Below are 55961 nucleotides of genomic sequence, written 5' to 3'. Positions count from 1 at the left end.
GCATCGCCCGACCTCCCCCCGGAGGGCGATTTTGCACCGTCAGCCAAGCCATGATCCGGTCTGCGGGCTGAAACGTTTCCCATCACATACAGGTCTGGAACGCCCTCCAGGTCGGGCGATACCCGGCTGACGCCTCATGTCACTCTGGGCTCCTTCCCGCCATTCGCCGCGATCTGTGCGAAGGTCCGCTTTCCCGTTTTGGATCAGTTTATGACGCAAAGGTCAAAGTCGTCTGACGTCGCACGGACCGGCTGCCTCCATCACGGCGATGGGGCTGCTGTTCGGGATAACCTATGACTCTGAGGTGCTTGACTGCCATAAAGCGCCCGTCACCGCGGGCGCATCGCCGCACCTCGGCCCGGCGATGCGCGGCCTGGGGACGGACCTTTCGATTTTGCGCAAAAACCCGGCCCTTGCCCCTCGCACCGGGCGGCCAATGTCCCTATAACCCCGTCAGGTTACGCAAAAGGAAGCTGCCCCATGGCCGGAGAATTGTCCCCCATCGACAAGGCAAAGTTCGTTGCCGCGAAACGTGCGGCCCAGTTTGTCGAGGACGGCATGCGCGTGGGGCTGGGCACCGGGTCCACCGCCGCCTGGCTGGTGCGCTGCCTGGGCGAGATGGTGCGCGAGGACGGGTTGCGCATCCGTGGGGTCCCGACATCGACCCGCACGGCGGAACTGGCGCGCAATGTCGGCATCGAGGTGATCAGCCTGGATGAGGCGAAATGGCTGGACCTGACCATTGACGGCGCGGATGAATTCGACGGCGAACTGAACCTGATCAAGGGCGGCGGCGGCGCGCTGTTGCAGGAAAAGATCGTGGCGACGGCCTCTGACCAGATGGTGGTCATTGCCGACATCGGCAAGGAAGTCGAACATCTGGGCGCCTTTCCCCTGCCGGTCGAGGTGATCCCCTTTGGCTGGCAGACCACACAGGCGCTGGTCGAGGAAACGCTGATCTCGATGGACGTGCTGGGCCGGTCCTCCACCCTGCGGATGAACGGCGATACGCCTTTCATCACCGATGAGGGCAACCATATCCTGGACCTGCACCTGAACCGGATCGGCAATGCGCGGCAATTGGCGCTGGTCCTGAACCAGATGCCCGGCGTGGTCGAAAACGGGTTGTTCATCGACATCTGTGACGCGGTTGTGATCGGCTATGGGGATGGCAGGGTCGAGGTGCGCGACATAAATGAGGGGACAGTCGCGACAGAGCGGCTGGATTTTGTGGAAACGGACAATCTGTTTTCCGACCTCACCGAGTGATCGAGAATAAGGACAAACCCATGGCTGACACCGATTTCGACTATGATCTTTTTGTGATCGGCGGCGGCTCTGGCGGGGTGCGCGCGGCGCGTGTCGCGGCAGGCGAATACGGGGCAAAGGTCGCACTGGCAGAGGATGACCGCTATGGCGGGACCTGCGTGATCCGGGGCTGCGTGCCGAAAAAGCTGATGGTCTTTGCCTCGGGGTATTCCGAGGTCGTGGACGAGGCCAAATGTTATGGCTGGGACCTCAAGCAGGGGCCGTTCGACTGGCATGATTTCCGGGGCCGGCTGACTGATGAACTGGACCGGCTGGAAGGGGTCTATCGCAAGCTGCTGGCCAGTTCCGGGGTAGAGACCTTTGACCAGCGCGCGCGTCTCAAGGATGCGCATACGGTCGAACTGGCCGATGGCAGCACAAAAACGGCCAGGCATATTCTGGTGGCGACCGGCGGCCATCCGGTGCGCCCCGATCTGCCGAATGCCGATCTGGGCATCGTCTCGGACGACATCTTTCATCTGGAACAATTGCCGAAATCCATGCTGATCATCGGCGGTGGCTATATTGCCTGCGAATTTGCCTGCATCCTGCACGGTCTGGGCGTGGAGGTGACGCAATATTACCGGGGCGCGCAGATCCTGCGCGGCTTTGACGACGAAGCCCGCGGTCTGGTTGCCGAAAGCATGCGCGAGCGCGGCATCGACCTGCACATCGGCACCAACATTGTCGAGATGGCGCTGGCGACGGATCGCAAGGATGGCCCGCAACCCACCGCATCGGATGCCTCCATGGGGGGCGAGGTGGCGCAGGCCGCAGGGCGCTCCGGGCCGATCTGGGTCAAATCGACCAATGGTGGCGAAAAGGTCTTCGACATGGTTCTGTTCGCCACCGGGCGCGACCCGTCGACCAGGGACATGGGGCTGGAAGAGATCGGTGTGACCCTGGGCCGTCGCGGCGAGATCAAGGTGAACGACTACAGCCAGACCGGCGTGCCGTCGGTCTATGCCATCGGCGATGTGACCGACCGGGTGAACCTGACGCCGGTGGCGATCCGCGAGGGGATGGCCTTTGTCGAGACGGTGTTTGGTGGCAATCCGACCCCGGTGGATCACGATCTGATCCCCTCTGCCATCTTCACCCAGCCCGAGATGGGCACAGTGGGGCTGAGCGAGGAAGACGCGCGTGACCGCGAGCCTGTGGAGATCTACTGCACCTCGTTCAAGCCGATGCAGACAGCCTTTGCGGGCAAGCCCGACAGGGTGTTGATGAAACTGGTCGTTTCCAGTGAAACCCGCGTTGTTCTGGGCTGCCATATCGTTGCACCGCACGCGGGGGAATTGATCCAGATGGCGGGCATTGCGGTCAAGGCGAAGCTGACCAAGGAACAGTTCGATGCAACCTGTGCGGTGCATCCGACCATGTCCGAAGAACTGGTCACCATGCGCAAGCCGATCCGCACTGCTTGAATCCGGGCTGTTTGCGCCCACATTCAAAAACGTACATAGAGTAACTTGAGAAGGCCGTGTTTCGCGGCACAGAGGGGAAAAGACTTATGGCTGGCAATTCGGGCGGCCCCTGGGGAGGGGGCGGCAACAACGGCGGAGGTCGTGACAACGAGCAAGGTGGACAGGGCGGTGATCGTGGTCCGGGCGGCGGTCGTGGCCAGGGCGGTCGCGGTCAGGGCAACGACAAGCCGCAGATCCCCGAGATCGACGAACTGGTCAAGAAGGGCCAGGAACAGCTTCGCGTCCTGATGGGCGGCGGCAACCGCAACCGGGGCAATGGCACCGGCGGCGGTGGCGGCAACGGTGGCCCCGCGCTGACACGCGGCACGGTCGGGCTTGGCATTCTGGCGGCGGCGGGGCTTTGGGCCTTTACCAGCTTTTACACGGTACGCCCCGAACAGCAGTCCATCGAACTTTTCCTGGGCGAATTTTACCAGGTCGGCACCGAAGGTCTGAACTTTGCCCCATGGCCGTTCATCACCGCAGAAGTCTTTGACGTCACCACCAACCGCACCGAAGAGATCGGCGTGGGCCGGGGGGCATCTGACAATGACGGGCTGATGCTGACCACGGATGAAAACATCGTGGACATCGACTTTCAGGTGGTCTGGAACATCAAGAACGCACGCGATTTCAAGTTCTCGCTGCGTGATCCCGAAGCCAGCGTGCGCGCGATTTCGGAATCCGCCATGCGTGAAGTCATCGCGCAGTCCGAACTGGCACCGATCCTGAACCGGGACCGGGGGGCCGTGGCGGACCGGGTCAAGGAGTTGATCCAGACAACGCTGGACAACCGTGAAACCGGGATCAACGTGCTGCGTGTCAACCTGAACAAGGTGGACCCGCCCAGCCAGACTGTTGTGATCACCAATGCCGATGGGGCCACAACCCAGGAATCGGCTGTGGATGCCTTCCGCGACGTGCAGGCTGCCGAACAGGAACGTGACCGGCTGGAGCGGCAGGCGGACGCCTATGCCAACCGGCGCACCGCCGAAGCGCGCGGTGAAAGCGCGCAGCTGCTGGAAGCCGCCGAAGGCTACCGGGCGCGGGTCGTCAATGACGCGGTTGGTGAGGCAAGCCGTTTCGAGGCGGTGCTGACGGAATACCAGCAGGCCCCGGAAGTGACCCGCAAGCGTCTGTATATCGAGACCATGCAAAAGGTGCTGGGCGATGTCGACAAGATCATCCTTGAGGGTGGTGTCGGTGGCAGCGGCGGGGGGCAGGGTGTTGTGCCCTATCTGCCGCTGAACGAGTTGCGTCGCAATGGAGGGTCGAACTGATGCGCAAGATCGGATTTTTGATACCCATCGTGGTGATTGCGCTGGTTGCGCTGCTGTCGTCGATCTTTGTCGTGGACGAACGCGAGAAGGCCCTGGTGCTGCGCTTTGGCCAGATCAAGCAGGTGAGGACAGAGCCGGGCATCGGCTTCAAGGTGCCGCTGCTGGACGAGGTCGTGCGTTTCGAGGACCGCATTCTTACGCTTGAAACCGAGCTGATCGAGATCACGCCGGCCGACGACCGGCGTTTGCTGGTCGATGCACTGGTGCTCTACCGCATTGATGATGTTGTGCAGTTCCGTCAGGCCATCGGCGTCGGCGGGACGCGTCAGGCTGAAAACGACCTGAGCGGCATCATGGAATCGCAGATTCGTGCCGTGCTGGGCTCGCAGGGGGTCACGTCGAATACCATCCTGTCGCCGGAACGGTCGGCGCTGATGGACCAGATTCGCGAGAATGCGGACCAGCGTGCAAGCGTGCTGGGGCTGAGCGTTGTGGATGTGCGGTTGCGGCAGACCAACCTGCCGGATCAGAACTTTGACGCGACGCTGCAACGGATGATCGCCGAACGGGATCGCGAGGCGACAGATGAACGCGCCCGCGGTCAGGAAGCGGCACAAAGGATCAGGGCGCTGGCCGACCGGACCTATGAGGAAATCCTGTCAGAGGCGCGCCGCGATGCGCGCATCATCGAGGGTGAAGCAGACGCCGAGCGCAACAAGATCTTTGCGCAGGCCTATGGCAAGGATCAGGAATTCTTTGAATTCTACCGATCCCTGACCGCCTATGAAGAGGCCCTGAAAGGGGCGAATTCGACCATGGTCATGTCCCCCGATTCGGAGTTCTTCAACTACCTGCGGTCCGATCAGGGCAGCCGCTCGGACGAGGGTGAAACCCGGTGACATTGCTGCTGCTGGCTTTCGGGCTGGTGATGGTGCTGGAGGGGCTGGTCTATGCGCTGGCCCCTTCGCTTTTGGAGCGTATGCTGGAGATGCTGCGCGAGATGCCGCAAACTGTCGTGCGCCAGATCGGCGCGCTGGTTGTGGTGTGTGGCCTGATCCTGATCTGGACCGCCTTCCAGATCGGGCTGTGATCCGGGCTGTGGGGGGGGGAATTTCCCGCAAATCTCATGCCGCGATGGCATGACGGCCTGTTTCAGGCACGAACCGGCCGCAGCGCTGCACTGATTGGCCTGGGCGCTGTTGAAAACCCCGTGATCAGGCACATCTTTGATATTGCGGTGCATCGGTTCACCATGCACTCTGTTGGCAAGATGTTTCGGGCAGGCTTGCCCCATCGGATAAAGCAGGAGACGACCCCATGCAGTCACGGGCACAAGCGCGCGCCGTTCCATTCCATGAAAGCCGGTTGTTCAGGGGGCTGATGTTGAGCCTGCTGGCCTTTGTGCTGATGGTGGCGCAGGCCATCGCGGTATTGGCCAAGCCCGAAAGCCTGGCCCCGCTGGCAGAGCAGATCAGCCCTTCGGTTGTGAACATCACCACCTCCACCGTGGTCGAAGGGCGCACCGGCCCGCAGGGCATCGTGCCCGAGGGTTCGCCGTTTGAGGATTTCTTTCGCGAGTTCCGCGACCGCAACAATGGCGGTGACGGCGAACGCCCGCGCCGGTCCTCTGCGCTGGGCTCCGGCTTTGTGATCTCGGAAGATGGCTATGTGGTCACCAACAACCATGTCATTGACGGGGCGGATGAAATCACCATCGAATTCTTTTCCGGCAAGGAACTGATCGCCAAGGTGATCGGCACCGACCCCAATACCGATATTGCCCTGCTCAAGGTCGAGGCGGACAGCCCGCTGCCCTATGTCACCTTCGGCGACAGCAACAAGGCGCGGGTGGGCGATTGGGTGATTGCCATGGGCAACCCGCTGGGGCAGGGGTTTTCCGTCAGCGCGGGCATCGTTTCGGCGCGCAACCGCGCCCTGTCGGGCACCTATGACGATTACATCCAGACCGACGCGGCGATCAACCGGGGCAACTCCGGCGGACCGCTGTTCAACATGGACGGACAGGTGATCGGGGTGAACACCGCGATCCTGTCGCCCAATGGCGGTTCCATCGGCATCGGCTTCTCGATGGCCTCCAACGTGGTCACCCGCGTGGTCGACCAGCTCAAGGAATTTGGCGAGACGCGGCGCGGCTGGCTGGGGGTGCGGATTCAGGATGTGACCTCTGACATCGCCGAAGGGTTGGGGCTTGCCTCTGCCACGGGTGCGCTGATCACCGATGTGCCGGATGGCCCTGCCAAGGAAGCCGGGCTGCTGACCGGCGATGTGATCATGTCCTTTGACGGTGTCGAAGTGGCCGATACACGGGCGCTGGTGCGTCAGGTCGGCAATTCGCCCGTGGGGGCCAGCGTGCGCGTCACCGTGATGCGCGAGGGCAAGAGCCAGACCGTCAAGGTGGTGCTGGGCCGCCGCGAGGATGCGGACAGCGAGGAACCGGCCATGTCGCCCGAGGACGCGCCGCAGGATGCACCGGCCCAGACCTCCATGCTGGGTCTGACCCTGACGCCGCTCACCGATGAGATCCGCGAAGAGCTGGGGGCCGAGGCAGGCACCGTCGGTCTGGCGGTCACAGAAGTCGATGAGACGTCAGAGGCCTTTGAGAAAGGGCTGCGTGTCGGGGATATCATCACCGAGGCCGGGCAGCAGAAGGTGACCAGCATCGCCGATCTGGAAGCCCGGATCGAGGCGGCTAAGGACGCGGGCCGCAAGTCGCTGCTGCTGCTGGTGCGCCGCGCCGGTGATCCGCGCTTTGTGGCGCTGACGCTGGAAAGCTGAGTTTTCTCGGCGCAGAGCGAAGGACAAGGGCATCCGGCGGGTGCCCTTTGCCGTTACAGCGTTTCGCGTTTACCTTGAGACACAACTTATCACCTACAGCGTCCCGCCTTTAACCTGAAGCATACCCCATCGCCAATGTCCCGAGAGCGCGCAGCGCGGCAGGGTATTGGCGATTCAAGTTTAAGGCGGGGCGCAGTAACGCGTTGAAATCTATGATTTCAGGCAGCGTCAGGTGATTCAGGTTTAACGCGAAACGCTATAATGAAGCAATGCGGGGCCGAGAGCCGTTCAGGGCAGTCTGATGACAAGCAACCAGGTCCCGAAGGAAACTTCGGGACCTGGTTGCGGTGAATGTCGGCTGCGCGGCGGCCTTCGGCCTTGACTCCGCGCGGGTGGAATGCGGCAAAGGCTCTTTCGGGACATTCGCGGCAACGCGCGCTAAGGTCAGATAAGTGGACAAAGGCTGCCGTCAATCAGTGGCACCAAAGCCCGGAACAAGCCGAAGGCGCCGGGCCATCGCCTGCCCGCCGGTCGCACCGGAGGTGCGCCGTCAATCGTCGGCATGCCTTTGGCATGACGGGTAGGCGATTTTGTGAGGCTGGGTATGTCTCTGACAGGGATCATCACGGTTGAGAAATCAAGTGGCATGGACGGAGGTCAGGATCGCCCACCCCGGGCAGGCGATGGCCCGGCTTGCACCTTGCCGTAGGGGGTCGAATTGCGCTCCGCGCCCGCTGCGGGTTCTCAACTGTATCATGTGCTGCAATGGGCTGGCCCCGAGGCCACCGTTTTTCCTTTGCACCCGGCCAGGACAAACGCGGGCTGTCCGGAAACCGTGGTGTCATTGCCAGTCATCGCCGACGGGTCAGCGCGCCCGTTTCACGCAGGGTCTCGTTCCACCGCGATCAACCCCAGGCCGCGCGCCGCGTCGAGCGAAAGCACACCGCTGTCCGGCCCCGCCGGCTGCTGATAGGTTTGGACCGCCGCACGGGTGGCATCGTCCAGCGTGCCGGTGATCTCTTGCGTATAAAGCCCGCGCGCGGACAGCGCGCGTTGCAGGGTGGCGACGAACTCGGGCGTCAGGACCTCGGGGCAGGGGGTTTCGAACCAGTTGTCGCGCCGGGCCACCACCATTTCCTGATGGGTTTCCGAGCGGTACACCGGGGGCTTGGCCACGCTGCCGTCGGGGTTCACCTTGGCCGGTTCAACCTGAACCTGCTCTGTCACGGTTTCAAACACCGCCGGGCTGACCGTGCGGCCCCAGCAACTGCCCGGCGGCGCGCCCTCTGGCCCGTTCCGCGTGGCCTCCACCACACCGGGTTCCGGCACCGCATCCGCTGCCGGTGCCGCGTGATCGCATGCCGCAACCCCGATGCCGAGCAGAACGGAGAAACAAAGGCGCAATGCGCGCGCCGGTGGGGAAATCGCCTGTGACATGGCCCAATACCTTTGGGTCTGGAATTTGCTGACCACTCTAGAGGGTCTTGCCTGCCTTGCCCATAGCGCCCCGGTTTGAAATTGAAGCGCCAATACCCCGGCCGCCGCACAGCTGCGGCGAAATGGGGGTGGCAGAGGCATTGCCACACCGTTAAAACCCATGAAAGGATTGCTCAGGAAGGGACCAGGAATGGCCAAGATTACCTACGTGGAACATGGTGGCAAGGAACATGTCGTCGAGGTCGCCAACGGGATGACAGTGATGGAGGGCGCGCGCGACAACAATATTCCGGGGATCGAGGCCGATTGCGGCGGTGCCTGCGCCTGTTCGACCTGCCACGTCTACGTGGATGCGGCCTGGATCGAAAAGCTGCCGGCAAAGGACGACATGGAAGAGGACATGCTCGATTTCGCCTATGAGCCCGACACGGAACGCTCGCGCCTGACCTGCCAGTTGAAGGTGACGGACGCATTGGACGGCCTGCGGGTGCAGATGCCTGAAAAGCAGATCTGATGCCTGACGGCGCGCTGCGTCTGTCGTTCCGGGAATGGCGCGCGCATGTGCGCAGCGGGCGGCTGGTGTTGTGCGTCATGATGGCGGGGGCGACCGGTGCCGCCCTTGCCGCGCAGGATGTCCCGCAGGGGCAGGTTGACTGGGCGCGTTATGACGCGCCGACAACGCGCTATCCGCATGGGGTTCTGGGCGACACGGTGGAACATGGCGCGCTGGTGATCAAATACGCCGGAGACCCTGCGCCCCGCATTCTGACCCTGCCGCCCGAACGGGTGTTCGAGGACCTGGCCCCAAGGCTTGCCGATCTGGACGGCGACGGACAGCAAGAGGTGGTCGTGGTGGAAAGCCACCGCGACCTGGGCGCGCGGCTTGCCATCTACAACGGTGCGGGACTGATTGCCGCCACACCCTATATCGGGCAGCGCTTTCGATGGCTCGCCCCGGTCGGGGTGGGTGATCTTGACGGTGACGGGCTGACAGAGATCGCCTATGTCGACCGGCCCCATCTGGCAAAAATCCTGCGGGTCTGGCGCTTTGAAGAAGGCCGCCTGCGGCAGATCGCGCAGCAGGCAGGATTTACCAATCACAGGATCGGCGAGACCGACATTGCAGGCGGGATCAGGCGCTGCGGTGGCGCGCCCGAAATCATTGTCGCGGACGGGGACTGGCAGCGTATCGTGGCGCTGCGCCTTGAGGGCGGCAGGCTGGTTGCGCGCGACGCCGGGCCGCACCGGGGCCGGGCAAGCTTTGCCACGGCGATGGCCTGCTGAAGATGATCCGGATCGCCGCCATATTGCTGATACTGAGCACCGCGGTAGGTGGCGCACAGACCCTGATCACACCCGAACAATTCATCGAACGCGCCGTTGGCCGCACCCTGACCTTTGCAAACATGCACGATGGCCGGATTGTCGGGATCGAGGAATTCCTGTCCCGTCAGCAAACGGTCTGGGCCCGGCGCGATGGCAGCTGTACCTATGGCCATGTGACCCTGACCAGGGATCAGGTCTGTTTCCGATACGAAGATCAGGAGCACGTCAGCCATTGCTGGTATCCGCATGACCAGGGCGGCACCTTGGTCATGCAGTCGCCGCTCGGGCCGACCCAGCAGGTGACCCGGATCACCGATCTGCCGGTGGTCTGCCACGACCCGCCGCTGTCCTGAGCTGCGGCGCTGTCAGGCAAAGCCACGCCAGCATTTGCCCTCGTAGATCTCGTAATCCGCGGCAAAAAGATCGCGGATCTTGCTGCGCTGCGCCGGGGTCGGGGTGAATCCGGTGTCGCGCGACTTGTTCACATGGGCCGCCTCTTCCGCCGGGATCGGCGCGCGGTCGAAAGCGGCCCGGACCATGTTGAGGGCTGGCAGCAGGTCTTCGAGCCGGAATATCATGTCGAGCAGCGGTTCGCCTGCCGCATCGCAAATGTCGTCGGACATCGCGGCCACATGGGTCTGGAAATGCAGCCCATAGGGTTTGATGTTGGAAGGTGCGGCGCGGCATTCCTCGATCGCCGCAAGAAAACGGTCGAAGTCGGCCTCGGGGCTGCCGTCGAACACCAGCCGGTCCGTCATCAGGGAGGTTTGCGCCCCGAAACGCGCCGGATCGCTGCGCGCCCAGAGATAGCGAAATTGACTGAGGCAGCGCGCCTGCGGATCGCGGCAAAAGGCAAAGCGGAAATAGCGGTCGAAATCATCGGGGTAAAGGTATGTCTGCGCGAACAGGCAACGCCGGAACTGATAGGGCCCCAGCAACACGCGAAAGTTGTTCAGAATGTCGTTGTATTCGGCTTTGGGCGCTTGCAAAAATCCGCTTGGCATCATGTTGCGGTCGGTCTGGTGATACAGATCGCCCAGCATCCTGCGTGTGGACAGGCCCGCGCTTTTCTTGATGTGAAGCCAGAAGATGCCTGTCTTGCCGGTCACGTCCAGGGCAGGCAGCTGGCTCATAGCGCGCGCCAGCCGATGTCGCGGCGGCAGAAGCCTTCGGGCCAGTCGATCTGATCCACCATCGCATAGGCCCGCACCTGTGCCTCGGCCAGTGACGCGCCGCGCGCGGTGATGTTCAGCACACGGCCGCCAGCGGCCAGGAACCGGCCGTCCTTGCGGGCCGTCCCGGCGTGAAAGACCATATTGGCGCTGTCTTCCGGAAGCGCATCCAGCCCCTTGATCACACTGCCCTTTTCGTAATCACCCGGATAGCCGTTTGCGGCCATCACGACGGTGACCGCGTGATCCTCGGCCCAGTTCACGCGAGCCTCCGACAGGCGGCCCGCGGCGCAGGCATGCATCAGGTCGAAGGCCTGTGCGCCCAGCCGCATCATCAGCACCTGGCATTCCGGGTCGCCAAAACGCACGTTGTATTCCACCAGACGTGGCGCGCCGTCCTTGATCATCAACCCGGCATAGAGCACCCCTTGATAGGGCGTGCCCCGGCGGACCATTTCGGCCATGCAGGGGCGGATGATCTCGGCCATGGCGCGTTCCGCGATTTCATCGGTCAGCACCGGCGCGGGGGAATAGGCGCCCATGCCGCCGGTGTTCGGCCCGGTATCGCCGTCGCCGACGCGCTTGTGGTCCTGTGCGGTGCCGATGGGCAGCACGGTTTCGCCATCGCAGAGCACAAAGAACGAGGCTTCCTCGCCTTCCATGAACTCCTCGATCACCACTTCGGTGCCCGCATCGCCAAAGGTGCCGTCGAACATCGTATCGACGGCCTCCAGCGCCTCTTGATCCGTCATCGCGATGATCACACCCTTGCCCGCCGCGAGGCCATCGGCCTTGATCACGATGGGCGCGCCGTGCTGCCGCACATGGGCGCGGGCGGCCTCGGCATCGGTGAAATGCCCATAGGCCGCCGTGGGCGCGCGGGCCGCATCGCAGATTTCCTTGGTAAAGGCCTTGGAGGCCTCAAGCGCCGCTGCCGCTGCCGATGGGCCAAAGACCGCGTAGCCTGCGCCGCGCAGATCGTCGGCAACCCCGGCGGCCAGCGGGGCCTCTGGCCCGATGATCACGAAATCAATGTTGTTCTCGTCGCAGAACACCGTGACCGCGCCGCCATCCATGATGTCCAGATCGGCGCAATCCGCGATCATCGCGATGCCCGCATTGCCCGGTGCCACGATCAGCTTGTCACACTTGGGGTTCTGTAACGTCGCCCAGGCGAGGCTGTGTTCGCGTCCGCCACTGCCCAAAATGAGGATATTCATGGGGCTGCACTCCCTTGGCCTTTGTCTGCCCGCGTTCTATTCTGCACCTGCCCAAGACACAAGGACAGGACATGGACCTGATTGACGATCCCCGCGAGGGGCAGAACAGCCCGGAATTCTCTGTCACCGAACTGTCCGGTGCGATCAAACGGGTGATCGAGGGCGAATTCGGCCATGTGCGCATCCGGGGCGAAGTGGGGCGCGTCAGCAGGCCCCGGTCGGGGCATATCTATCTGGACCTCAAGGACGACAAATCCGTCATCTCGGGGGTGATCTGGAAAGGCGTGTCCGCCCGGCTCGACACCCAGCCCGAGGAAGGCATGGAAGTGGTCGCGACGGGCCGTGTCACCACCTTTGGCGGCCAGTCGAAATACCAGATTGTCATCGAGGACATAAAGCCAGCGGGCATGGGCGCGCTGATGGCGCTGCTGGAAAAGCGCAAGAAGGCCCTGGCGGCGGAAGGGCTGTTCGAGGCATCGCGCAAACGTCCCTTGCCCTATCTGCCGGAGGTGATCGGGGTGGTCACCTCCCCCTCCGGCGCGGTGATCCGCGACATCCTGCACCGGCTGCGCGACCGGTTCCCGCGCAAGGTGCTGATCTGGCCGGTGGCGGTGCAGGGCGCGAAATGCGCGCCTGAAGTGGCCCGCGCCATTGCTGGGTTCAATGCGCTGACCCCCGGCGGGGCGATTCCGCGCCCCGACCTGCTGATTGTCGCGCGGGGCGGCGGCTCGGTCGAGGACCTGTGGGGGTTCAACGAGGAAATTGTCGCGCGGGCGGCGGCGGCTTCGCAGATCCCGCTGATTTCGGCGGTGGGGCATGAGACCGATACAACCCTGATCGACTATGTGTCCGACCGCCGCGCGCCCACGCCCACGGCGGCGGCGGAACTGGCGGTGCCGGTGCGCCACGAACTTGCCGCCTGGCTTGACAGTCAGGAGGCGCGGATGCGGGTGCTGCTGAGCCAGGGGCTGAGCCGCCGGGACCAGCGGTTGCGTGACATGGCGCGCGCCTTGCCCCGTGCCGATACGCTGCTGGACGGACCGCGCCAGCGACTGGACCGGGCGGGCGAAAAGCTGGAACCGGCGCTGATCGCCGGGGTGCAGCGGCGGCGGGTGCGGCTGGCGGATGTCTCCGGTTCGCTGAGGCCCGCGACCCTGCGCCAGCGGGTGGCACAGGACCGGCGCAGGCTGGGTGAAATCGCGGCGCGGCTTGCCCCGGCGCTGGCGCGGGGTGTCGCGGCGCGGCGCGATCGATTCGAAAGCCGCGCACGGGGCTTTCGCCCCGCTGCATTGGCGCAGGACCGCGCCCGCAAGGCCGAGGCCTTTGCCGTGCTGGTCGCGCGTCTGTCGGATGCGGGGCAGCGCCAGACCCGCGGCTGGCGGCAGCGGATCGACGCGCTGGACCGGCTGCGTGAAACGCTGAGCTACAAGGCGACGCTGGCGCGTGGCTATGCCGTGGTGCGTGGCGATGGTGCGGTGGTGACCGGCAAGGCGGCGGCAGGAAAGGCCACAAGTCTTGAGATCGAGTTCGCCGATGGCCGGATCACTGTGGGCGCTGGCGGCGCAAGCGGTGGCGGCAAAGCCGCGCCGCGCAAGGCAGGCAAGCCGCCGGAGCAGGGCTCGCTGTTCTGAGCCGCAAGCTCAGACCCCGACCTTTGGCCCCAGGCATTCAAAGGGATCATTTCCCGGATCACCCTCAAAAATCCGCGTCGGGAAACCACCGTTGCGCAGCACCGCGACCAGTCCGGTATCTGTCCGCTCCACCGCCCAGCACTGCGGATCAGGGTTGTTTTCGTAGGTAAAGCAGATCAGCCCGTCGCGGGCGTACCATTGCCCTTCGATACAGGTGCCGCCGCGTTCCGACCAGCGCACCTGCCGATCCTCCAGATAGCTTTCGGCAGCGGTCACGCCGCGCCCGTCGCCCCGGTCGAAATAGATGGTTTTGCCGCCGACATAGTCCTGAAACGCCTCAGCCGTATCCAGCGGTTCGGCCTGCGCCAGACCGGCGCAGAGCAGCAGCGCCGCCAGCAGCGGTTTCATACGCCAACCTTGGGACCGAGGCAAAGCATCTCCTCGCCCGCATCGCGCGCTTCATAAAGTTCGGTTGTCAGCGGATCGTTTTCGAACCGCGCAATCAGCCCGCCGGTGCCCCGTGAAAAGCTCCAGCATTGCGGGTCGGGGTTGTCTTCATAGACAAAGCAGATCAGCTGCCCGTCCTGATACCATTCCCCTTCGCGGCATTCACCGTCGAGGAACGACCATTCGACGCGGCGGTTGTCGTGATAGACCTCTGCGCCATAGGCGCTGCCGTCGCGGCCGTAAAACAGGGTCTTGCCACGGGTGTAGGCGTCGAACTCCTCGGCGGTCATCAGGTCCTGCGCGGCGGCGGGCAGGGTGGGCAGGGCAAGCAGGATCGACAGGATCAGGGCGATGTGTTTCATGCGGCCAGAGTGTCAGAAAGCCAGCCCCGCTGCCAGTGGTCATCGCGGATCATGCGACATCCTGCCAGCGCGCCGCGCGCCGGTCCATGATGCGGTGCCAGAGTGGCGGCACCAGTGCCACCACCGCCATCACCGGCAGGCTGTGCGGCAGCACCGGCATGGTTTCGGGCGTGACCTCAAGCGCCGGGAAGGCGCGGCTGGGGCGCATGTGGTGGTCCGAATGGCGCGGCGCGTTCAGCATCATCGCGCTTGAGTACCATTTCGGCGCGTTCCAGCTGTGCTGCGGGCCGACCGGTTCGGGCTTGCCCGTGGGCAACACCCGGCGGCGCAGACCGTAGTGCTGCACATAGTCCGACAGCAGCAATTGCCACTGGGCATAGGCCGCGATGCCGATATAGACGGCGACCCCCCTGGTCCCGGCCAAGAGAAAGGCACAGATCAGCGCCACCGCCGCACCTGCCAGATAGCCGATGTAAGGGTGGCTCCAGGCCGGGGGCGGTGTCGCGGCGCGGGCGCGCTGCGTGGTCTCGGCGCGCAGTCCTGCGGTGAATTCACCGCGCAGCACATGGCCGCAATAACGCCAGAACCCCATGCCCATCGGTGCCGAATTGGGGTCCGCATCGGTGGCGGCATGCACATGGTGCACCCGCAGATGCGCCGAAACGTGATGCCCGTGCAGCAGTGAGACATAGATCGCCACACCGATGCGCCGGGGCAGGCGGCGGCCCGCATGGATCAGCTCATGCGCGTTGGAATTGGAGACCTGGCCAAAAAACAGCCCCATCCCGGCAAAAATCAACAGCTTGTCGAGCAGGTCGAGGTGTTGCCCCGCCGCCAGCGCCCGGACCGCCAGCGCCAGCAGCGGGAAATGCACCATCGCCAAGGTCAGGCAAAGCGCGCGGCCCGTCGCGTCGTTGACCTGTGTCGCACGCGGCAGCTTGTCCATGAAAAAGACAAAGACCGTGATCGACAGCACCGCCAGCAGCGGCCAGGGCCCGCCCAGCCCGCAGGCCAGGGCCAAAAGCCCCGCAGGCAGCAGGCTGGCAAAGACAAACCAAGGCATTGTGTCGCGGCTCCGTTCAGGGTCGGGAGTTTCTTATAGGCGAAATGCGGCCCCGCAAAGACGCCGATTGGGGAATTGCCCGCGCAAACTGTGGCGAAATCGTCGCTTTTTGATCGTGGGGTGGTGGCGGGTTTTGCTAGGGTCGGCGCAACCCCTTTTGGGGGCAAGGCACAAGGGGACGCGACATGGCGCTGGACGATCACAAGGACACCAAGGGCGAGGGGCCGCAAAAAGGCGTCTGGAAATCCGGCAAGGGCAAGGGGCGGCACCACACCAAGGGGCGGCAGTTGCAGGATGGCCCCTGGGAGGAGGTGCGCGCGCTGTTGGGCGACCGGCCCCGCAACCGCGACCTGCTGATCGAATTCCTGCATCTGATCCAGGACAGCTATGGCCATCTGTCCGCCGCGCATCTGCGGGCGCTGGCCGAGGAAATGCGCCTGTCGATGGCCGAGGTTTATGAGGTTGCGACCTTCTATGCCCATTTCGATGTGGTGAAGGAGGGCGAGGTGCCGCCGCCCGCGCTGACGATCCGGGTCTGCGACAGCCTGTCCTGCGAGCTGGCGGGGGCGCAGGCGCTGAAATCCGCGCTGGAAGACGGGCTTGACCCCGCGCAGGTCCGCGTCTTGCGCGCGCCCTGCATGGGCCGCTGCGACACCGCCCCGGTGCTGGAGATCGGCCATAACCACATTGACCACGCCACCCCGGAAAAGGTGCATGCGGCCATCGCGGCGGGTGACACCCACGCCCATGTGCCGGCCTATGAGGATTATGCCGCCTATGCCGCCGGGGGCGGTTACGAGACGCTTGCGGTCCTGCGCCTCAACGGCGACTGGGAAGCGGTGCAGCAAAAGGTGCTGGACAGCGGGCTGCGGGGCCTTGGTGGTGCGGGTTTCCCATCGGGCAAGAAATGGGGTTTCGTGCGCGCGAATGCAGGTCCGCGATATATGGCTGTCAACGGCGACGAGGGCGAGCCGGGCACCTTCAAGGACCGCTGGTATCTCGAACGCACACCGCATCTGTTCCTGGAAGGCATGTTGATTGCTGCCTGGGCGGTCGAGGCGGAAAAAGTGTTTCTCTACATGCGCGACGAATATCCGGCGGTGCTGGACATTCTCGCGCGCGAAATTGCGGCGCTGGAGGCGGCGGGCATCGTCGAGGCGGGGTATATCGACCTGCGGCGCGGGGCCGGGGCCTATATCTGCGGCGAGGAAAGCGCGATGATCGAAAGCATCGAGGGCAAACGCGGCCTGCCGCGCCATCGTCCGCCCTTTGTGGCGCAGGTCGGGGTCTTTGGCCGCCCGACCCTGGTGCATAATATCGAGACATTGCATTGGGTTGCGCGGATCTGCCGCGAAGGGCCGGAGGTGCTGTCATCGACCGAGAAGAACGGGCGCAAGGGGCTGCGCAGCTATTCGGTGTCGGGCCGGGTGGCAAAGCCGGGGATGTACCTGCTGCCCGCAGGCTCGACCATCACGGACATCATCGCGGCGGCGGGCGGCATGGCCGAGGGCCAGGCGTTCAAGGCCTATCAGCCGGGCGGGCCGTCCTCGGGGCTGTTGCCCGCGTCGATGGACGACATCCCGCTGGATTTCGATACCTTGCAGCCACATGGGTCGTTTATCGGGTCTGCGGCGGTGGTGGTCCTGTCCGAGGCCGACAGCGCCCGTGCGGCGGCCCTGAACATGCTGCGGTTTTTCGAGGATGAAAGCTGTGGCCAGTGCACGCCCTGCCGGGTCGGCTGCGAAAAGGCGGTCAAGCTGATGCAGGCGGACCGCTGGGATACCGGGTTGCTGGAAGAGCTGAGCACCGCGATGGTCGATGCCTCGATCTGCGGGCTGGGGCAGGCGGCCCCGAACCCGATCCGGATGGTGATGAAGCATTTCCCGGACGAAGTCTGAGGCGGCATAACGATCTTTTCAAAAAGATCGGACCGGAATTTTTGAAAATTCCGGTTCTCGCTGAGGGTCCGGTCCGGCAGGCTGTGGTGGAAACTTGCCAGGCTCTGGTCAAAGCCGGTTTTCTTTGCAGCGCAGCGCTGCCAAAAGGGGCGCGGAGCCGCCAAGGGAGAATGCGATGCGAGGATGGATCGGAGCCGTGCTGGTGAGCAGCGCAATGGTCAGTGGCTGCGCGCAGCCGACGGCAGGCATTTCGCCGGGCCGCTATGAAGTGTTTGGCGTCGAAGAGGGCGATATGCTCAAACTGCGCGCGGGGCCCGGCACCGGCTTTGTCGAAGTGCTGGGGATGCCCAACGGGACGGTTGTGAATGTCGGTCGCTGCGAATCGACGGGGGCGACGCGCTGGTGCAATGTGACACTGGCGGCGACGCCCGGCGCGGCGGGCTATGCCTCCTACGCCTACCTGCGTCCGCTATAGGGCAGGCGGCGTCGATCTTTTCAAAAAGATCGGACCGGAATTTTTGAAAATTCCGCCCGCGCTCAGTTTTGCACCACAAGGCAGATACAGCGCTGGCGGCGCATGGTGTCGCAGAGTTTCTGCGCGCCCGCCCGCGTGTTGCGCCCGAACTGGGCAAAGTAATAGCCCTTCTTGCCGGTGACGCGGTTCTTCTTGTAGATCAGGTCGGTCTTTTCGCCCTTTACCGCCGCGCGGCAGGTGCTGGTGCGCTCGCCCACGCGGGCGCGGGCTTGCTTTTTCGAGGTGGCAAAGGCGACCTGCACGCCCCAGGGTTTCATGCGCGGTTCAGGCCGGGCCAGCGCGGTGATCCGGCGGTTTCTGGCCATCTCATAGCAGGCTGGCAGAAAGGCAGCGGTCTTTGACAGGCGCATGTCATGGGCCTTGGGCGGGGTGTCGCGCCAGTCCTCCGTATTCAATCCGGTGATGATGGGCACGTAATTCACCGTCTCGGGGGCCAGCCCGCCGCCTTGCAGGAACCCTTCGGCGCGCCGTTCGCCGCCGTTATAGCCGATGGCGGCCATGCCTTCATTGCCATAGCGGGCGACCATTTCGGCAAGATACTGCGCCGCATGTTCCAATGCCTCGGCAGGGTTATAGGGGTCCTTCAGCCCGCGCAGGGCCGCGGTCGCGGGGATGAACTGCGCAATGCCGCGTGCATCGGCGTGGGACAGGGCGTTGGGGTCAAACCGGCTTTCCTGCCAGATCAGCCGGGCAAAGAAGTCGCGGTTCAGCCCGTGCCGATCGGCAAAGGTGCGGATGGCATTGCAGGTGTCATAGACAAAATGCTGTGGCCGGATGCATTCCGCATGGCCCCATTTCCCCGACGAACACATCCGCCCCGGCACATCGGCGCGGGCGGGCTGGGCAGTGAGGGCAAGGATCAGGATCAGCCAGCGTATCATCCCCCTTGGTGAAACGCGCGGGCGGGCATGTCAATTGCGCGGGGCACCCTTCCATCCCGGCAGGGGAGCCTATAGATCAGGGGAAACCGGAACGGAGACCCCCCTTGGCGTTTTTCAAGAAGCTCAAAGACCGTCTGTTCAAATCCTCGTCGAAGATCGACGAGGGGCTGGAGGCGATTGTCAGCGATGGCGGCGAGGAAGATGCCGTTGCCGTGGACGAGGTCATGGAAGAGGCCCCCGCAGCGGCTGCCGCTGCGATCCCGGAGGCCGTGGACCCGGAGCCGGAACCGATGCGGGCTGTTGACGCCGCGCCCGAAGTGATGGTTTCTGAGCCTGAGCCTGAGCCTGAGCCTGAGCCTGAGCCTGAGCCTGAGACGATACCTGAACCGGCGACGCCACCACAGCCCGATCCGGTCCGGCCACCCCAGCCCGATCCGGTTCCGCCGCCAGAGCCACCGCAGCCAGAGGTGCCGCAGCCGCAGGACCCGACCCCGGCAGAAGAGCCTTTGCCACCCGCGCCGCCGCAGGAAATCCCGCAGGACGACCCGCTGCCCGAGGTGATACCGCCAGCCGATCCGGTGCTGCCTCCGGTGGCACCTGCGCCGCTGCGCACAACCATGACCTCCGTCGCGCCGGAACTGGCCGAGACGGTTGCGGAACCGGCAAAGAAAGGCGGCCTTCTGGGCCGCCTGATGGGGCGGAGTGCGGCGCAAAAGACCGTGGTGCGCCGGGTGCTGGACGATGACATGCTCGAACAGCTAGAGGAATTGCTGATCACGGCGGACATGGGTGTGGATACCGCGCTGCGCGTCACCGCCAACATGGCCGAGGGGCGTTTCGGGCGCAAACTCTCGGTGTCTGAAATCAAGCAGTTGATGGCCGATGAGATCACCCGGATCATGGACCCGGTTGCGCGGCCCCTGCCGATCTATCCCAAGACGCCGCAGGTGGTGCTGGTGGTGGGGGTGAACGGATCGGGCAAGACCACGACCATCGGCAAGCTCGCCAGCCAGTTCCGTGCGGCGGGCAAGAAGGTGGTGATTGCCGCCGGTGACACCTTTCGCGCGGCAGCGGTGGAACAATTGCAGGTCTGGGGCGACCGCGCCGGCGTGCCGGTGTTGACGGCGGCGCAGGGATCGGACCCGGCAAGCCTGGCTTTTGACGCCATGGGCAAGGCGCAGGACGACGGGGCCGATCTGCTGCTGATCGACACGGCGGGAAGGTTGCAGAACCGGGGCGATCTGATGGAGGAACTGGCCAAGATCGTGCGGGTGATCCGCAAGAAGGACCCAAGCGCGCCGCACAACACGCTGCTGGTGCTGGACGCGACCACGGGCCAGAACGCGCTGAACCAGGTCAAGGTGTTTCAGGACATCTCCGACGTGTCCGGGCTGGTCATGACCAAGCTTGACGGCACCGCCAAGGGCGGCGTGCTGGTCGCGCTGGCGGACAAGTTCGGCCTGCCGATCCACGCCATTGGCGTGGGCGAGCAGATCGACGACCTGTCGCCCTTTGATCCGCAGGAATTCGCCGATGCGCTGGTGGGTTACGAACGATGATCCTCTGTCCCGGTACGCCCCATGTAGCGGGGATTATTCTTGAACACCTGTGAGCTTCACGGCACAGAGCCGTCGCCGGTCCGAGGCAACAGCGCATGACCGACTGGCTGCTTGCCGTCGAAGGGACCGCTGCCGGGCATCAGCTGGCGCTGTTCCTGGCCTTGTCCGCCGCCGTGTTGCACGCGGTTTTCGGCGCGTTGCAGAAAGGCCGTCACGACCCCTGGATGACGCGCGGCGCGGTTGATTTCTGCTATTGCGTCATGGCCGCACCCTTTGCGCTTTTTGTGGTGCCCTGGCCCGAGCCGCACATGTGGGTAATCTTTGCCGGGGCCTGGGCGATACACATCGTCTACAAGCTGTTGCAGGCCTGGGCCTATACCAAGGGGGCCTATACGGTTGTCTATCCGGTGGTGCGCGGCACCGGGCCGCTGTTTGCGGTGATCGGCGCCTACATGATTTTCGGCGAACGCTTTACCGCGGTGCAATGGCTGGGCGTGGCGGTGCTGCTGTCGGGGATCTTTGGCCTTGCGGTCTATAACCTGCGCAAGCTTGAGGCGCAGCGCGACACGCTGAATGCGGCGCTTGGTCTGGCGGTGCTGACCGGGCTTTTTGTGGCGCTCTATACCACATTCGACGCCTATGGCATCCGGGTCACGGCGAACCCGTTTACCTTCCTGGCGTGGTTTTTCATGATCGACGGGCTGGTGATGCCCGTCATCGCCGCCCGGCGCTGGCGCAAGATGGTGGTGCCGCCCGCACCGGGGCCACTGATGCTGCGCGGGGTGATCGGCGGGCTGGTGGCCTTTGCCAGCTTTGGCGCGATCATGATGGCCACACGGCTCGACAAGGTGGGCGAGGCGGCCGTCCTGCGCGAGACCTCGACCGTCTTTGCCGCGATAATCGGCGTGGTCTTTCTGAAAGAGACAGTTGGCCCGCGCCGGGTGGCACTGATGGCATTGATTGCGGCGGGCGCTGTGATAGTGGAAATGGGCGGATAAAGGAGCAGCAAGACATGGCGCACAGGGAAGTGAACCCGTTTGTGAAATCGGCCCTCGAATACGGGCCGATCCTGTTGTTCTTCATCGCCTATCTCAGGCTCAAGGACCGGAGTTTTTCCATCGGCGGGACCGATTACGAGGGGTTCATCGTGGTGACCGCCGTCTTTATCCCGTTGCTGGTCGCGGCGACCGGGGTGATGTGGGCGCTCACCGGCAAGCTGAACCGGATGCAGGTTGCCACCGTCATTCTGGTGGTGGTCTTCGGCGGTCTTTCGGTCTGGCTGAACGACGACCGCTTTTTCAAGATGAAGCCGACGATGATCTACCTGCTGTTTGGTGGCATCCTTGCGGTGGGGCTGCTGCGCGGGCAATCCTATCTGAAATATGTGATGGAAGAGATGATGCCCTTGCAGGACGGGGGCTGGATGCTGCTGACCCGGCGGCTGATGTTCTTTTTCTTCGGCCTTGCCGTTGCGAATGAACTGATCTGGCGCAGTTTCGCGACCGAAACCTGGGTCTATTTCAAGACCTTCGGGCTGCCGGTTGCGATGTTCGGATTTTTCATGATGCAGGGCAAGCTGTTCCAGGAGCACGGAATAGAGAAGGACGAGGGCTGAGGCCTCGGGCTTTTTGAAAAGCCCGGTTCGTTTTCTTTGAAGAAAACGGTTTCTCAAGCGGTCAGGTCGCTTTTCCGGCGGGCTTTTTGAAAAGCCCGGTTCGTTTTCTTTGAAGAAAACGGTTCCTCAAACGGTCAGGTCGCTTGTCCGGCGGGCTTTTTGAAAAGCCCGGTTCGTTTTCTTTGAAGAAAACGGTTCCTCAAACGGTCAGGTCGCTTGTCCGACGGGTTTTTTGAAAAGCCCGGTCCGTTTTCTTTGAAGAAAACGGTTCCTCAAACGGTCAGGTCGCTTTTCCGGCGGGCTTTTTGAAAAGTCCGGTTCGTTTTCTTTGAAGAAAACGGTTTCTCAAACGGTCAGGTCGCTTTTCAGGCGGGCTTTTTGAAAAGCCCGGTCCGTTTTCTTTGAAGAAAACGGCACCTGCCGCTACTTGCGCTTGTCGGCGTGCAGCGCCCGGCCTGCCTGCACGCCGGGGCGCGCGCCCATGACCTCCAGCCAGCGCGCCATGTTCGGCTTGTCTGCCAGCTGCTGCTGCTGGCCCTCCCACAGCGAAGCCCAGCCCCAGATCGCGAAATCCGCGATGGAGATGAAATCGCCTGCGACATATTCATGCTGCGCAAGTTGCCGGTCCAGCACGCCATAAAGCCGCGCGGTCTCCTCGCGGTAGCGGTCCTTGGCATAGGGGATGTCCTGCGGCGGGTCCTTTTTCGGGGCGAATTTCAGGAAATGATGCGCCTGACCGGCCATCGGCCCCAGACCGCCCATCTGCCACATCAGCCATTGATCCACCGCGATGCGGTCGCGTTCCGTGGTGCCGTAAAAACTGTCGGTCTTGCGCGCGAGATATTGCAGGATTGCACCGGATTCGAAGATCGCGACGGGGGCACCGTCCGGCCCCTCCGGGTCCACAATGGCAGGCATCCGGTTGTTGGGCGAAATCGCCAGGAAAGCCGGGTCAAACTGGTCGCCCTTGCCGATGTTCACAAGATGCGTGTCATAGGGCAGTGCCATCTCCTCCAGCGCGATGGAGATTTTCCAGCCGTTTGGCGTGGGCCAGTAATACAGGTCGATGGGGGCGGTCATGGGGTGGCGTCTCCTGACAGGGGCCAGGTCATCATGCCGGTTTTGCCGCGAATGCCAAGGCGGGACCAGCGTGGATCGGTCTGCGTCGGCAGCACGCTGCCCAGCAGGTCGAAGGGCAGCGCATCGGGGGTGACAAGGAACCGGGCATAAAGCGCCATGGCCCCCGGCCTGCGGTAACTGGAATAATGGCAGACCGGGCGGCGCGACGGCGCGATCGGCAGGCCGAGCCCCGCAAGCCCCCGCAGGCTGGCAGGGCAGTCCAGTTGCAGGTTCAGCACATTCGGGGCCGCGATTCCCTGACCCAATGCTGCGCTGTCCGGCTGTCCGGGCGCGATCAGGCGCTCGAACAGGAAGTCGAAAACATCGTTCTCCCGACTGGTGACGTTCAGCACTTCCACCTGTCGTCCTGCGGGCGTGTCCAGTGCCGCCTGTGCACGCTGGCCAAAGCTGGCCCCGGTCAACAGGACGATCCTGCGGATCGCGCCGGCGGGGGTGCGTTCCAGGGCGCTGAGTGCCACTTCGGCCCCCATCGAATGCGCGATGATCTGAATGGGCCGGTGTGGCGCGGCGCGGTGCAATCCGGCCAGCAGTTTTGCCAGTTCCACCCCGATCCGCTGCGCCCGGTCATGGACCCTGTACAGACGCCCCCGTGCGGCCCATCCCACCGCCAGACCCAGCGGTCCCTTGTCCCGGTCCAGGCCCAGCCCTGCGGCCCAGTTGTCGCCGCCCGCAAAAAGCGTTTGGTGCGGGCAGTGCCGCCCCAGGCCGGGCGCGTATTTGTACCCGTGCAGCATCACGACGATTGGTCCGCGACCTGCCGCCGCATGGCGTATCGCGGCGGTGGGCGCCACCGTGTCGCCGGTCCGGGGAACCGGCGCGTCCGGCAACGCGAGATTGAGGTGCATCACGGCCATGCTGGGGGCCTCTTGCCGCTATATCTGGTGGGTGTTTGGTGGCGTAAACATATGTCACAGGGGTTACCGGCAAGTTACTCCACCGTGACGATGCGCCCGCGCAACAGGTGGGGCCTGTCTGGGCTATTGACCTGAGCGGGCCCGCGCAGTAGCAAGCCTGCGTGGTGATTTGTTACCGGATTGCGGGCCACGATGGGCATCGACCTGTCAAAAACTGCTAAAAGGTCGAGGAAAGACTCCTTTCGCTTGACCGCGTCTGGAGTTTTTTTATTGCCCGCAAGCACGGGCCGGAAGGATAAGCAAATGAGCAAAGACTGGCACCCCAGCACCCGCGCGGTTCACGCGGGCACCCGCCGCAGCCAATATGGCGAGGTCAGCGAGGCGGTATTTCTGACCCAGGGATTCGTCTATGACAGCGCCGAACAGGCCGAGGCGCGTTTCCAGGCGCTGGGCGAGGATGAATTCATCTATGCCCGCTATGGCAACCCGACGGTGCGCATGTTCGAGGACCGCATCGCGGACCTGCTGGGATATGAGGATTGCTTTGCCTGCACCTCGGGCATGGCGGCGGTCAGCGGGGCGCTGACGGCGCTGGTCAAGGCCGGTGATCACGTGGTGGCATCGCGGGCGCTGTTCGGGTCCTGCCTTTACGTGCTGGAGGACGTGCTGGCGCGCTTCGGCGTCGAGATCACCCTGATCGACGGCAGGGATAACGCGGCATGGGATGCCGCGATCCGCCCCGACACGCGGCTGGTGTTTTTCGAGAGCATTTCGAACCCGACGCTGGAAATCGTGGACATCCGCCATGTGGTCAAGGCGGCGCATGCGGTTGGCGCGCTGGTGCTGGCCGACGATGCCATGGCGACCCCGGTGTTTTCCTATGCGCAGGCCTGTGGCGCGGATATCGCGATTGTCTCCACCACCAAACATATCGACGGGCAGGGGCGGATGCTGGGCGGCGCGATCTGCGGCCCGCGCGAGCTGATCCGCGGCCCGATCGAGGCCTATATGAAGCACACCGGCGGGGCGATGAACCCATTTACCGCCTGGACCCACCTCAAGGCGCTGGAAACAATGAACCTGCGGGTCCGGGCACAGGCGCAGACCGCGCATGAGCTGGCCGAGGCGCTTTCGGGGCATCCGATGATCGAAGCCGTGCGCTATCCGACCCATGCCGCCCACCCGCAGCAGGCGCTGGCACTGGCCCAGGCACCCGCCGGGGGCACCGTCATCGCCTTTGAGGTGAAGGGCGGCAAGGAGGCCTGTTTCCGCTTTCTCAACGCGCTGAAAGTCATCACGATTTCCAACAATTTCGCCGATGCGAAGTCCATCGCGACCCATCCCGCGACCACGACGCACCAGCGTCTGCCGCAGGAACAGAAGGACATTCTGGGCATCTCGCCGGGTCTGGTGCGCCTGTCTGCGGGGCTGGAACATGTGGACGACCTGATCGCGGATCTGATGCAGGCGTTGACGGTCTGAGCGTCCGGCGTGTCGGCTTTCGCCACACAGCTTGCCGGAAATGCGGTATCTTGATTGGTAATCCGGTCAAGGCACCCTAAGTTAAGCCTGCAAGGACAAGGGGAGCCTGAGCCATGAATGCGATCACATCAGTCGAGAAAGCGCCGGAGCGGTCTGACGCGGAAAAAGCGCTGTCTGTGCTGAAGGCCTGGGCGCGTGCGGCCAGCCCGGAAGAGGTTGCCGCCCTTGATCCGTCGGTATCCCGGCTGCTGTCCGATGCACCGGCATATCCGGAGTTCCGGCGCGACTACCCGGATGATTTCGCCGTGGGAGAGGTCTATAAATCCACGCTGCCCGATCTTCAGAACGGCCCCAGCAGCCTGATCCGGGGCGCGCAGCAGCAGATCCAGCATGTGGGGATCTCCAATTTCCGCCTGCCGATCCGCTTTCGCACCCGCGACAATGGCGAACTGACGCTTGAGACATCCGTGACCGGCTCTGTCAGCCTTGAGGCAGACAAGAAGGGCATCAACATGTCCCGCATCATGCGCAGCTTTTACAAGCATGCGGAGGCGACCTTCAGCTTTGAGGTGATCGAAAAGGCGCTGGACGATTACAAGGCCGACCTCGACAGCATGGATGCGCGCATCCAGATGCGGTTCTCCTTCCCGATGAAGATCGAAAGCCTGCGTTCCGGTCTGTCGGGCTATCAATACTATGATATCGCCCTGGAACTGGTGGAGAAGGGCGGGGTGCGTCAGAAGATGATCCACCTCGATTATGTCTATTCCAGCACCTGCCCCTGTTCGCTGGAGCTCAGCGAACATGCGCGCGCCACGCGGGGGCAGTTGGCCACGCCGCATTCCCAGCGCTCGGTCGCACGGATTTCGGCGGTGATCGACTGTGATCGCGAATGCCTGTGGTTCGAGGATCTGATCGACGCCTGCCGTCGCGCGGTGCCGACCGAAACGCAGGTGATGGTCAAGCGCGAGGACGAACAGGCCTTTGCCGAGCTGAATGCCGCCAACCCGATCTTTGTCGAGGACGCCGCCCGCCTGTTCTGCCAGCAATTGCAGCAAGACGGCAGGGTCGGAGATTTCCGGGTGATTGCCAGCCACCAGGAAAGCCTGCATTCGCATGACGCGATTTCGGTGCTGACCGAAGGGCCGACCTTCGAGGTGGCCAGCATCGACCCCAAGCTGTTCAACACCTTGTTCCACGTCGGCTGACGCGGTGGCGGCACCTGGGCGTTTGCTGCGTCCGGGTGCCACCATCGCTGCCGCACTGTCGCGCGACCTGATGGCTCAGGTCGCGGCAATTGCTCTGTGACAATGGAATTGCCACCCGCTGCGACCTCTTCAAGATCTATGCTGCAGTGCAGAGCCCTGCAGGGCGAGGCGTTCCGGTATGCATTTTTGGCGGTTCTCTCCGACGCCCGGCAGGCCTATCTGAGGGTCAGGGAAGAGACAACAAGGATTAAAGGCACTTCAAAATGACCTACCAGACCACCATGACAACAACTGGCTTCGGCACTTCCGCACAGACGGTGCTGGCCCGTGTCGGTGCGTTCTTCAGCATCATCGGCCAAGCCATGATCGCAAATTCGACCGGCCAGCGCCGGCTTGATGAGGTAACTGCACTGCAGGCCAAATCAGACGCCGAACTCGCCGCGATGAACATCAAGCGCGACGACATCGTGCACCACGTTTTCAAGGACCTTTACGGCTTCTGAAACGGAACGACATTCGCTGATCAACGGCCCGGTGCCGTGCCGCCCAAAAAGCCGCACGCCGGGCCGTTTTCATGTCTGGGGGGTTGATCGCTTGACACCGCCATTGCCAGACGCCAACGCTGCCGCATGATGGATTTGCGCCCTGTCGGTTATGTTGTCGGCCTCCTTGTGGGGGTACTGGGACTTGCCATGATCGTGCCCTTGCTGGTGGATCTGGCCGAAGGCCGCGGCCATGGCATCGTCTTTGTCGAAGCCGGGCTGATCACCACCGCAGCAGGCGGCATGATGGCGCTGGCCTGCGCAAACGGGGTCCGGCAGGGGCTGACGATCCAGCAGACCTTTATTTTGACCACCGGCGTCTGGGTCATGCTGCCGATCTTCGGTGCCTTGCCCTTCATGCTGGGTGAAACCCAGTCCAGTTTCACCAATGCGGTATTCGAGGCGATGTCGGGGCTGACCACAACAGGGGCCACGGTGCTGACCGGGCTGGACGCGCTGCCCAAGGGGCTGCTGCTGTGGCGCGGCATCCTGCAATGGCTGGGCGGGATCGGTATCATCGTCGTGGCCATGGTGTTCCTGCCCGAACTCAAGGTCGGGGGCATGCAGATTTTCAAATCCGAAGCCTTTGACACCTTTGGCAAGATCCTGCCCCGCGCGGGGCAGATCGCCACCCAGATCGCGGTGATCTACCTGTGGCTGACGGTGGCCTGCGTGCTGAGCTATCTGGCGCTGGGGCTGAACACATTCGATGCCACCGTGCATGCGCTGACCACGATTTCAACCGGGGGTTTCGCCAATTACGATGCCTCTTTCGGGCAATTCGCCGGGGCACCGGAATATGTTGCCAGCGTCTTCATGATCCTCGCGGCGCTGCCTTTCGTGCGCTATGTGCAACTGGTCAACGGCAACCCGCTGGCCTTGCAGCGCGACCCCCAGGTGCGAGGCTTTGTGCTGACCATTTCGGTGCTGGTTCTGGTGGTCTTTCTGACCCTGCAACACGTCTTTCCAAACCACTGGGAGCAGAGCTTTCGCGAAGCGCTGTTCAACATCACCTCGATCATTTCCGGTACCGGCTATGCCTCTGTCGATTACATGACCTGGGGGCCGTTTGCCGTGGCCCTGTTCTTTTTCATCGGGTTGATCGGGGGCTGCGCGGGGTCCACTGCCTGTTCGATCAAGATTTTCCGCTATCAGCTTCTGTTTGCCTCGATCCGGGCGCAGCTGGGGCGCATCCGGTCGCCCCACGCCATCTTTACCCCGCGCTATGACGGGCGGCCCGTGGGGCCGGATGTGCTGTCTTCGGTGATGTCCTTCTTCATGTTCTTCGTGGTGACCCTGGGCCTGGTTTCAGTGGCGCTCAGCATGACGGGGCTGGATTTCGTGACATCCGTGTCCGGGGCAGGGGCGGCACTGGCCAACATCGGCCCCGGTCTGGGTGACATCATCGGGCCTGCGGGCAATTTCAGCACCCTGAACGATGCCGCCAAATGGATCTTGATCTTCGCCATGCTGCTGGGCCGGTTGGAGCTCATGGTGGTCTACGTTCTGTTTACCGTAAGTTTCTGGAGGGCCTGATGGCTGATACGACAACGCGACCCTTGGGTGCGCAGATTTCCCATATGCTCAAAGATCGGGGCGTTGATGTGATCTTTGGCATTCCGGGGGTGCACAACCAGGAAATGTACCGTGGCATCGAGGAAGCGGGCATCACCCATGTGCTGGCGCGCCACGAACAGGGGGCGGGGTTCATGGCTGACGGCTATGCCCGTGCCACGGGCAAACCGGGTGTGGCCTATGTCATTACCGGGCCGGGGCTGTGCAACATCATGACGCCGATGGGGCAGGCCTATAGCGACTCGGTGCCGATGCTGGTGATCTCGTCCTGTCTGGACGAACTGGCAGCACGGCGCGGCCAGTTGCACCAGATGAAAGACCAGCGCGGCGCGGCGGAAACCGTGTGCGACTGGTCGGAGGAGGCGCGCACCGCAGAGGCGGCCTATGCGCTGGTCGACAGGGCATGGGCCGAGTTCAGCGCGAGCCGCCCACGCCCCAAACATATCCAGGTGCCGATTGCACAGCTTGAGGCGACGGCGCCCGCCGCGCCCCGGCCCATGCGGCAGACCCCGATTGCCGGGGGCACGCCCATGGATGTTGAAAAGGCGCAGCGGCTGCTGGCCGGGGCGCGCAAACCGCTGTTCATATTTGGCGGCGGCGCGCGTGCGGGGGCTGACGCGGCCCGCAAGCTGGTACGCCATCTGGGCGCGGCCAGCTTTACCACCTATGCCGGGCGGGGGATCATCGACCCCGATGCACCGCTGCATTTCGGCAGCTATCTGGCGCGGCCCGACAGCGCCGCTGTGATCGCGCAGGCGGATGCCTTGATCGCCGTCGGCACGGAACTGGCCGAGGTGGATCTGTGGCGTGCGCAGCTTGGGCATACCGCGCCGATGCTGCGGGTCGATCTGGATACCGAAAGCCTTACGGACCCGGCCCGCGCGGAGTGGCATGTGCAGTCGGATGCCGCGGATTTCCTCTCTGCCCTGCACGGAGCCGTCGCAACCGACGCGCCCGGCGACAGCGGTTGGACCGCGGAGGAGGTCGCCCGCGCCCGCCTGAAATGGCGTTTGGAAGTGGATGCGGAATATCCCGGTGTCCTGCGGGTGGCCGAGGCATTGCAGGGCTGCTTGCCGCAGGATGCCATGATCTATTCGGACATGACGCAGTTTGCCTATGCCGCGAAGGAGGTCTGGAACATGGCCCGTCCGAACCACTGGCACCATCCATACGGCTTTGGCACGCTGGGGTACGCCTTGCCTGCTGCCATCGGCGGGGCCGTCGCACGGCAGGGCAAGCCCACACTGGCGATCATGGGGGACTACGGGTTCCATTATACCATGGCCGAACTGGGTGTGGCGGTGGAGTTGGGGCTGCCGATCCCGATCATCCTGTGGGACAACGCAAAACTGGGCGCGATCGAGGCCAGCATGATCGGCGCGCAGATTGCGCCAAATGCGGTCATCGCGCGCAACCCTGATTTCATGAAGCTGGCCGAGGCATTTGGCGCGGGCGCGGAGCGGCCAGCGCGCCTGTCAGAGATGCAGGAGGCTGTAACGGCGGCATTCCAGGCCGATGGCCCGACGCTGATCTACGTCACACCCGACATCGCGGACTGAGGCGATTTTTTTTGAAAAAATCGGGTCGGAGTTTTTGAAAACTCCGGGGCGGTTCTGATGAGGCTGGCCGAGGCCCTTGGGGCGGGGGCGGTCCTGTCAGATGGCCCGGCGTCGATCAACGCCACACCCGACATCGCGCGCTGAGGCGATTTTTTTGAAAAAATCGGGTCGGAGTTTTTGAAAACTCCGGGGCGGTTCTGACGAGGCTGGCCGAGGCCCTTGGTGCGGGGGCGGTCCTGTCAGATGGCCCGGCGTCGATCAACGTCACACCCGACATCGCCGACTGAGGCGATTTTTTTGAAAAAATCGGGTCGGAGTTTTTGAAAACTCCGGGGCGGTTCTGATGAGGCTGGCCGAGGCCCTTGGGGCAGGGGCAGTCCTGTCGGATGGCCCGGTGCCGATCTGCGTCACACCCGACATTGCGGGTTGAGGCGATTTTTTTGAAAAAATCGGGCCGGAGTTTTTGAAAACTCCGATCCGATCCGCCCTATGCCTTATTCCCAGCAGCTGACCAGAACGGTCATGCCCTGCGCGTTCAGGCGCAGGTCGCGGGGGGCGATGGCACCTGTGCGTTCTCCCGCTGTCAGGGTCAGACCGGCCGATGTGGCCAGTTCCGCAATGACACCTGATTCAACGGCAAAGTTCACATCCTGCGGCAATTCCTGCGCACCTGTAGCGCGCGGCAACAACATGCCCATGACGTTGCCGCTGGCATCGAAGACCGGGCCACCGACGTCACCGGCCTGTGCCCCAAGCGCCAGACGTCTGAGCGTTTCCTCGCCCCGCAGCCCGCGCACATCCGACAGCGTGCCAAAGGTCAGCGTCGCCGCCGACAGGACCCCCTCATAGGAATAGCCCGCCACCGAGATTTCCGATTGCAGGCGCGGAGTCCCGACGCCGAATTCGGCAACCGCGATGGGGGCCAATGCCTCGCGCGGTTTCAGGATGGCGACACCGCTTGCGCTGTCGTTGGCGATGACATCGGCTTCGGTATCGCCGTCGATGGTCAGCCGGCCACAGCTTTGCACCGCCTCGGTTGTTGTTGCGACACTGCCATTGGCATCGACAAAGAAGCCGGAGCGCGCGACCTTGGGCTGGCGCACCTGGAGGCCCGCGACCAGGTCGATGGCCTGTTCCTCGTTGGTGCCTGCTGCTGGGTCCAGCACGCCGGGCAGGCGGATCAGGCTTTTCGACATTTCCGCGATCACCCGGCGGCGGCGTTCCTCGTCGCCCGCGGGCCAGATCAGCGTAAAGCCCTTGATGTGGCCATCCTCCAGCGAAACCTGGGTCTGGCTGATGATGCTGCCATTCTCGCCGATCAGCTCGAAAGAGGTGTTCTTGCGGTCACGCGGGCCGTTCAGCGGCACGATTTCCAGGGTCTGCATGATGTCATAAAGCCCGAAAAGCGTGTTCTGGTCCCCGGCCTGACTGATCAACAGCACCCGCGCGCCGATGTCGCCGGTGCTGTTGTAATGCACGAATGGGGGTTCGTATTTGTCCAGCGCCACCTCTGCGGTGGGCATCATGATCTCGATCCCGGCCTTGTCGTCCCGGACCATCCGCAGGCCCAGCCCGTCCAGCACCGCGTTATATTGTTTCAGCAGGTCGGCGCGTTGCAGAGTGGTCAGCACGCCTGTCACCTCGTAATTGTTTGCTTCCTGCCACTGGGCCATGGAGTTGCGGGTGCCCCGGCCAAAGGCGCCGTCGATGCTGGCGTTGTAGAAACCGGCCCATTGCAGCGCAATCTGCAGGTCGCGGCGTTCCTGTGCGTCAAGCAAACGCTCGGAAAGGCGCGCCTCTTGCGGAGATTCATCGGCAGGTTCCGGTTCCGGCACGGGGGCAGGGGCTTCTGCCAGCGGTTCGGCAGGCGCCGGTTCTGCCGGTGCATCCGGCGTTGTCACAACTGTGGAGGGCGTGTCGATCACGCCGCCGTTCAGCACATTGGCCCCCACCGGCCAGAACTGCCGGTCAAACCGGCTGCTCAGCTGGATGAAACTGTCGCGCGGCACCAGCCCGTCCCGGACATAGGTGCGCAGGACCTGCTCCGCATCGGCACGGCGGTAGGGGCCGACGGCGATGCCGTACCAGCCGCCGCCAAGGGAAAAGCCGTTCACATCTTCCAGCAGGGTGGTATAGGCCCGCGCCCGGTCGGTTGCCGCCGCCAGACTTGGCTGCGCCTCGATCTGGACCCAGACAACCTCGTCTGCGGCTTGTGCCTGCACGGGGCGGGTTGCGGGGGGAGCAAAGGACAGAGTTGCGGCGCAAACAGCCAGAACAAGACGGATCATCGGGGCGCGTACTTTCACTGAATCAAAATCCGGCGCAGATAAGCAGGAAACCGCCACGAATGCTAGGCTCTGGACCCATTAATCTTATATGCTCAGCGGCGATTTCACGAAATTTCAAGGGTTTGGGGCGTGCTGCCAATAGTGGTTCTATTTGCAAACGACCCAAGACGTTGAAATGAAGTGAAATCGCCGCCCTTCGGGTTTGACGGATTTTCCCGCAGCCTGCGTCACATCTGCTTGAAATAGAACCACTATTCTTGCGCAGATGCTCCTGGTCTACGAAAAAATCTGTCAAACTGAGCATGTAAGATTAATGGGTCCAGAGCCTATGGCTGATGGTCGCCTATTTAATCACAAAGCCGCAATTGACGCCCCAGGGTGACAGCCGTAGGAATGGCGCGCATATCAAGAGGTCCTCCAAATGTCCGTAAAACCCGATGCGCCGCGTTCTTTCCAGGCAATCATTCTTGCCTTGCAGGGCTATTGGGCGCGCCATGGCTGCGCCATCCTGCAGCCCTATGACATGGAAGTGGGGGCCGGTACTTTTCATCCTGCCACAACTCTGCGCAGCCTCGGCACCCAGCCCTGGACGGCGGCCTATGTCCAGCCCTCGCGCCGCCCCACCGACGGGCGCTATGGCGAGAATCCGAACCGGTTGCAGCATTATTACCAGTATCAGGTGCTGATCAAACCCAGCCCGCCCAATCTGCAAGAGCTGTATCTGGGCTCGCTTGAGGCGATCGGGATCAACATGGACCTGCACGACATCCGCTTTGTCGAGGACGACTGGGAAAGCCCGACGCTGGGCGCCTGGGGGCTGGGCTGGGAAGTCTGGTGCGACGGCATGGAAGTCAGCCAGTTCACCTATTTCCAGCAGGTCGGCGGCCATGACTGCCACCCCGTCTCGGGCGAGCTGACCTATGGGCTTGAGCGGCTGGCGATGTACGTGCTGGGCGTCGATCATGTGATGGACATGCCCTTCAACGACCCCGACGCGCCGATTCCGCTGACCTATGCCGACGTCTTCAAACAGACGGAGGAGGAATACGCGCGCTGGAACTTTGACACCGCCAATACCGAGGTGCTGCTGCGCCAGTTCGAAGAGGCGGAGGCCCATTGCAGGCATATCCTCGACCAGCCCGCGCAGGACCCCAAGACCGGCAAGCGCATCGTCATGGCACATCCGGCCTATGACCAATGCATCAAGGCCAGCCACATGTTCAACCTGCTGGACGCGCGCGGCGTGATCAGCGTGACCGAACGGCAGGCCTATATCGGGCGGGTGCGCACGCTGGCCAAACTGTGCGCCGATGCCTTTGTGCAGACCCGCGCAGGCGGCTGGTCCGAGGATGCGGCGTGAGCGGCAAGATCATAGGGATTGTCATCTTGGTATCTGCATTGATCGCGGGCGCGGCGCTGTATTACCTGCAGGTCTATGGGTTCTATGAGCAGGTGCGGCAGGACAGCGTGTCGCTGATGTCGCTGACCTCGCAGCAGCCCGAAGCCATCCCGGCGGACGGCATCACCGCCATTGACGCCGACAGCTCGCCGATCCGGTTCCGCGCCTGTTTCACCACACCGCTGAGCCTGCCGTTCCTGACCGAAAGCTATGTCCTGCTGGACAGCGCCACGCCGCGCAACGCGCCGGACTGGTTTTCCTGTTTCGACGCCGCCGCCATCGGTGCCGCACTTGAGGACGGCAGCGCGCTGGCCTTCATGGGGCAAAAGAACGTGGCCTACGGGGTGGACCGCATTGTCGCGATCACCGAAGACGGGCAGGGCTATGTCTGGCACGAGCTGAACGATTGTGGAGAAAAGGCCTATGATGGCACCGTGGTGGGCGAGGAATGCCCGCCGGTGCCGGGAAATGCCGCCGACTGATCGCGCTTTTCCCGCCGATGCGCGGGAACCATCTTCGAACCTCAGGCGCTGTTCCTTTCATGGGGAGCATTGCAAATGGCAGACAAGTCGCATGAGGGCCTGAAATGGGTGATGCGCGCTGGATACGGTGCGCGGGCGTTGATATATACCACGATCGGCGTTCTGGCGATCATCGCGGCATTCACCTCGACCGAGGCATCGGGCACCGAGGATGCGCTTCAGACCCTGCGCGCGCAACCATACGGTGTGATCGCGCTTTGGATCATCGGGTTGGGGCTGCTGGCCTATATGGTCTGGCGCGTCATTGCCGGGGTCGCCGACGTGGAGGACCATGGCACCGACGCCAAGGGTGTGATTGCCCGGACAGGCCAGATCGCAACGGGCCTGATTCATGCCGGTATCGGCGTTTCGGTGCTGTCGCTTGCCCTTGGCGGCGGCGGATCGGGCGGCGACAGCACGCAGGACTGGACCGCCAGGCTGATGAACATGCCGATGGGCCGCTACATCGTCGCTGCGGGGGCGATGGTCCTTCTGGGGGCGGGGGCCTACTATTGCTACAAGGGGTGGAGCGGTAAGTACAAGGAACACCTTGCTGCCTCGGCCTTCACCACGCGCTTCGACGCGGCGATCAAGGGCGGGTTGATCATTTATGGCATTCTGTTGTCGCTGGTCGCCCTGTCCATCGGGATTGCGGCGCTGAACGCCGATCCCTCCCAGGCCGGAGGGCTGGGCAAGGCCCTGCACACGGTGCGCGCGCAACCCTACGGTCCGGTGCTTCTGGGCTTCGCGGGTGTCGGTCTTCTGGGCTTTGCGCTTTATAACCTGGTCGAGGCGGTGTTTCGGATCGTGCCCAAAATCGACGGCCCGGATGTGAAAACACTGACAAAAAGCCCTCATGCAGTGAGGGCGGGGTCTGGACGGCGGGGGATGCGCCCGTTATCCCTCGGCCACATTCCCAACCGAAGTGTGACCTGTGCCAGACCTGCTGATTGAACTCTTCTCCGAAGAAATCCCCGCCCGGATGCAAAAACGCGCCGCCGAAGACCTGCAAAAGCTGGTCACGGACGGTCTGGTCGAGGCCGGTCTGACCTATGCCCATGCCGCCGCCTTTTCCACGCCGCGCCGGTTGACGCTGGCGCTGGAGGGGATGCTGGACGCCAGCCCCCGCACGGTGGAGGAACGCAAGGGCCCCAAGGCCGACGCGCCTGAAAAGGCCATCGAGGGTTTTCTGCGCGGTGCCGGTGTCACCCGTGATCAGTTGGAGGAACGCGAGACCCCCAAGGGTAACATTCTGTTTGCAAAGATCGAGAAACCGGGCCGACCGGCGGCAGAGATCGTGGCCGAGGTGCTGGAACAGGCGATCCGCAATTTTCCATGGCCGAAATCCATGCGCTGGGGCAATGGCACGCTGAAATGGGTGCGCCCGCTGCATTCCATCCTCTGCCTGATCAGCGACGAGGGCGGGGCAACAGTGGTCCCGCTTGAGGTCGATGGCATCACGGCGGGTGACAGCACGCGCGGTCACCGTTTTCTGGCCCCTGATGCGATCACGGTCACGGGGTTCGAGGATTACGAGGCAAAGCTGAAGCGCGCCTTTGTCGTGCTGAACCCGCAGGAACGCGCCGATGCGATCTGGCACGACGCCAGCAATGCCGCCTTTGCCAGCGGCATGGAAGTGGTCGAGGATGCGGGCCTGCTGGCCGAAGTCGCCGGGCTGGTGGAATGGCCCGTGGTCCTGATGGGGCCGATTGCCGATGATTTCCTCGACCTGCCGCCGGAGGTTTTGCAGACGTCGATGCGCGAGCATCAGAAATTCTTTTCCGTGAAGAACCCCAAGACGGGCCGGATTGAAAAGTTCATCACCGTCGCCAACCGCACCACGGCGGATGAGGGGGCCACCATTCTGGCGGGCAATGAAAAGGTGCTGTCGGCGCGGCTGTCGGACGCCAAGTTTTTCTGGGAAAACGATCTGCGCGTGGCGACATCCGACAAGGGGATGGAGACATGGGTGGAGGCGCTGTCGAACGTCACCTTCCACAACAAGCTGGGCACCCAGGCCGAGTTGATTGACCGCATGGCCGTGCTGGCCCGCGAGATCGCGCCGATGGTGGGGGCGGACCCGGAGGAGGCGGAAGCGGCGGCACGCGTGGCCAAGGCGGACCTCAGTTCCGAGATGGTCTATGAATTCCCCGAATTGCAGGGGCTGATGGGCAGCTATTATGCGAAGGCGGCGGGCAAATCCGATGCGGTGGCGGCTGCGGCCAAAGAGCATTACGCGCCGCTTGGGCCGTCCGACGATGTGCCGACCGCGCCGGTGTCGGTGGCCGTGGCGCTGGCCGAGAAGGTCGACAAGCTGACCGGCTTCTGGGCGATTGACGAGAAGCCGACGGGGAGTAAAGACCCCTTTGCGCTGCGGCGGGCGGCGTTGGGACTTGCGAGGACCGCGTTCGAGAACGAAAGAAGTGTTCCTCTTGCTGGCCTAATATCGACGCAGATCGCCATTCATGATGGTCAGGTTTTCGGCAAGCTTTGTGCACTTAACACAGTTGCCATTCGTGACTTCGAAGAACTTTTACGGACTGACCCAGAAGCAGACGAAAAGACTCTTCGGCCGGTAATCAACAAACTCAAAAAAGAAATGCATCGGAATGATGAAGACGTAGTTGCATCGGTCCAAGCAAAAGCAGACGACCTCCTCGCCTTTCTCCACGACCGCCTCAAAGTCTACCTCAAGGATCAAGGCATCCGGCATGACATCATCGACGCCTGCATCGCGATGGAAGGCAACGATGACCTGACCCTGCTGGTCAAACGCGCCAGGGCCCTTTCCGAGACGCTGAAAACCGATGACGGCGAAAACCTGATCCAGGGCTTCAAACGCGCCAACAACATCCTGACCCAGGCCGAGGAGGCGGACGGGGTCGAATATTCCTATGGGGCGGACGTCAAGTTTGCGGAAGATGACGCGGAACGTGCCTTGTTCGCGGCTCTGGATGCCGCCGAAGCGCAGATCAAACCGGCGATGGAGCAGCAGGACTTTGCCACCGCCATGTCCGCCATGGCCACGCTGCGCGGGCCGATTGACGGGTTTTTCGATGCGGTGCAGGTCAATTCCGACAACGGCATGGTGCGCCGCAACCGCCTGAACCTGCTCAGCCGCATCCGCAGCCTTTGCACCTCGGTCGCCGATCTGACGAAGATCGAGGGTTAAATGCGGGCGTCATCCTCGGGCCCTGCCACCGTCATCCTCGGGCCTGACCCGAGGATCTCCCGCTCCGCGCCCTGGCACCGTCATCCTCGGGCCTGACCCGAGGATCTCCCGCCCCGCGCCCTGCCACCGTCATCCACGGGCCTGACCCGAGGATCTCCTTTCCCGCGCCCTGTCGTTAGAGGTCCTCGGGTCGAGCCCGAGGATGACGATCATCTGCCACGGTGCCCTGCTCAGGCACGCATCGCCTATCGTCACTCTTGCCACTAAGCCGCAAGGCCCTATGCTGCGATGAAACCCAAAGGTGCTGCAGTGCAGAATAATCCCGATACCACGCTTGTCACGGCCACCGCGCCCATCGCCAACGAAAGCCACGGCGGGCGCGCCAAATGCCTGCAACGGCTGGTGCGTCTGGACCTGCCGGTGCCGCGCACCGTTGCCCTGTCCTTTGAGGCGGTGCACCGGCTGGGCGATGCGCAATTGCCCAATGTCGATGCGGTGGTGGCGGAATTCCCTGACGACGCCATGCTCTGTGTGCGCCCCTCCAGCGAGGACCCGGACTGGGGCGGGCCGGGGGCGGTGCTGAACATCGGGATCAATGACGCCAGGTTCAAGGACCTGTCGAAATCGCTCGGCGAAGAGGCCGCCGCCGGGCTTTATACCCGTTTCGTGCAGGCCTATGCGGTCAATGTGGCCCGGTTGGACCCCGACATGTTCGACGAGGTGAACGGCGATGGCCGCGCCGCGCTGGCGCAATCATTGCACGCCTATGAGCAGGAAACCGAGGAAGCCTTTCCCCAGGACCGCAGGGTTCAGTTGTCGGCAGTGCTGCGGTCAATGGCGCGGGCCTGGAACGGCACCTCGGCGCGCCTGCTGCGGCAGGCCAAGGGGGCACCGGCGGATGCCGGATTGGGGCTGGTGGTGCAGGAAATGGCCTTTGGCGTCGGCTCTGGCCAGTGCGGCTCGGGCGTGTTGCAACTGGTCGACAGCGACACCGGCGTGCCGCAGATCACCGGGCGTTACCTGAGCCAGTCGCAGGGGCGCGATGCGCTCGAAGGGGACGCGGCGGCGCTGTACCTGACCAAGGACCCGCGCGGCGAGTCGCTGGAGGAACTGGCACCGGAGGCCTTTGCGGAGCTGACCGAACATGCGGCCCTGATGCGGGAAAAGCTGCGCGAGGAAATGCAGGTGGAATTCGTCATCGAGGACGGGCGTCTGCACATTCTGGATGGCGTGCGCGTGGCGCGGTCTTCGCGCGCGGCGGTGCGCATCTCCGTGGCGCTGGCGGATGACAAGATCATCACGCGGGAGGAAGCCCTGATGCGGGTGCAGCCCCGCACGCTGACCGAACTGTTGCACCGGCAGGTGGACCCGCGCACCAAACGCGACGTGATCGGGCGCGGCATTGCCGCCAGTCCCGGTGCCGCCACCGGCAAGATCGTCTTTACCGCAACAGAGGCGCAGGCAAGTGCCGCGCGCGGCGAGGCCTGTATCCTGATCCGGCGCGAAACCTCGCCCGAGGACATTCGCGGCATGCATGCCGCCGCTGCCGTGCTGACCGAGCGGGGCGGCATCACCAGCCACGCCGCCGTGATCGGACGCGGCATCGGTCTGCCCTGCGTGGTGGGGGCCTCCAATATGCGGTTCAACCTGCGCAAGGGCCAGATCACCGCAGCGGATGGCCGGGTCTTTTCAACCGGCGACGAGATCACCGTGGACGGCTCGAACGGACAGGTATTGGCCGGGGCCGCCCGGATGCGCGAGGCGGCGCTGGACGAGACCTTCAACCGGCTGATGTCCTGGGCCGAGGATGTGGCGGATATCAAAATCCGCGCCAATGCCGACACGCCTGCCGATGCCCAGACCGCGCGGAACTTCAACGCCCATGGCATCGGGCTGTGCCGGACAGAGCATATGTTCTTTGATCCCGGCCGCCTGACCGTGATGCGCGAGATGATCTTTGCCGAGACCGGCGAGGACCGGCGCGCGGTGCTGGAACGTCTGCTGCCGATGCAGCGCGACGACTTTACCCAGTTGTTCCGCATCATGCAGGGCCAGCCCGTTTGCATCCGCCTGTTCGACCCGCCGCTGCATGAATTCCTGCCCGGCGACAAGGCCGGCCAGCGCGAATTGGCCGAGGCGCTGAACCTGCCCCTTTCCGATGTGACCCGGCGGGTCGAGGGGCTGAGCGAATATAACCCGATGCTGGGGATGCGCGGTGTGCGTCTGGGCGTGACGGTGCCGGAAATCTACGAGATGCAGGCCCGCGCGATCTTCGAGGCGACAATTGCCGCCAGCCGCGATGGCGATCCGGTGGTGCCGGAGGTGATGATCCCGCTGGTCAGCGCGCGCCGCGAGGTGGAGCTGATCAAGACCTCTGTCGATGCCATCGCCGCTGCCGTGCGCAATGAAACCGGGGTGCAGTTTACCTATCGCCTTGGTGTGATGGTCGAAACGCCCCGCGCCGCCCTGCGCGCGGGCGAGATCGCGCCGCATTGTTCCTTTCTCAGCTTTGGCACCAATGACCTGACGCAGATGACCTATGGTCTGTCGCGCGACGATGCGGGGCGCTTCATGTCGAATTATGTCCAGCAGGGTGTCTTTCCCGAAGACCCGTTTCATGTGCTGGACACGGACGGCGTGGGCGAGTTGCTGAAACTGGGCGCGGAACGCGGCCGCAAGGCGCAGCCGGGCATCACCCTGTCGATCTGCGGCGAGCATGGCGGCAACCCCGAATCGATTGCATTTTGCCGCGCGGCGGGGTTTGACTACGTTTCCTGCTCGCCTTTTCGCGTGCCGGTTGCACGGCTGGCTGCGGCGCAGTTGGCGATCGGCCACAAGATCGGGTAGCCGGCGGTATTCCGCCATCTAGTACTGGACGTCCAAGATGTCGCACGGGCCGATGGGTTTACGCGCGGCCCGATCTTGGCTAGGCCCGCCCCAACCGAAATAACATAATGGGGGCGCAGGATGCGTCTGTTTCTTTCCACTGCCAGCTTTATGCTGTTGTCGCTGATGCTGCTTTTGCCGGTCGCGGCACATGCCAATGCGGACAAGGCAGAAGAACTTGCACGGCTCGAAACCAACGGTCTGAAATCCGCCGGTGCGAAGCGGCTGAAGTCTTTCGTCAGTGTGCCGCAGGGTGCCCAGGGCACCGTCAAGTTCTCCAAGGCGTGGCTGGATGCACAGCCCAGGGCGAATGGGTCGTCTGAATGGCGCTGTCTGGCCGAGGCGCTGTATTTCGAAGCGCGCGGCGAGACGGTCAAGGGCCAGTTCGCGGTTGCCGAGGTGATCAAGAACCGCGTCAAGAGCGGGCGTTTTCCGGGGTCTTTCTGCGGGGTGATCCATCAGGGCACCGGCAAGAAGTACCAGTGTCAGTTCACCTATACCTGTGACGGCAACAAGGAAGTCATCGCAGAACCGATGGCTTTTGCCCGCGTGGCCAAGGTCGCGCAGTACACCCTCGACGGCAAGGTGCCTGCGCTGACAGACGGTGCCACGCATTACCACACCACCGCCGTGCGCCCGCGCTGGAGCAAGGTCTATACCCGAACCGCGCAGATCGGTGTGCACCTGTTTTATCGTCATACCTGGCGGTCGGCGTCGAACTGACGCCGTTTTCGGGCGCTGGCCTGACGGATTGCAGGCTGCTAAGGACGCGGTGACGCGGTAGAGATACCCCTGCCGCCCCCTGTCCGAGCCGCCTGATCCGAAAGCCTCTGCCATGTCCAAAGAAGCCCGCCTTGCCTTTGCCCACCCCTCCGAGCGGGCCGATGCCCTGGCCGGGGCGGACCCGCTGGACCGCATTTCCCTGCGCGATCACATCGTCGAGGTCGAGATCGGCGCGTTCCAGGCCGAACGCGGTGTCAGGCAGCGCATCTGTTTCAATGTGGTGGTCGAGGTGCAGCCCCTGACCGGTCCGGTCGATGATGATGTGGACCGCATTCTGAGCTATGACCGGGTGACCGAGGCGATTGCCGCCGAACTGGCGGTGGAACGACTGGCACTGCTGGAAACCCTTGCCGAACGGGTGGCGGACCGCATTCTGCTGGAGCCGCAGGCGGTCCGTGCCTTTATCCGCATCGAGAAGCTGGATCGCGGCCCCGGTGCGCTGGGGGTCGAGATCGTGCGCGCACGCGGCGATGCCCCGGCGGCAGAGATCGCCCCAGGTGACGCGCCGCATCCCGAACTGGTCTATCTCAGCAACGCCGCCATTGCCTCGGCGCATCTGCCGGGCTGGCTGGACCAGTTGGAAAAGCTGGGGCGGCCCTTGATCCTTTGTGTGGGCGCGCCGGATGTTACGGCGCCGCAGCTCAGGCACCGCATGGCGCAGCGGCGGATCGACCTGCTGGCGATCGAGCAGAACGCCTGGGTGCTGGCCGCGCGCGACGACCGTTGCGTGGTGGTCGCGACCCGGACCGAACTGGACTGGGCAATGCGAAATGGCCAGACCTGCGTCTGGGCCCCGTCCAAAATCGTGCTGGATTCCGTCGATACCCCTTCGGCCCAGCCGCATGACGCCGTGGCGCTGGCCGCATGGTTCGCCGCCACCTTCGACGCAGAGGAAATGCTGGTGGTGGGGGCCGATCTGCCCGATGGCGCATCGGTTCCGCTGCGGGGCGTTTCGCTGGACCAGGCGCAGCTATGAGCGTCTGTTACCGACCGCTGGCACAGGTTGGCCCCATCAGACCGCAGGACGCAGTGGCGCTTGCCGGGGGCTGGGCATGGTTCACCCATGCAGAGGTCCTGTCGCGGACAGAACCATCCCGCGTCATCCCGGCACAGGAGATCCCGGAAGCGCAACTGGCGGCGCTGACTGCGCCACGCGCTCCGATTGGCGGGCTGGACATGGGCCGCCCCCGTGTCATGGGCATTCTGAACGCAACCCCTGACAGCTTTTCCGACGGCGGTCTGCACGCGGCGGCGGATGACGCCATCGCGGCAGGGCAGCGGATGGTGGCGGCGGGCGTCGACCTGTTGGATGTGGGTGGCGAATCCACCCGCCCCGGCGCAGAAACCGTGGACCCCGAGGAGGAATCCCGCCGCGTCGTGCCGATCATCGCCGGGCTGCGCGACACAGGCGCGCTGATCTCTGTCGATACGCGCAAGGCCGCGGTGGCACGGGCCGCGCTGGAGGCTGGTGCAGGCCTGATCAACGATGTCTCGGGCTTTACCTATGATCCGGCGCTTGCGGCTGTGGCGGCAGATGCGGCTGTGCCGGTCTGCGTGATGCATGCGCTGGGGGACCCGGCCACGATGCAAAAGAACCCGCATTACGACAATGTGCTGCTGGACGTCTATGACTTCCTCGCGGCGCAGATCGCTGTGCTGGTGGGCGCAGGCATCGCCCGTGACAGGATCGTCGCGGACCCCGGCATAGGCTTTGGCAAGAAGCTGGAGCATAACCTGACGCTGCTGTCGGGGCTCAGCCTGTTTCACGGGCTGGGCGTGCCTGTTCTGCTGGGGGCCTCACGCAAAGGTTTCATCGGGACACTTGGCAACGCGCCTTTGGCGGGTTCCCGCGCAGGCGGGTCGATTGGTGTGGCCCTGGCGGGGGTGACGCAGGGGGTGCAGATGTTGCGGGTTCATGACGTCCCGGATACCTTGCAGGCAATCACGCTGTGGCGTGCGGCAATATCAGGACGCAGAGATGACTAAGCTTTTTGGCACCGACGGGGTGCGCGGCACCGCCAATATCCACCCGATGACAGCCGAGATGGCGCTGCGCATCGGGGCGGCGGTGGGCCGGTACTTTCGCCGCGAGGGCAAGGGGGTGCACCGTGTCGTCATTGGCAAGGACACCCGGCTGTCCGGCTATATGTTCGAAAACGCGCTGACCGCCGGTCTGACCAGTTCGGGGATGAATGTCCTGCTGCTGGGTCCGGTGCCGACACCGGCGGTGGGGTTGCTGACCCGGTCGATGCGCGCTGATCTGGGGGTGATGATTTCGGCCAGTCACAATCATGCGCATGACAACGGGATCAAGTTCTTTGGCCCTGACGGTTACAAGCTGTCCGACCAGGCCGAGGCCGAGATCGAGGCGCTGGTCGCCGACGGGGTCGAGATGGTGCAGGCACCCGAGATTGGCCGCGCCAAGCGGATCGACGACAGCCGCTTTCGCTATATCGAGCGGGTCAAATCCTCCTTTCCGCGGCAGATGCGGCTGGATGATCTGAAGGTTGTGATCGACTGCGCCAATGGTGCGGCGCACCATGTGGCACCCATGGCCCTGTGGGAACTGGGGGCGACGGTGGTGCCCATGGGCGTTGCGCCCAATGGGCACAACATCAACGAAAGCTGCGGATCGACCCATCCGGATGCGGCGGCAGAGGCGGTGGTGGCCCATGGGGCCGATGTCGGCATCTGCCTTGACGGGGATGCGGACCGGGTGGTTCTGATCGACGAAAATGGCATGATCGGCGATGGCGATCAGTTCATGGCGCTGATGGCCGCGCGCTGGGCCGCAGAGGGCAAGCTGGCGGGCGGCGCGCTGGTCGCCACGGTGATGAGCAACCTGGGCCTTGAGCACTTCCTGGAAGGGCGCGGCCTGCGGCTGGAACGCACCAGCGTCGGTGACCGCTATGTGGTGGAACGCATGCGCGCGGGCGGCTTCAACCTTGGCGGGGAACAATCGGGCCATATCGTGATGACAGACCATGCCACCACCGGTGACGGGTTGATGGCGGGGCTGCAATTCCTGGCCGAGATGTGCCAATCGGGCAAGGCGGCCTCGGAATTGCTGCACCAGTTCGACCCGGTGCCGCAATTGCTGAAGAACGTGCGTTTCGGCGCGGGGCAGACCCCGCTGGAGGATGCTTCGGTACAGGCGGCCATCGCCCAGGCGGAGGCAGAGCTTGCCACCGGCGGGCGGCTGCTGATCCGCAAATCGGGCACCGAGCCGCTGGTGCGTGTCATGGCCGAACATGAGGATGCCGCGCTGATGGCCGGTGCGGTCGATCATGTTGTCAGCGCAGTTGAAGTGGCTGTCCGGCCCTGACCGCCCGGTGCGGGCAAGCCCGCATGGATTCTATTCCTGATGATGAGGACCGCGTGCGCGCCGGAACAGCCGCCGCAGCGCGCGGAGGATGGCGGGAACGAGCCCTCCACCGCCAACATGGAGCACAAGCCGGGCCATCGCCTGCCCGGGGTGAGCGATCCTGACCTCTGTCCATGCCACTTGATTTCTCAACCGTGATGATACCTCTCAGAGTATCACCCAGTCTCACCAAATCGCCCGCCCGACCGGCGGGCAGGCGATGGCCCGGCGCCTTCGGCTTGTTCCGGGCTTTGGTTCCCAGTGATCAAGCGGCAGCAATGTCCCTGCGTAGCCGACACCCAACGTGTGTCCGCTTGCGGCATTTCGGAAGGGGTCAGTTAAGCTGTCCAGCCATGATGGAATTGGATGCCCAAGGGTGTCGGTTTGCGTGACCACCAGCACCCAGATCAGGGCCAGCAGGGCAATCATCACCCAACTGGCTGTGGTGATCCGGGGGGCGTCTGGCATGGGCTGTCCTTTTGCTCCTGCACTGATGGGCGCTGCCCGGTGCGAAGTCAAAGGCGAATGCTTCGATCCTGATCGAATGATGCCAGTCAAGCAAAGCCCGGTCGGAACCGGGCTTTGCAGGTGGGCGTGACGATCAGTTCTTGGATTTGTCGACCATCTTGCCGGCAGAAATCCAGGGCATCATCTCGCGCAGTTTTGCGCCGACCTGTTCGATCTGGTGTTCGTCGTTCATGCGACGTCTGCCTTTGAAGAACGGCTGACCCACGGCGTTTTCCTGCATGAAGTCACGCACGAAGGCACCGGACTGGATGTCGTTCAGCACCGCTTTCATCCGCGCCTTGGTCTCGTCATAGGGCAGGATGCGCGGACCGGAGACATATTCGCCATATTCGGCAGTGTTCGAGATCGAGTAGTTCATGTTGGCGATGCCGCCTTCATAGATCAGATCGACGATCAGCTTCACTTCGTGCAGGCATTCGAAATAGGCCATTTCCGGTGCGTAACCGGCTTCGACCAGGGTTTCAAAGCCCATGCGGATCAGTTCAACCAGACCGCCACACAGAACCGCCTGTTCACCGAAGAGGTCAGTTTCGCATTCTTCGCGGAAGTTGGTTTCGATGATGCCGGAGCGGCCGCCACCGATGGCGGAGCAATAGGACAGGCCGATTTCCAGCGCCTTGCCGGAAGCGTCCTTGTCCACGGCCACCAGGCAGGGCACGCCGCCGCCCTTGGTGTATTCGCCGCGCACGGTGTGGCCGGGGCCCTTGGGGGCCATCATGATCACGTCGATGCCTTCTTTCGGCTCGATCAGGCCGAAGTGGACGTTCAACCCGTGGGCAAAGGCAATTGCGGCGCCTTCGCGGATGTTGTCATGGACGTATTTTTTGTAGGTTTCGGCCTGCAATTCGTCGGGCATGGTGAACATGATCAGGTCGGCCCAGGCCGCGGCCTCGGCAATGCCCATGACCTTGAGGCCTTCGCCGGTCGCCTTGGCGGCGGAAGCGGAGCCTTCGCGCAGGGCGACGACGAGGTTCTTGGCGCCTGAATCGCGCAGGTTCAGGGCGTGGGCATGGCCTTGCGAGCCGTAGCCGAGGATGGCGACCTTCTTGTCCTTGATCAGGTTCACGTCGCAGTCACGGTCATAATAAACGCGCATATCGCTTGTCCTTTGGTTGGTGAGTTCTGAAGTGCACCATAGGGATGTTGGCACTGGTGGCCATTGATGTTTTATGTGTATTTGGGGAACAATGAAAAATGTTATTCGTGTAAATGGCTCAGAACGAAAAAATCATGCTTGATGATGTGGATCGGCGGCTGCTGCGCTATTGGCAGGCAGAGCCGACGCTGAGCCCGGCGGACCTTGGCCAGCGCTGTGGCATGACCGCAGGCAAGGCGGCGCGGCGCATCGCCCGGCTGGAAGAGACGGGCGTGCTGCGCGGGGTCGGGGCGGTGATCAACTGGGCCGCATTGGGCTATGCGGTCGAGGTGTCGTTGCGGGTGACGCTGGACAAGACCCAGGGCAATGCCTTTGACAGTTTTCTGGCCGAAGCGCGCCGGGTGCCGGAGGTGATCGAGGTGCAGACCTTCCTTGGCCGGGTCGATGTGCGGCTGTCGATCATCGCACGCGACATGGCGCATTATCAGGACATCTACCGCAGCCGTATCCTGACCCTGCCGCATATCGCGGATATCGAGGCGCTGATGCATGTGGCGCGGATCAAGAGGGAGGCAGCACTGCCGTTATGACCGATCTGGATGCCATCGACCGCAAGCTGATCCGCGCGCTGGCGCGGGACGCGCGGCAATCGGCCAGTGCTTTGGGCAAGCGGTTCGGCCTGTCCCAGCCCGCCACCTGGCGGCGCATCCGACGGCTGGAGGAGGCGGGGATCATCCGCGAGCGGCACCTGCGGCTGAATGCGGAGGCGCTGGGCTTTGGCGTGACGGTGTTTCTGGGTATCAAGCTGGCGATCAAGGGGCGCGTGTCGCTTGAGGATTTCGAGCGCGCCGTTGTGGCCATTCCCGAGGTGCAGACGGTGGAACATGTGCTGGGGATGTATGATTACCGGCTGCGGGTGGTGGCCCGTGACCTGCCGGATTTCGAACGTGTTCTGCGGCGGCGCATCATGACGCTGCCGGGGGCAGGAGAGGTCGAGGCGAATGTCCTGCTGAGCGAGGAACGCCTGCCGGGGCCGCTGTAGGTTCGTGCCTTCAGGCTGCGCGCCCAAGGGCGGCGGCTTCGAACGCGCGCAGGGCGTAGCGGTTCAGGGGCAGGCGCTGGTCGCGCTGAAGCAGGGCAGGGAAGGCGGCAGTGATCTCGTCCCGCGCGTCGGGTGCGATCACGTCAAGGGTCTGCGCACCGGGATAGAGGCTTTCTGCCGGGCAGCCTTCGGCAAAGACGACCTCATGGGCATCACAGAGAAAGTGATAATAGCTGACTTGCCGACAAGGCCGGATTTGGATGGTGGTGCCATTCACAAGATGCTTTGCCGCCACCAGCACCGCGTTCTGGCCGAACAGCAATTCGGCGGCGGCCCCGGTCATCAGCATGCGGTGGTTTTGCGAGACCACCAGCGGGCGGATATTGCCAAGGGCACCTGCGGCGATGTGCACTGGCGCATTGACGCCGGTTCCGGGCATCGTCTGTCCCCCGATCCAGCGGATCGGGCGGGGGCCGTTGTCCAGCGTGGTGACCAGATCACCCTCTGTCAGGGTTTCGACATACCGGGGGCCAGAGGGGGTTTCGATCAACGTGCCGCGCGCAAAGCAGATGCTCGCCAACACGTTCAGGTCGTCCGAAAAAAGACCGTCCGCCTGTTCATCGGGCGAGATGATGCCGTCGCCATTGACGTCGATGTCCTCGTTCGTCGCGATGCGCAGCGGGCCATTGGTTGCGGCCAGCGTTCCGAGGATATCGACGCCCGCGACCACCGCAAGGTCATCCAGCACCGGCGCGCCGGGGTCGGTCGAGACAAGGCCGCTGGCATCGAATTCCAGGTAGCGGTCGCCCATGTTGTTGCGCCCGGTGTCGATGTCCGCGCTGCCGGAATAGGTGTAGAGCGCGGTTTCGTAGTAATAATCCGTGGCGTTGTCATAGACCGTGATGCCGGTGATGACCGAGTCTGCGGTCAGCACGCCATCGACCGTGACATTGGTCACGGTAAAGACAATGATGTCGTCCGCTTCGAACACGGCGTCACCGCCATGGATCATCAGGTTGCCGCCCTTGGCGGCATTGGTGTTCGTGTGAGGGTCGCCTATGATGCTGAAACCATTCAGCAAAAGCGTTGTCTCTGCCATTTTTCCTGCCGCTCGAAAGGGTGTCTGTTGACGTTGCCCACAGGGGTCATTGCCCGCAATTAAGACAAAATAACGACAAATTGCGGCAACATTGTGTCACGTCTGGCTGCGATCAAAGCGTGGCGGGGCAAGTTTGGCTTTGCCAAGGGGCGGCGGCTTTCCTATGCAGGGGCGACGCAAAGCGGAGGACCTTTGATGGCATTGCTCGATACCGTGGACCCTGCGGGGCTCGATGAATTCTCGGTGGTCTTTACCGACCGTTCGCTCAACCACATGTCGGCGGCTTTCCAGCAGGTGATGCGCGACATTTCCGGGATGTTGCGGGAGGTCTATCAGGCCGACGCGGTGGCACTGGTGCCCGGCGGCGGCACCTTTGCGATGGAGGCGGTGGCACGCCAGTTTGCCCGCGGGGCAGAGGTGCTGGTGGTGCGCAACGGCTGGTTTTCCTTCCGCTGGAGCCAGATCATCGAAAGCGGCGATCTGACCGGAAATGTCACGGTGATGAAGGCGCGCGCGCAGGGCAATGCCCCTGCCAGCCCCTATGCGCCCGCCCCGATCGAGGATGTGGTGGCCGCAATTGCGGAAAACCGGCCGCAGGTGGTCTTTGCACCGCATGTGGAGACTGCGGCAGGCGTGATCCTGCCGGATGATTATATTGCCGCCATGGCCAGTGCCGCCCATGAGGTCGGCGCCCTGATGGTGCTGGATTGCATCGCCTCTGGCTGTGCCTGGATCGACATGCGGGCGCTTGGCGTGGATGTGCTGATCTCGGCCCCGCAAAAGGGGTGGTCGGCATCCCCCTGTGCCGGGTTGGTGATGATGTCCCAAAGTGCCGAGGCGCGGCTGGCAGAGACAAAATCCGACAGTTTCGCCATCGACCTGGCAAAGTGGCGCGCGATCATGAAAGCCTATGAAGATGGCGGTCATGCCTATCACGCAACCCTGCCGACAGATGCGCTGCGCGCCTTCCGGGACACGATTCTGGAAACGCGGGACTATGGTTTTGCGCGTTTGAAAGAGGCGCAGTGGCGTTTGGGCGAAGGGGTGCGCGGGATGCTGCGCGACAAGGGGGTTGTATCGGTCGCCGCCGAAGGCTTTGGCGCGCCCGGCGTGGTTGTCAGCTACACCGGCGATCCCGAAATCCAGTCGGGCCGTGCCTTTGCGGCGCAGGGAATGCAGATCGCCGCTGGCGTGCCCTTGCAGGTGGGCGAGCCCGAGGGGTTCAGCACCTTCCGGCTGGGGCTGTTCGGACTGGACAAGCTTTATGATGTCGATGCCACGCTTGCGCGGCTCAGGGCGGTGCTGGACAAGGTTTTGTAGCTGCTGGCAGAGGTGCCCGCCCGCGCGACGACCAGGGCGGCCTTAACGCACACCCAAACCCATCTGCATCAGCATCTTGCGCACAGGGGCCAACCCGTACAGCGCGTTGAGCCCGGCGGCGCGGGCGTCCCGGGCCAGCGGTGTGCTGGCCTGGCTGGCGCGGTTCAGCAGGTCGATGCCCCGCACCCGCAGTTGGATGTCGCTAAAGCGGGCCTTGTGATAGGCCTCCAGCATTGCCGCGTCGCCCAGTGTATCGGGGCGGGCCTGTGCCAGGTCCAGCAGGGTTGCGATATCGGTCAGCGACATGTTCAGCCCCTGCGCCCCGATCGGCGGCAGCACATGCGCGGCCTCCGCGATCAGGGCCAGCCGTTCGCCGGTCAGGCTTGCGGCATGCTGGCTGATGATCGGCCAGAGGTTGCGCGGCGTGACCAGCGTGAGCGGGCCGAACAGGTGGCAGGAGCGGTCCGACATGTCCTGCTCGAAATCCGCGACCGGCATCTCTGACCGGGCCAGCTGCGCCGGCCCGTCATCCATCCAGACAATGGCAGAGCACGGCAGACCATCATGATCGGGCAGCGGCACCAGCGTGAAGGGGCCGCCGCTGCGGTGGATCTCGGTCGAGACGTTTTCATGCGGGACCGGATGTGTCACGGCAAAGGCCAGCGCCTTTTGTCCGTAACGCCGGGCGGTGACGGCGATGCCCGCCGCCTCGCGCATCGGGCTGTCGCGGCCATCGGCGGCGATGACAAGGCGCGTGGTCACCCGGCTGCCGTCGGTCAGGCCCACGCGGGCCTCGGCCATGCGGGTGAACAGCGAGGTGGTGCCGGTGCCGGGTCTGAAATCCACGGACGGCAGGGCGGAAAGCCGCGCCACCAGTTCACGGCGCAGAAGCCAGTTGGGAAAATTCCACCCGAAGGGCGCATCCGAGATGTCGGCGGCGTCAAATTCACGGGTCACGCGCGGCTCTGCCTCCGCCCCACCGGCATCGACGATGCGCATGATCTGCAAAGCTGCGGCATGGGGGGCGAGTGTGTCCCAGACGCCTGCGTTCTCCAGCACCTTCCGCGCCGGCTGCAGCATCGCGGTGCTGCGCATGTCGGCGCCTTTGGCGTCACGCGCGGTCACGGGGGGGGCCGGGTCAACGCAGATCACGTCGAACCCGGCGGTGCCAAAGGCCGCTGCTGCGGTAAGGCCCGCAATCCCGCCGCCGGAAATCAGAATGTCGCAGTCAAATCCCATATAGGCCCTAGTCACCCGGACTCAAAGTTCGGTTCATTGAATACAGTTCTCAACAGCAGGTTCGCGCCCGACCCCGAGGGCGGCCCTCCATTTGGCGTAGCATTTCCATTTTTCCATACTGCGCAGCATCTTGCGAGGTCGGAGTTTCGCACCCGCCGTTTTGCCGGAGGCAAACCTGCGGTTTGACGGGGGCGGGGTCGGGTGCGAACCGGATCGCAAGCGATCCGGGCGCAGGAGGAAATGATGCGCATTTCGTTTCCGCCATACTAACCTTTCAGCAGGCCAAGGAAAGCGGTCAGATCGTCCGTATGGTAGTGAATATGCGCGGCATCGCGTCGCGCCGGGGCGACATGGACGGTTTTCATGCCCATGGCATGGGGTGCAATCAGGTTGCGCGGATCGTCCTCGAACATCGCGGCGCGGGCGGGGGTCAGACCGTCCAGCCCGAACACCCGGTCGAATGCGGCGCGGTCGGGTTTGGGCAGAAAGCCCGCGTGTTCGACGCCATAGACCGCATCGAACAGCCCGCTCAGCCCGCGCGCGGCCAGCACCCGTTCGGCATAGGGCGCGCAGCCGTTGGTGTAGACAATGCGCCGCCCCGGCAGGGCGCGGATATGGGCGGCCAGTTCCGGGTCTGGCGTCAGGCTGGCCATGGAAATGTCATGCACGTCATCCAGGTAGGGGGCGGGGTCCACGTCATGTTCGCGCATCAGCCCCGCCAGCGTGGTGCCATGGGTCTGCCAGTAGTGCAGGCGAAGGCGGTCGGCTTCGGCCTCCTGCACATTCAGGGTGCGCATCACCCAGGCGGTCATCCGCACCTCGATCAGGGCGAAAAGCCCGGCAGAGGGGGGGTACAGCGTGTGGTCGAGGTCAAAGACCCAAGCGTCCACATGGGAAAAGGCATCGCGCGTCATGTGCTTGTGTTAGGCGCTGCGTCGCGGTCCCGCAAGTCTTGCGCTGCGTCGCGGCCCTGCAAGTCTTGCGCTGCTGCGGCAGGGCGCTAAGGTGGCGCGTCAAAGAGGAAATCCACCATGCCGCCGCCCAAACCCGGATCAACCGATGCCTATTCCATGATCCTGGATGCCATCGACACAGGCATTTACCGCCCCGGCGACCGGCTGGTCGAAAGCGAGTTGGCGGAGAGGTTCGGCGTGTCGCGCACGCCCATCAGAGAGGCATTGCAACGGCTTGAAACCCAGTCGCTGCTGTCGCGCGACGGGCGCAGCCTGATTGTCGCTTCGTTGGATCACAACCAGACGGCTGAGCTCTATGTGGTGCGCGGAGAACTGGAGGGGCTGGCCGCCCGTCTGGCCGCGCGCCATGCCACGCCAGAGGAAATCCGCGTGCTGCGCGAGATGGTCAGCGCCGACGATGCGCTGGTGGGGGACCCGACGGCGCTTGCCCGGTCGAACCGGCGGTTTCACAAGCAGATCCACCTGGCCTCGCATAACCGCTATCTGGTGCAGCAGCTTGACCTTGTCTATCGGTCCATGGCGCTGATGGCGACGACCTCGCTTGCGGCAGAGGGGCGCGGAGAGATTGCCCAGGCCGAACACGACCGGATTGTCGCCTGTATCGAGGCGCGCGACGAGGGGGGGGCGGAGGAGGCGCTGCGCTCGCATATCTCTGTGGCCTTTGTCACAAGGCTCAAGCAGGAGGCCGCCCGGCTGGAGACGGAGGGCTGACAGAGGTCATGCCATGCGCTGTCTTGTCCCAGAAAAACGGGCTGACCACGAATTCATGCAGGGCTTTGTAGGCCGCCAGCGCGCCCATCGGAAAGTAGAATGGCGTGCTCAGCACCCAGCCCATCAGGTGCCGGTGGCGGGGGCCGGACACCGCCACCAGGGCGATGCACAGGTTCACGATTTCGGCCAGCGCAAAGAAACCGGCCATCAACCACATTGCCGGGGTGCCAAGGGTCTGTGACACGGGATGTGTCACGCCGAACAGGGTAATCCAGAAGGACCAGAGCAGCGGCGCGCAGGCAAATTGCGAAAAGGTGGCCAACAGCAGGGTCTGCACACCCCAGAACCGTTTCCATCCCAGATCGCGCAGCAATTTCCGGGGGCGGCGCATGTGGACGCACCAGGTGATCAGGAACCCCTTGAGCCAGCGCGAGCGTTGCCGCACCCAGGGCCAGGCACGGCAATTCGCCTCTTCATAGGTGACGGTGGGCAGCAATTCGGTGACATAGCCATGCCGGGCCAGTCGCACACCCAGATCGGCGTCTTCTGTTACGTTATGTGCGTCCCAGCCGTTCAGCTTTTCCAGGATGTCGCGGCGAAAGAACAGGGTGGTGCCGCCCAGCGGGATCACCATCCCAAGACGCGCGATACCGGGCAGGATCATCCGCCACCAGGTTGCGTATTCGATTGTAAAACAACGGGAAATCCAGTTCGTTCTGCTGTTGTAGTAATCCAGGATACCCTGCAGGCAGGCCACGTTTTCCGGTGCGTTCTGGAACCGGGTCACCACACGTTCGATCTGGTCGGGCTCCGGCGCGTCCTCGGCATCCCAGACGCCGATGATGCTGCCCTCGCAAAAATCCAGCGCGTAGTTCAATGCGCGGGGTTTGGTGGTCAGCCCATCGCCCTTGGGGACTTCGATCACCGTCATCCATTCCGGGATTTGCGTGCGCGCGATGGTCTGGCGCGTCAGGCGGTCCTCCTCTTCCAGGACCAGGATCACGTTCAGCAGCGACTTGGGGTAGGTCAGCCGGGACAGCCGGGCGATCAGGGCACCCGCGATTTCGGTTTCTTTCAGCAGCGGGACCAGGATGGACACGCGCGGCAGTCTGAACACTGTGTTGACGGCAAGGCGGTCTGGCGGCTGATCAGTCATCATATGAGACAGCTGCGCGCAGAAAGCCGCGAGCTTCAGCCCGGTGCTGAGCATCAGTGTGACAAAGGCCCAGAGCAGTGCCACCGTCAGGGTCCAGAGCGGGGCAAGGACCAGCGCGGCACCGATCCCCGCGCAGATGGCCCAGGCGACGTAATGGCGGGTCCTGCCTGCGCCCTGCCTGCTGCGGCAGCTTTCCACGGCGGGAACCCGCTGCGCCGCCTTCAGCGCCAGTTCCGGGCCATAAAGCAGACCGATCTGGCGCTGGATCTGGGAGGCATCCGTGATCACCGGCAAAAGCGCCAGACCGTCGGTCCCCATGCAGGCCCGCAGCCTGTCAAATTCATCCGGGCGGCTGGTCGCGACCATCAGAATGCCCCCCACGCGCATCCAGGGCACCACGCGAAAGCGCAGGCACAGGGCGGCGGGCAGGTCGCGCGTCACCGCGCGGTCAGGGGGATCGACGGTCAGATCGACCCGGTGCGCGCGAAACTGGGCGCAGAGCGCGTCCAGAACTTCGCCGCGTTCGGCAAGCCCTTCAGCCACCAGGATTTCGCCCAGTGGCGCGTCCACGCGCGATTGCAGATCAAGCGCATGCAGCAGATCGCGGGTTTCGATCACGCCCGCGTCGATCAGGTGGCGTCCAAGGGGCTTGTCGGGCGCGGCGGGATGCGCGGCGGTCGCTTCGGGCCAATACAGGCGTAGGTTGCTCATGCTTTACCGGCCCGAATGTTTCGACTTCGGACAGGGTATGGATGAGCCGGTTAAGGCAGCATTAACGGAATATTAACAAGAAGTTAACGGAGCAGGGCCGATCAGGCCTCCGCCGTGACCGGGGTGCGTTCCGCCATCGCGGCAGCAAAGCGTTCGAACAGGTAATAGCTGTCCTGCGGGCCGGGCGAGGCTTCGGGGTGGTGCTGCACGGACCAGACCGGGCGGCCATCCAGCCGGATGCCGCAGTTGGACCCGTCAAACAGCGATACATGGGTTTCCACCACGCCACCGGGCAGGGATTGGCCATCGACCGCGAAACCGTGGTTCATCGAGGTGATCTCGACCTTGCCGGTATCGTAGTCCTTTACGGGATGGTTGGCGCCATGGTGACCGTGGCTCATCTTGACGGTCTTGCCGCCCAGCGCCAGCGCCAGCATCTGATGGCCCAGGCAGATGCCAAAGACGGGCAGGTCTGTCTTGTCCAGCACGTCGCGGATCATCGGCACGGCGTAGGTGCCGGTTGCCGCCGGGTCGCCCGGACCGTTCGACAGGAACACCCCGTCGGGCTGATGTGCCATGATGTCGTCGAAGGTGGCAGTGGCGGGCAGCACCGTCACTTCGCACCCGGCAGAGGCCAGACAGCGCAGGATGTTGCGCTTGGCGCCGTAGTCCACGGCCACGACCTTGTGCCGTGGCGCGTCTTGCGTGGGGTAGCCGTCGGGCCAGGCCCAGCGCATTTCATCCCAGCGGTAGGATTGCGCACAGGTCACGTCCTTTGCCAGGTCAACGCCTTCCAGCCCGGCAAAGGACCGGGCTGCGGCAATCAACGCCTCGATGTCGAAATTGCCGTCCGGGTCATGGGCCAGCGCCGCATGCGGCGCGCCCAGGTGGCGGATTGCACGGGTCAGGCGGCGGGTGTCGACACCGCCAATGGCGATCCGGCCGCGCGCCGCCAGCCAGTCAGACAGCGGCTGCACGTTGCGCCAGTTGCTGGGGTCGGTGGGCATCCATTTGACCACCATGCCGGCGGCCACGGGATCGCCGGTTTCGTCGTCCTCGGGGTTGGTGCCAACATTGCCCACATGCGGGAAGGTAAAGGTCACGATCTGGCCCGCATAGGACGGGTCGGTCATGATTTCCTGATAGCCGGTCATCGCGGTGTTGAAGCACAGTTCAGCCGTTGTCTGGCCGGTGGCACCAAAGCCCATGCCGTAAAATAGCGACCCATCCGCAAGAGCAAGGCAGGCGGTCGGGCGAGGGGGGGTGGGCGCGGACATCGGGGCAGCCTCCGAAACGGGATGTGGCAGGGTAAACGG

Annotated in this window: 50 protein-coding genes; 33 read left to right on the top strand and 17 right to left on the bottom strand. The window is 63.7% G+C overall.

Annotation, left to right across the window (positions count from 1 at the left end; genetic code table 11):
* Positions 1–480 precede the first annotated feature (480 nt).
* The 6 genes from rpiA (at position 481) to A8B82_RS01905 (ending at position 6850) form a co-directional block, all read left to right on the top strand.
* Positions 481–1269 (top strand): ribose-5-phosphate isomerase RpiA, encoded by a 789-nt coding sequence (gene rpiA, locus A8B82_RS01930; protein ID WP_067287645.1) that lies wholly within the window; start codon positions 481–483, stop codon positions 1267–1269.
* Between the two features lie 20 nt (positions 1270–1289).
* Complete coding sequence (gene gorA, locus A8B82_RS01925; protein WP_067287644.1) at positions 1290–2735, top strand: glutathione-disulfide reductase; 1446 nt, start codon at positions 1290–1292, stop codon at positions 2733–2735.
* A gap of 86 nt (positions 2736–2821) precedes the next feature.
* The gene (hflK, locus tag A8B82_RS01920) at positions 2822–4054 is read left to right on the top strand and encodes an FtsH protease activity modulator HflK (protein WP_201120723.1); all 1233 of its coding nucleotides are present in this window, start codon (positions 2822–2824) and stop codon (positions 4052–4054) included.
* Positions 4054–4953, top strand: a complete 900-nt coding sequence (gene hflC / locus A8B82_RS01915) for a protease modulator HflC (RefSeq protein WP_067287642.1) — start codon at positions 4054–4056, stop codon at positions 4951–4953. Before hflK ends, hflC begins: the two co-directional genes overlap by 1 nt.
* On the top strand, positions 4950–5144 hold the full coding sequence (locus tag A8B82_RS01910; RefSeq protein ID WP_082899090.1) for a DUF2065 domain-containing protein: 195 nt from the start codon (positions 4950–4952) through the stop codon (positions 5142–5144). Before hflC ends, A8B82_RS01910 begins: the two co-directional genes overlap by 4 nt.
* 227 nt (positions 5145–5371) lie before the next feature.
* Positions 5372–6850, top strand: a complete 1479-nt coding sequence (locus tag A8B82_RS01905) for a DegQ family serine endoprotease (protein ID WP_067287640.1) — start codon at positions 5372–5374, stop codon at positions 6848–6850.
* A gap of 879 nt (positions 6851–7729) precedes the next feature.
* On the opposite strand, the gene A8B82_RS01900 is transcribed toward A8B82_RS01905, so the two are convergent.
* Positions 7730–8287 carry a peptidoglycan-binding domain-containing protein gene (locus A8B82_RS01900; RefSeq protein WP_067287639.1) on the bottom strand — a complete coding sequence of 186 codons (558 nt, stop codon included), beginning with the start codon at positions 8285–8287 and terminating at the stop codon, positions 7730–7732.
* Positions 8288–8477: 190 nt separating this feature from the next.
* Here A8B82_RS01900 and A8B82_RS01895 point away from each other — a divergent pair, with 190 nt between their 5' ends.
* The 3 genes from A8B82_RS01895 to A8B82_RS01885 are packed head-to-tail and all read left to right on the top strand — an operon-like array spanning position 8478 to position 9966.
* A complete protein-coding gene (locus A8B82_RS01895; RefSeq protein WP_067287637.1) occupies positions 8478–8801 on the top strand; it encodes a 2Fe-2S iron-sulfur cluster-binding protein in 324 nt (107 codons plus the stop codon).
* Entirely contained in the window at positions 8801–9571 is a 771-nt protein-coding gene (locus A8B82_RS01890; RefSeq protein WP_235604595.1) for an FG-GAP repeat domain-containing protein, read from the top strand. Before A8B82_RS01895 ends, A8B82_RS01890 begins: the two co-directional genes overlap by 1 nt.
* 2 nt (positions 9572–9573) lie before the next feature.
* A complete protein-coding gene (locus A8B82_RS01885; RefSeq protein ID WP_067287635.1) occupies positions 9574–9966 on the top strand; it encodes a hypothetical protein in 393 nt (130 codons plus the stop codon).
* A gap of 12 nt (positions 9967–9978) precedes the next feature.
* On the opposite strand, the gene A8B82_RS01880 is transcribed toward A8B82_RS01885, so the two are convergent.
* A complete protein-coding gene (locus A8B82_RS01880; RefSeq protein ID WP_067287634.1) occupies positions 9979–10746 on the bottom strand; it encodes a sulfotransferase family 2 domain-containing protein in 768 nt (255 codons plus the stop codon).
* The gene (gene purD / locus A8B82_RS01875; RefSeq protein WP_067287632.1) at positions 10743–12005 is read right to left on the bottom strand and encodes a phosphoribosylamine--glycine ligase; all 1263 of its coding nucleotides are present in this window, start codon (positions 12003–12005) and stop codon (positions 10743–10745) included. The genes A8B82_RS01880 and purD overlap by 4 nt, the downstream gene beginning before the upstream one ends.
* Positions 12006–12076: 71 nt before the next feature.
* Between purD and xseA the strand changes: the two genes are divergently transcribed.
* Entirely contained in the window at positions 12077–13636 is a 1560-nt protein-coding gene (gene xseA / locus A8B82_RS01870) for an exodeoxyribonuclease VII large subunit (protein WP_067287631.1), read from the top strand.
* A gap of 9 nt (positions 13637–13645) precedes the next feature.
* Here the strand turns inward: xseA and A8B82_RS01865 are convergent, their stop codons facing one another.
* Genes A8B82_RS01865 through A8B82_RS01855 form a run of 3 tightly spaced genes read right to left on the bottom strand, consistent with a single transcriptional unit; the run spans position 13646 to position 15508 of the window.
* A complete protein-coding gene (locus tag A8B82_RS01865; RefSeq protein WP_067287630.1) occupies positions 13646–14044 on the bottom strand; it encodes a hypothetical protein in 399 nt (132 codons plus the stop codon).
* A complete protein-coding gene (locus A8B82_RS01860; protein ID WP_067287629.1) occupies positions 14041–14445 on the bottom strand; it encodes a hypothetical protein in 405 nt (134 codons plus the stop codon). Before A8B82_RS01860 ends, A8B82_RS01865 begins: the two co-directional genes overlap by 4 nt.
* Positions 14446–14494: 49 nt before the next feature.
* Positions 14495–15508 carry an alkane 1-monooxygenase gene (locus tag A8B82_RS01855; RefSeq protein ID WP_067287625.1) on the bottom strand — a complete coding sequence of 338 codons (1014 nt, stop codon included), beginning with the start codon at positions 15506–15508 and terminating at the stop codon, positions 14495–14497.
* Between the two features lie 185 nt (positions 15509–15693).
* On the opposite strand from A8B82_RS01855, the gene A8B82_RS01850 reads away from it, so the two are divergent.
* Both A8B82_RS01850 and A8B82_RS01845 read left to right on the top strand, forming a co-directional pair.
* Positions 15694–17406: an NAD(P)H-dependent oxidoreductase subunit E gene (locus A8B82_RS01850; protein WP_067287624.1), complete on the top strand. Its 1713-nt coding sequence runs from the start codon at positions 15694–15696 to the stop codon at positions 17404–17406.
* 175 nt (positions 17407–17581) lie between these two features.
* Positions 17582–17881, top strand: a complete 300-nt coding sequence (locus A8B82_RS01845; protein WP_067287622.1) for an SH3 domain-containing protein — start codon at positions 17582–17584, stop codon at positions 17879–17881.
* Positions 17882–17943: 62 nt separating this feature from the next.
* Here A8B82_RS01845 and A8B82_RS01840 read toward each other — a convergent pair whose 3' ends face one another.
* Positions 17944–18822: a transglycosylase SLT domain-containing protein gene (locus tag A8B82_RS01840; RefSeq protein ID WP_067287620.1), complete on the bottom strand. Its 879-nt coding sequence runs from the start codon at positions 18820–18822 to the stop codon at positions 17944–17946.
* Between the two features lie 104 nt (positions 18823–18926).
* On the opposite strand from A8B82_RS01840, the gene ftsY reads away from it, so the two are divergent.
* From ftsY to A8B82_RS01825, 3 genes are all read left to right on the top strand, one after another.
* Complete coding sequence (ftsY, locus tag A8B82_RS01835; RefSeq protein WP_067287619.1) at positions 18927–20381, top strand: signal recognition particle-docking protein FtsY; 1455 nt, start codon at positions 18927–18929, stop codon at positions 20379–20381.
* Positions 20382–20476: 95 nt separating this feature from the next.
* Entirely contained in the window at positions 20477–21379 is a 903-nt protein-coding gene (locus tag A8B82_RS01830) for a DMT family transporter (RefSeq protein WP_067287617.1), read from the top strand.
* Between the two features lie 14 nt (positions 21380–21393).
* Positions 21394–21996 carry an inner membrane-spanning protein YciB gene (locus A8B82_RS01825; RefSeq protein WP_067287615.1) on the top strand — a complete coding sequence of 201 codons (603 nt, stop codon included), beginning with the start codon at positions 21394–21396 and terminating at the stop codon, positions 21994–21996.
* Between the two features lie 423 nt (positions 21997–22419).
* Here the strand turns inward: A8B82_RS01825 and A8B82_RS01820 are convergent, their stop codons facing one another.
* Positions 22420–23076 carry a glutathione S-transferase N-terminal domain-containing protein gene (locus tag A8B82_RS01820; RefSeq protein WP_067287613.1) on the bottom strand — a complete coding sequence of 219 codons (657 nt, stop codon included), beginning with the start codon at positions 23074–23076 and terminating at the stop codon, positions 22420–22422.
* Positions 23073–23990 carry an alpha/beta hydrolase gene (locus A8B82_RS01815; RefSeq protein ID WP_067287612.1) on the bottom strand — a complete coding sequence of 306 codons (918 nt, stop codon included), beginning with the start codon at positions 23988–23990 and terminating at the stop codon, positions 23073–23075. Before A8B82_RS01815 ends, A8B82_RS01820 begins: the two co-directional genes overlap by 4 nt.
* Positions 23991–24293: 303 nt before the next feature.
* Here A8B82_RS01815 and A8B82_RS01810 point away from each other — a divergent pair, with 303 nt between their 5' ends.
* From A8B82_RS01810 to A8B82_RS01790, 5 genes are all read left to right on the top strand, one after another.
* On the top strand, positions 24294–25472 hold the full coding sequence (locus A8B82_RS01810) for an aminotransferase class V-fold PLP-dependent enzyme (protein ID WP_067287611.1): 1179 nt from the start codon (positions 24294–24296) through the stop codon (positions 25470–25472).
* 113 nt (positions 25473–25585) lie between these two features.
* A complete protein-coding gene (gene folE2 / locus A8B82_RS01805; RefSeq protein WP_067287609.1) occupies positions 25586–26680 on the top strand; it encodes a GTP cyclohydrolase FolE2 in 1095 nt (364 codons plus the stop codon).
* A gap of 263 nt (positions 26681–26943) precedes the next feature.
* Complete coding sequence (locus A8B82_RS01800) at positions 26944–27183, top strand: hypothetical protein (protein ID WP_067287608.1); 240 nt, start codon at positions 26944–26946, stop codon at positions 27181–27183.
* 126 nt (positions 27184–27309) lie between these two features.
* A complete protein-coding gene (locus tag A8B82_RS01795) occupies positions 27310–28758 on the top strand; it encodes a TrkH family potassium uptake protein (RefSeq protein ID WP_067287606.1) in 1449 nt (482 codons plus the stop codon).
* Positions 28758–30356, top strand: a complete 1599-nt coding sequence (locus tag A8B82_RS01790) for a 5-guanidino-2-oxopentanoate decarboxylase (protein WP_082899089.1) — start codon at positions 28758–28760, stop codon at positions 30354–30356. The genes A8B82_RS01795 and A8B82_RS01790 overlap by 1 nt, the downstream gene beginning before the upstream one ends.
* 494 nt (positions 30357–30850) lie before the next feature.
* On the opposite strand, the gene A8B82_RS01785 is transcribed toward A8B82_RS01790, so the two are convergent.
* Entirely contained in the window at positions 30851–32644 is a 1794-nt protein-coding gene (locus tag A8B82_RS01785) for a serine protease (RefSeq protein WP_067287604.1), read from the bottom strand.
* Positions 32645–33065: 421 nt separating this feature from the next.
* Here A8B82_RS01785 and A8B82_RS01780 point away from each other — a divergent pair, with 421 nt between their 5' ends.
* From A8B82_RS01780 to glmM, 9 genes are all read left to right on the top strand, one after another.
* The gene (locus A8B82_RS01780) at positions 33066–34004 is read left to right on the top strand and encodes a glycine--tRNA ligase subunit alpha (RefSeq protein WP_067287601.1); all 939 of its coding nucleotides are present in this window, start codon (positions 33066–33068) and stop codon (positions 34002–34004) included.
* Positions 34001–34525 (top strand): DUF6446 family protein, encoded by a 525-nt coding sequence (locus tag A8B82_RS01775; RefSeq protein WP_067287599.1) that lies wholly within the window; start codon positions 34001–34003, stop codon positions 34523–34525. Before A8B82_RS01780 ends, A8B82_RS01775 begins: the two co-directional genes overlap by 4 nt.
* A gap of 75 nt (positions 34526–34600) precedes the next feature.
* Positions 34601–35518, top strand: a complete 918-nt coding sequence (locus tag A8B82_RS01770; RefSeq protein WP_067287596.1) for a DUF1206 domain-containing protein — start codon at positions 34601–34603, stop codon at positions 35516–35518.
* Complete coding sequence (gene glyS, locus A8B82_RS01765) at positions 35499–37736, top strand: glycine--tRNA ligase subunit beta (RefSeq protein ID WP_067287593.1); 2238 nt, start codon at positions 35499–35501, stop codon at positions 37734–37736. The genes A8B82_RS01770 and glyS overlap by 20 nt, the downstream gene beginning before the upstream one ends.
* A 288-nt stretch (positions 37737–38024) precedes the next feature.
* On the top strand, positions 38025–40583 hold the full coding sequence (locus A8B82_RS01760; RefSeq protein WP_067287590.1) for a putative PEP-binding protein: 2559 nt from the start codon (positions 38025–38027) through the stop codon (positions 40581–40583).
* 120 nt (positions 40584–40703) lie between these two features.
* On the top strand, positions 40704–41345 hold the full coding sequence (locus tag A8B82_RS01755) for a cell wall hydrolase (RefSeq protein ID WP_067287588.1): 642 nt from the start codon (positions 40704–40706) through the stop codon (positions 41343–41345).
* 112 nt (positions 41346–41457) lie between these two features.
* Positions 41458–42381, top strand: a complete 924-nt coding sequence (locus A8B82_RS01750; RefSeq protein WP_067287586.1) for a dihydroneopterin aldolase — start codon at positions 41458–41460, stop codon at positions 42379–42381.
* On the top strand, positions 42378–43391 hold the full coding sequence (gene folP / locus A8B82_RS01745; protein WP_067287584.1) for a dihydropteroate synthase: 1014 nt from the start codon (positions 42378–42380) through the stop codon (positions 43389–43391). The genes A8B82_RS01750 and folP overlap by 4 nt, the downstream gene beginning before the upstream one ends.
* Positions 43384–44730, top strand: coding sequence for a phosphoglucosamine mutase (glmM, locus tag A8B82_RS01740; RefSeq protein WP_067287581.1), 1347 nt, complete (start codon positions 43384–43386; stop codon positions 44728–44730). Before folP ends, glmM begins: the two co-directional genes overlap by 8 nt.
* Before the next feature lie 225 nt (positions 44731–44955).
* Here the strand turns inward: glmM and A8B82_RS01735 are convergent, their stop codons facing one another.
* Complete coding sequence (locus A8B82_RS01735; RefSeq protein ID WP_067287579.1) at positions 44956–45237, bottom strand: hypothetical protein; 282 nt, start codon at positions 45235–45237, stop codon at positions 44956–44958.
* Between the two features lie 133 nt (positions 45238–45370).
* Positions 45371–46393, bottom strand: coding sequence for a ketol-acid reductoisomerase (ilvC, locus tag A8B82_RS01730; protein ID WP_067287576.1), 1023 nt, complete (start codon positions 46391–46393; stop codon positions 45371–45373).
* 134 nt (positions 46394–46527) lie between these two features.
* On the opposite strand from ilvC, the gene A8B82_RS01725 reads away from it, so the two are divergent.
* Together A8B82_RS01725 and A8B82_RS01720 are read left to right on the top strand one after the other, a co-directional pair.
* A complete protein-coding gene (locus A8B82_RS01725) occupies positions 46528–46983 on the top strand; it encodes an Lrp/AsnC family transcriptional regulator (protein WP_067287652.1) in 456 nt (151 codons plus the stop codon).
* Complete coding sequence (locus A8B82_RS01720) at positions 46980–47435, top strand: Lrp/AsnC family transcriptional regulator (protein WP_067287574.1); 456 nt, start codon at positions 46980–46982, stop codon at positions 47433–47435. The genes A8B82_RS01725 and A8B82_RS01720 overlap by 4 nt, the downstream gene beginning before the upstream one ends.
* 10 nt (positions 47436–47445) lie before the next feature.
* On the opposite strand, the gene A8B82_RS01715 is transcribed toward A8B82_RS01720, so the two are convergent.
* Positions 47446–48534: a Hint domain-containing protein gene (locus tag A8B82_RS01715; protein WP_067287571.1), complete on the bottom strand. Its 1089-nt coding sequence runs from the start codon at positions 48532–48534 to the stop codon at positions 47446–47448.
* Positions 48535–48729: 195 nt separating this feature from the next.
* Between A8B82_RS01715 and A8B82_RS01710 the strand changes: the two genes are divergently transcribed.
* Positions 48730–49854, top strand: a complete 1125-nt coding sequence (locus tag A8B82_RS01710; RefSeq protein ID WP_067287568.1) for an aminotransferase class V-fold PLP-dependent enzyme — start codon at positions 48730–48732, stop codon at positions 49852–49854.
* Between the two features lie 42 nt (positions 49855–49896).
* On the opposite strand, the gene A8B82_RS01705 is transcribed toward A8B82_RS01710, so the two are convergent.
* Both A8B82_RS01705 and A8B82_RS01700 read right to left on the bottom strand, forming a co-directional pair.
* A complete protein-coding gene (locus A8B82_RS01705; protein ID WP_067287566.1) occupies positions 49897–51093 on the bottom strand; it encodes a UbiH/UbiF family hydroxylase in 1197 nt (398 codons plus the stop codon).
* 266 nt (positions 51094–51359) lie between these two features.
* Complete coding sequence (locus A8B82_RS01700; protein ID WP_067287563.1) at positions 51360–52007, bottom strand: pyrimidine 5'-nucleotidase; 648 nt, start codon at positions 52005–52007, stop codon at positions 51360–51362.
* A gap of 117 nt (positions 52008–52124) precedes the next feature.
* On the opposite strand from A8B82_RS01700, the gene A8B82_RS01695 reads away from it, so the two are divergent.
* The gene (locus tag A8B82_RS01695) at positions 52125–52778 is read left to right on the top strand and encodes a GntR family transcriptional regulator (RefSeq protein WP_067287561.1); all 654 of its coding nucleotides are present in this window, start codon (positions 52125–52127) and stop codon (positions 52776–52778) included.
* Here the strand turns inward: A8B82_RS01695 and A8B82_RS01690 are convergent.
* Positions 52741–54645 carry a glycosyltransferase family 2 protein gene (locus A8B82_RS01690; RefSeq protein ID WP_067287558.1) on the bottom strand — a complete coding sequence of 635 codons (1905 nt, stop codon included), beginning with the start codon at positions 54643–54645 and terminating at the stop codon, positions 52741–52743. The genes A8B82_RS01695 and A8B82_RS01690 overlap by 38 nt on opposite strands.
* 101 nt (positions 54646–54746) lie before the next feature.
* Positions 54747–55922, bottom strand: coding sequence for a glutamine-hydrolyzing carbamoyl-phosphate synthase small subunit (gene carA, locus A8B82_RS01685; protein WP_067287556.1), 1176 nt, complete (start codon positions 55920–55922; stop codon positions 54747–54749).
* Positions 55923–55961: the final 39 nt, after the last annotated feature.

It is taken from the genome of Sulfitobacter sp. EhC04, from assembly GCF_001650875.1.
Classification (GTDB): domain Bacteria; phylum Pseudomonadota; class Alphaproteobacteria; order Rhodobacterales; family Rhodobacteraceae; genus Sulfitobacter.
This window is presented reverse-complemented; position numbering and strand designations above follow the sequence as displayed.

What these genes read in the sequence shown, in the direction of transcription:
- A8B82_RS01860 (WP_067287629.1), bottom strand. Translation starts at nt 14,445, where the DNA reads ATGAAACACATCGCCCTGATCCTGTCGATCCTGCTTGCCCTGCCCACC.
- A8B82_RS01760 (WP_067287590.1), top strand. Translation starts at nt 38,025, where the DNA reads ATGAAACCCAAAGGTGCTGCAGTGCAGAATAATCCCGATACCACGCTT.
- A8B82_RS01715 (WP_067287571.1), bottom strand. Translation starts at nt 48,534, where the DNA reads ATGGCAGAGACAACGCTTTTGCTGAATGGTTTCAGCATCATAGGCGAC.
- A8B82_RS01830 (WP_067287617.1), top strand. Translation starts at nt 20,477, where the DNA reads ATGACCGACTGGCTGCTTGCCGTCGAAGGGACCGCTGCCGGGCATCAG.
- A8B82_RS01790 (WP_082899089.1), top strand. Translation starts at nt 28,758, where the DNA reads ATGGCTGATACGACAACGCGACCCTTGGGTGCGCAGATTTCCCATATG.
- A8B82_RS01825 (WP_067287615.1), top strand. Translation starts at nt 21,394, where the DNA reads ATGGCGCACAGGGAAGTGAACCCGTTTGTGAAATCGGCCCTCGAATAC.
- A8B82_RS01725 (WP_067287652.1), top strand. Translation starts at nt 46,528, where the DNA reads ATGCTTGATGATGTGGATCGGCGGCTGCTGCGCTATTGGCAGGCAGAG.
- A8B82_RS01885 (WP_067287635.1), top strand. Translation starts at nt 9,574, where the DNA reads ATGATCCGGATCGCCGCCATATTGCTGATACTGAGCACCGCGGTAGGT.
- A8B82_RS01845 (WP_067287622.1), top strand. Translation starts at nt 17,582, where the DNA reads ATGCGAGGATGGATCGGAGCCGTGCTGGTGAGCAGCGCAATGGTCAGT.
- glmM (WP_067287581.1), top strand. Translation starts at nt 43,384, where the DNA reads ATGACTAAGCTTTTTGGCACCGACGGGGTGCGCGGCACCGCCAATATC.
- A8B82_RS01690 (WP_067287558.1), bottom strand. Translation starts at nt 54,645, where the DNA reads ATGAGCAACCTACGCCTGTATTGGCCCGAAGCGACCGCCGCGCATCCC.
- A8B82_RS01890 (WP_235604595.1), top strand. Translation starts at nt 8,801, where the DNA reads ATGCCTGACGGCGCGCTGCGTCTGTCGTTCCGGGAATGGCGCGCGCAT.
- gorA (WP_067287644.1), top strand. Translation starts at nt 1,290, where the DNA reads ATGGCTGACACCGATTTCGACTATGATCTTTTTGTGATCGGCGGCGGC.
- hflC (WP_067287642.1), top strand. Translation starts at nt 4,054, where the DNA reads ATGCGCAAGATCGGATTTTTGATACCCATCGTGGTGATTGCGCTGGTT.
- A8B82_RS01770 (WP_067287596.1), top strand. Translation starts at nt 34,601, where the DNA reads ATGGCAGACAAGTCGCATGAGGGCCTGAAATGGGTGATGCGCGCTGGA.
- A8B82_RS01735 (WP_067287579.1), bottom strand. Translation starts at nt 45,237, where the DNA reads ATGCCAGACGCCCCCCGGATCACCACAGCCAGTTGGGTGATGATTGCC.
- A8B82_RS01785 (WP_067287604.1), bottom strand. Translation starts at nt 32,644, where the DNA reads ATGATCCGTCTTGTTCTGGCTGTTTGCGCCGCAACTCTGTCCTTTGCT.
- A8B82_RS01700 (WP_067287563.1), bottom strand. Translation starts at nt 52,007, where the DNA reads ATGACGCGCGATGCCTTTTCCCATGTGGACGCTTGGGTCTTTGACCTC.
- A8B82_RS01780 (WP_067287601.1), top strand. Translation starts at nt 33,066, where the DNA reads ATGTCCGTAAAACCCGATGCGCCGCGTTCTTTCCAGGCAATCATTCTT.
- rpiA (WP_067287645.1), top strand. Translation starts at nt 481, where the DNA reads ATGGCCGGAGAATTGTCCCCCATCGACAAGGCAAAGTTCGTTGCCGCG.
- A8B82_RS01880 (WP_067287634.1), bottom strand. Translation starts at nt 10,746, where the DNA reads ATGAGCCAGCTGCCTGCCCTGGACGTGACCGGCAAGACAGGCATCTTC.
- folP (WP_067287584.1), top strand. Translation starts at nt 42,378, where the DNA reads ATGAGCGTCTGTTACCGACCGCTGGCACAGGTTGGCCCCATCAGACCG.
- A8B82_RS01810 (WP_067287611.1), top strand. Translation starts at nt 24,294, where the DNA reads ATGAGCAAAGACTGGCACCCCAGCACCCGCGCGGTTCACGCGGGCACC.
- A8B82_RS01755 (WP_067287588.1), top strand. Translation starts at nt 40,704, where the DNA reads ATGCGTCTGTTTCTTTCCACTGCCAGCTTTATGCTGTTGTCGCTGATG.
- purD (WP_067287632.1), bottom strand. Translation starts at nt 12,005, where the DNA reads ATGAATATCCTCATTTTGGGCAGTGGCGGACGCGAACACAGCCTCGCC.
- A8B82_RS01820 (WP_067287613.1), bottom strand. Translation starts at nt 23,076, where the DNA reads ATGACCGCCCCCATCGACCTGTATTACTGGCCCACGCCAAACGGCTGG.
- A8B82_RS01895 (WP_067287637.1), top strand. Translation starts at nt 8,478, where the DNA reads ATGGCCAAGATTACCTACGTGGAACATGGTGGCAAGGAACATGTCGTC.
- hflK (WP_201120723.1), top strand. Translation starts at nt 2,822, where the DNA reads ATGGCTGGCAATTCGGGCGGCCCCTGGGGAGGGGGCGGCAACAACGGC.
- A8B82_RS01855 (WP_067287625.1), bottom strand. Translation starts at nt 15,508, where the DNA reads ATGCCTTGGTTTGTCTTTGCCAGCCTGCTGCCTGCGGGGCTTTTGGCC.
- A8B82_RS01865 (WP_067287630.1), bottom strand. Translation starts at nt 14,044, where the DNA reads ATGAAACCGCTGCTGGCGGCGCTGCTGCTCTGCGCCGGTCTGGCGCAG.
- A8B82_RS01905 (WP_067287640.1), top strand. Translation starts at nt 5,372, where the DNA reads ATGCAGTCACGGGCACAAGCGCGCGCCGTTCCATTCCATGAAAGCCGG.
- A8B82_RS01720 (WP_067287574.1), top strand. Translation starts at nt 46,980, where the DNA reads ATGACCGATCTGGATGCCATCGACCGCAAGCTGATCCGCGCGCTGGCG.
- A8B82_RS01850 (WP_067287624.1), top strand. Translation starts at nt 15,694, where the DNA reads ATGGCGCTGGACGATCACAAGGACACCAAGGGCGAGGGGCCGCAAAAA.
- A8B82_RS01710 (WP_067287568.1), top strand. Translation starts at nt 48,730, where the DNA reads ATGGCATTGCTCGATACCGTGGACCCTGCGGGGCTCGATGAATTCTCG.
- A8B82_RS01815 (WP_067287612.1), bottom strand. Translation starts at nt 23,990, where the DNA reads ATGGCCGTGATGCACCTCAATCTCGCGTTGCCGGACGCGCCGGTTCCC.
- A8B82_RS01795 (WP_067287606.1), top strand. Translation starts at nt 27,310, where the DNA reads ATGATGGATTTGCGCCCTGTCGGTTATGTTGTCGGCCTCCTTGTGGGG.
- A8B82_RS01800 (WP_067287608.1), top strand. Translation starts at nt 26,944, where the DNA reads ATGACCTACCAGACCACCATGACAACAACTGGCTTCGGCACTTCCGCA.
- A8B82_RS01840 (WP_067287620.1), bottom strand. Translation starts at nt 18,822, where the DNA reads ATGATACGCTGGCTGATCCTGATCCTTGCCCTCACTGCCCAGCCCGCC.
- A8B82_RS01705 (WP_067287566.1), bottom strand. Translation starts at nt 51,093, where the DNA reads ATGGGATTTGACTGCGACATTCTGATTTCCGGCGGCGGGATTGCGGGC.
- carA (WP_067287556.1), bottom strand. Translation starts at nt 55,922, where the DNA reads ATGTCCGCGCCCACCCCCCCTCGCCCGACCGCCTGCCTTGCTCTTGCG.
- A8B82_RS01750 (WP_067287586.1), top strand. Translation starts at nt 41,458, where the DNA reads ATGTCCAAAGAAGCCCGCCTTGCCTTTGCCCACCCCTCCGAGCGGGCC.
- ilvC (WP_067287576.1), bottom strand. Translation starts at nt 46,393, where the DNA reads ATGCGCGTTTATTATGACCGTGACTGCGACGTGAACCTGATCAAGGAC.
- A8B82_RS01900 (WP_067287639.1), bottom strand. Translation starts at nt 8,287, where the DNA reads ATGTCACAGGCGATTTCCCCACCGGCGCGCGCATTGCGCCTTTGTTTC.
- folE2 (WP_067287609.1), top strand. Translation starts at nt 25,586, where the DNA reads ATGAATGCGATCACATCAGTCGAGAAAGCGCCGGAGCGGTCTGACGCG.
- A8B82_RS01695 (WP_067287561.1), top strand. Translation starts at nt 52,125, where the DNA reads ATGCCGCCGCCCAAACCCGGATCAACCGATGCCTATTCCATGATCCTG.
- xseA (WP_067287631.1), top strand. Translation starts at nt 12,077, where the DNA reads ATGGACCTGATTGACGATCCCCGCGAGGGGCAGAACAGCCCGGAATTC.